Consider the following 56828-nt stretch of genomic DNA (forward strand, 5'->3'; position numbering starts at 1 on the left):
CGACAAGGCCGGGTACGCCGCAGGCAGCGGCATTGTGACCAATGCGAGCGGCGCGGATTGGGTCCGCTTCGATGGCAATCGTGCGCATTGAGGGGTGGGCGAGCATCCATTCGATGCCGATGGAGCCGGAGCCGGCGCCGATATCCCACAGCAGTTCGCCGCGCCTCGGCGCCAGTGACGAAAGCGTAATGGCGCGGATTTCGCGTTTGGTGATCTGGCCGTCATGGTCGAACAGGTGATCGGCAAGCCCAACCGTAAGCGGCAGCACGCGCGCTTGCGGGCTGGGATCAATTTCGATGGCCAGCACGTTGAGCGGATTGATGTTTTCCAGGTCGAAGGCATCGGCGCGGGCGGAGCGCAGCATTTCCTTTGGCCCGCCCAGTGCTTCCAGGATCGTCAGCCGCGAGGCGCCGAAGTCGAGTTCGGTGAGCAGGCGGGCGATCGCCGCCGGTGCATCGCCATCGGATGTCAGCGCCAATATGCGCGCGTTGGGTTGCAGCAGCGGGCGAATCAGATCGAGCGGCCGGCCATGCAGCGAAACGGTCTCGATATCCTGCAGCGCCCAGCCAAGCCGGGCGGCGGCCAGCGAAACGGCCGACGGCGCGGGGATGACATGCATCGCTTGCGGCTTGATCTTGCGGGCGAGTGCGGCCCCGACACCGTGGAAAAAGGGATCGCCGGAGGCGAGCACGCAGACGCGCCTGCCGGCAAGCGCCAGCACGTCGCGCATCTCTGGATCGAAAGGAACCGGCCAGGGACGAGGCTCGCCCTTGGCGAAGGAGGCGACCAGCGCCAGATGCCGCTTGCCGCCGAAGATGATCTCCGCTTGGGCAATCCGCTGCTTGGCCTCGTCGCCGAGACCGGCTAAACCGTCCTCGCCGATGCCGACGATTGTGAGCCATTTGGGCGATGCCTGATTTTTTGACATGTCGCGCCGCCCCTCATCCGCCTGCCGGCACCTTCTCCCCGTATAGTGACGGTGAGAAGGGGACTGGCTGCAACGCTGGTGAGCCCAATGGGCGCGACCCATCATGGTGCAAATGAAGAAAATTCTGATCCTCGGCGGCACCACGGAAGCCCGGCAACTGGCCGGAATACTGGCTGCGCGCGCCGCGGTCACTCTGTCGCTGGCCGGCCGCACTGAAAGCCCGGTCGCGCAAGGCGTGCCCGTGCGGAGCGGAGGATTTGGCGGCGCCAAAGGTTTGGCCACTTATCTCGGTGAGGCGGGCATCGATCTGCTGATCGATGCGACGCATCCTTATGCGGCGCGAATCTCGGCCAATGCGGCACAAGCCGCGCGCATGGTGAGGGTGCCGATCTTCGCCCTGCGCCGTCCGGGCTGGGAGCCGGTCGAAGGCGACCGCTGGACTGACGTCGATACGGTGGGCGATTCCGTGCAAGCGCTTGGACCCGCGCCGCGCCGCGTCTTTCTGGCGCTCGGCCGGCAAGAGGTCGCCGCTTTCGAAGCAGCCCCCCAGCACCACTATCTCATCCGCAGCGTCGATCCGGTCGAGCCGCAGCTGGCAGTGCCCGATGCCAGCTATCTGCTGGCGCGGGGTCCGTTCCGCGAGCCGGACGAGCGGGCGCTGCTCAGGGAACAGCGCATCGACGTCGTCGTGTCCAAGAACAGCGGCGGTGCTGCCACTTACGGCAAGATCGCAGCGGCGCGGGCGCTTGATATCGAGGTGATCATGGTCCGCAGGCCTGATCTGCCGGACGTCCCTTCGGCTGAAACGGTCGAAGCGCTGGCCGCCATTGTCAACCAATTTGGCGTCGATCATCTTGTCGAGCCCGCTGCCGAACGCGGCGTGTAGACCAGCGCCGGTTTGTCGCCGCGCCTGATGATCCGGGTTTCCGGCGAACCGATGATGATGCAGGTTGCCATATCGGCTTTCTGCGCGTCGACATCGGCCAGCAGGAACACCTCGATGCGTTCGTCCGGGCGGCCGGCGGCGCGGCCGAAAATGACAGGCGTGGTGCCGGGCAGGATTGCGGTCAGACACTCGAAGGCGCGGCCAAGCTGCCAGGGGCGCGCCTTGCTGATCGGGTTGTAGAGCGCGATGACGAAGCCGGCGCCGGCGGCCGCCAGCAGACGCAGCTCGATCAAATCCCACGGCTTCAGATTGTCGGACAGCGAGATGGCGCAGAAATCATGGCCGAGCGGGGCACCGATGCGGGCGGCAACGGCGAGCATGGCGGTGATGCCGGGCACGACGGAAACATCGACCGTACGCCACTCGGCCGGGCCGGCCTCGATCGCCTCGCAGACGGCGGCGGCCATGGCGAAGACGCCGGGATCGCCGCCCGAGACGACGGCGACGTCGTGGCCCTCGGCGGCCTTTATCAATGCATCCTTAGAGCGGGCGAGTTCCTCGCGATTGTCTGAGGCGACGCGGGTCTGGTCGGGGCGCAGCTCGAGCCGGTCGAGATAGGGCTTGTAGCCATAGAAGAATTTCGCCTCGGCCACCGCGCGGCTGGCTTCCGGCGTGACCTGATCGGCATTGCCCGGTCCAAGGCCGATGACGGTGAGATGGCCGCTCATGCCTGCGCTCCCAGCGCGCCGGGCCGGCCTGACCAGCCGGCGATCAATACGATGGCGAAATAGGGCGCCTTGTCGTCCTGTTTGTCGGCGAGCTTCATCGACATGCTGCCGGGCATGGTGCCGCGCTCGACATAGACGGCGCGCGTCAGCTTGCCGGTGGCTTCGAGCGCTCGCCTGATCTTGGGCAGGTTGCGGCCGACCTTCATGATGACGGCGGCATCGGTGTCGGCCAGCCGGCGCGTCAGCTCGAACTCGCTCATCGTGCCGGGCAGCACCGTCAGCACGTCATCGCCCTGGACAATTGGCAGGCCGGTTGCCGACCAGCAGCCGGACATGGCGGTTATGCCGGGGATGACCTCGGTCGGGAAGCGATGGGCGAGGCGCACATGCAGGTGCATGTAGGAGCCGTAGAACAGCGGATCGCCTTCGGACAGAACGGCGACCATTTTTCCGGCCTGAAGATGTTCGGCGACTGTCTCGGCGGATTCCTCGTAGAACGCCGTGATCTGCGAGCGGTAGTCGTCGTGATCCTTGTCGATCTCGGTGGTGACGGGATAGAGCAGCGGGAGTTCCAGCATGTCAGGCCGGAAGCGCGCCTCGACGATGGCGCGCGCATTGCTGTTGTTGCCGCGTTTGGCGAAATAGGCCACGACATTGGCTTCGGCCAAGGCGCGCGCGGCCTTCAGCGTCAGCAATTCGGGATCGCCGGGACCGGTGCCGACACCGACGAGACGGCCTTTTGGAATCGCGTTCACAGGCCGGGCCTCGCCAATGAATTGAGCGCGGCGGCGGTCATGGCGCTGCCGCCAAGCCGGCCGCGCACGATGGCATAGGGCACGCCATAGCAATTTTCGGCCAGCGCATCCTTGGATTCGGCAGCACCGACGAAGCCGACCGGCATGCCGATGATGGCCGCCGGCTTCGGCGCGCCGTCGCGCAGCTTTTCCAGGAGATAGAACAGCGCGGTCGGCGCATTGCCGATGGCGACGACGGAGCCTGCCATGCGCTCACCCCACAAATCGATCGCTGCGGCCGATCGGGTGTTGCCGATCGCCTTGGCGATGTCGTGCGTGCGCGGGTCGCGCAAGGTGCAGATCACCTCGTTGCCGGCCGGCAGCCTGGCGCGGGTGACGCCATGCGAGACCATTTCCGCGTCGCAGAAGATCGGCGCGCCGGCCGCCAAAGCGGTGCGGGCGGCGGTCACAAAATCAGGGGAGAAGACAAAATGACTTGATGCTTCGACCTGGCCGCAGGCATGAATCATGCGGATCGCGACATCGGCCTCAGCTTCGGAAAAGCGCGCGAGATCAGCCTCGGCGCGGATGATGGCGAAGGAGCGCTCGTAGATCGCTGTGCCGTCGTGGATATAGTCGTAGGCGGCCATGCTCATTCCTGTCGGTAAGCCTCGGCGATGCCGGCCAGCCCGAGCCTTGTCAGGCAAGCGGTGGCTGTTTCGCCCTGATATCGTGCGCTGCGGATCACCGCCGCAACGCGACTGACACCGCGCGCGGCGTCATAGCCCGGCCTGTAGCCGGCAGGAAGGGCCTTTGCCGTCGCGTTCACGACAAGTCCGGCTCCATTTTCGCCGCCGACGATTGTCAGCGCCGCCGCGCCGGGATGCGCGCAGCCCTTGGCGCAGCCGGAAATGTGCAGGGTGAAGTCGAGGATGTCGGCGTTTTCGGCGGCGATCGCCTCGGCAATATCGCGCGTGGCGATGCGGCCGGAAGCGCAGGCCGGCGCGCCGGGGCAAGCGGCGATGCGCGTGCGCGGGTCGGTGGCGGAGGTGATGAAGCCGAGGGTGGCGGCTGTGTGTTGAAGGGGCTGCTTGGCGGCCGGTGGCTGGCCGAGGAAGAGCAGGGCGCGGCCTGGGGCGAGGCGGATTTCGATTGTGCGGAGAGTGAGGGCGTATTGGGCAAGGGTGATGATTTTGTCCGCCGGCACGCTGCCGTAGGGGAGGCCGATGCCGAGGGCGAAAGTGTCGCCGGCTAAGGGGAAAAGGCCGATAGGTTTGCGCGAGGCGCCCCCCTCTGTCCTGCCGGACATCTCCCCCTCAGGGGGGGAGATTGGCAGCTTCGACGCCGGCTTTTCCTTAACAACACCGGAGATTGGCGAAACCATCAGTGACAGCGTAATCTCCCCCCTCGAGGGGGAGATGTCCGGCAGGACAGAGGGGGGCGCCTCGCGCAAACCTGTCAAACATAGCCAACCGGCGAGAGACGCCAACTGCCTCTCCGATAGATCCCTCGCGTGAGCCTCACGACCTTTCTCGGCCACCATCCTCAGCACCGCTACGGCAATGTCGCGCGCCGCGTCGTCTCTCACCGTGGCGAGCAGCCTCGCATCCTGTTCATCGCCCGCGACCGACACCTGCCACTGGATTCCCGCATCGATGCGCACCGCAACGAGCCGCACATCGGCCGTCAACGTATCCATCGTCAACTGCCCACCGCCGTCGACTATCACCGAAACTTTCGGCCCCAGCCGTTGTGTCAATCCAGCTTCCTCGACCGCCATCCTGATCCGCTCAGCCAGCGGCCGGGGGTCGGCGATCTCTTGGGGATCGATGCCCGCCAGCGGCCCGGTCTCGACCGGCAGGCCGGTGCGCACGGTGATGCCCAGCGCATCGACCTCCGTCGCCAGCAGTGCCGCGCTTGCCTCGGTCAGCCCGCGTATCTGCAGGCTGCCGCGTGCTGTCACTTCCATGATGCCATTGCCATGCCGCAGGGCGGATTCGGCCAGTCCGATCAACAGCTTCGGCGACAACCCTCCTGAAACAGGGTTGAGCCGCACCAACAGGCCGTCACCTGTCTGCATTGGCACCGACAGGGCGGGGCAGGCGCCGCGGCGCGAGAAGGCGTTCATGCCGCCACCCCCAGCGCTTCCGCCTCGGCAATCAGCGCGGCGAGATCGTCGTCGATGGAGTTGCGCAAGGGATGCCAAAGGCCACGCCGACGCGCCGACAGGAAGCGCTCGGCGATGACTTTCGCGGCGGCGGGATTCTCGCGCAGGATAAAGGCGCGAACTTCGGCGTCGCCGACATAGGCGTCGTGCACGGCCTCGATCAGCGTGCCCGATATGGCATGGGTGGTTTCGGCGAAACCGACCAGCCGGTCGACCGTCTCGGCGAATTCGGAGGCGCCGCGGGGGCCGTGCCGCATCTGGCCTGATATGAAGCGGGGATTGACGGCGCGGGCGCGCACGACGCGGGCCACCGCCTCGCCGACCGAACGTGGCTTTGGCTTTTGCGGGTCCGTGGTGTCGAGCACGATGACGTCGGCGTTCCTGCCAAGCGCCGCGAGCGCTGCCGAAAAGCCGCCGATGAAGGCGACGTCGGCGGAACCTTCGAGAATGTCGCGGCCGGGGTCGTCGCCGGTGTGGACCAGAAGATCGGCCTCGGCAATACGCCCCTCGAAGACGCCGGGCGCCGATATGCCTTCGCCACCCGCGCCGCCATAGGCGTGCGAGGTGGCATCGAGATAGGCGCGGCCGATCTCTTCGCGCGCGCCCCAGCCGCCGCCCGACAGGAGATCCTCGACGCCGGCGCCATAGGTGCCGGGCGAGGTGCCGAAGATGCGCGGGCTGATTTTTCCATCGGCGCGGGTTTTGGCGGCGAGCGGGTTTTCCAAACCCTCCTCGTCGCGCGCGGCGACGGCGTTGGCGGCGGCATCGATCAGCGCGATCTGGGTCGGGAACATGTCGCGGAACAGGCCTGATATGCGCCAGGTGACATCGACGCGCGGGCGGCCGAGCGTAGCCGGCGGCAGCACTTCGATGCCGGTGATGCGGCCGGTCGCGGCATCCCATTGCGGCCGGCATCCCATCAGCGCCAGGCCTTGCGCGATCTCCTCTCCGCCGGTGCGCAGCGAAGCCGAGCCCCAGAGGTCTGTCACCAGCGAACGCGGCCAGTCGCCATGCGACTGCATGTAGCCGCGCACCACTTCCTCCGCCGCTGTCCGGCCCAGCTCATAGGCGGTCGGCGTCGGCATGGTGCGCGGGTCGGAGGTGAACAGGTTGCGGCCGGTGGGCAAGACATCGGAACGGCCGCGCGCGGGCGCGCCGGCTGGACCTGCCTTGACGTGGCGGCCATCGAGTGCCGCAAGCAGCGCCATCTTTTCGGCCTCCGCGCTCTGGCGGCGCATGGCGTCGGGCTCGCCCTCGGGCGCGCGGCCATAGATATGCAGCCCATCCTTGATGGCGAAATCCTTGAGGTCGCAGAGCCAGGCGTCGATGCGGCGCAGCGCCTCGTCGGGCGCGACGGTCCTGGCGACGCCAGCTTCCGAGGCGAGGCCGGTTTTCTGTGCGGTGTCGACGATCAGCCTGGCGAGACGGTCGCGACGGCGGCGGTCGAGGCCGTCGGCCTGGGCGTATTCGTCGACCAGACGTTCGAGCTTGTGCTGATCCTCGTCCAATCCGGCGCCGGTCAGCGGCGGCGGCAGATGGCCAAGGGTAACGGCGGCGATGCGCCGCTTGGCCTGTGCGGCCTCGCCGGGGTTGGAGACGATGAAGGGATAGATGACGGGCAATGCACCCGTGACGATCTCGGGAAAACAGGTTTTCGAGAGGGCAACCGTCTTGCCCGGCAGCCATTCCAGCGTGCCATGCGCGCCGACATGGATGAGAGCGTGGACGCCAAGCGTTTTGCGCAGCCAGAGGCCGAAGGCGAGGAGTGCATGGCGCGGGGGGAGCATCGGGTCGTGGTAGTCGGCGCGACGGTCGGCGGAGCGGCCGCGGTCCGGGGCGAGCGCGACGGTGACGTTGCCGAAGGTGGCGGCGCGGAAGGGGAAGTGTTTTTTGCTTGATAGCGAAGGTTCGCGCGAGGCGCCCCCCTCTGTCCTGCCGGACATCTCCCCCACTTGGGGGGAGATTGGCAGTTCCGTTGCCGGCTCTCTTCCTTCAACGGTTGAGATTGGCGAAAGCGGTGATGACGGCGTAATCTCCCCACCTGTGGGGGAGATGTCCGGCAGGACAGAGGGGGGCGCCTCGCGCAAACCTATTTCGTCTTCTGCTTTTCCCCACGCGGCCTCGACGGCAGTCATTGCCTCAACTGGCAGATACTTCGAAAGGTCGATATAATCATCCAACCCGAGCCCATCACTGCCGCGCTCCAGCAAATCCAGCAGCGCACGCGGCGATTGCGGAATCCCCTCAGCCACATAACCCTGCTCGCTCAGGTCATGCAGCATCGCCAGCACGCTCGACGGAACGTCGAGGCCGACGGCATAGCCCGTACGCCCGGGCGCGCTTGGGTAGTCCGGGATCAGGATCGCCAGCTTGCGGTTGGCGCGGGGCGTCTCCTGCAGGCGGATAAAGGCTGCGACACGGTCCGCCACCTGCGCTACCCGATCCAACTCCGGCCGATTGGCGAAGGCGCGGTGGCCAAGCGCGGGGTCGGTCTCGCTTTCGCCCTTGAAGGAGATGGCGCCTGCCAGGATGCGGCCGTCGAGTTCGGGCAGCACGACATGCATGGCAAGGTCGGCGGGCGCCAGGCCGCGCTGGTTGTTCTCCCAGATATCGCTACGCGTGGTGGCGACAATGACCTGGAAGACGGGCACGCCGGCACGGTCGAATAGGGTTTCGACACCGGGTTCGGCGCCGGATGCGAAAGCGGTTGCGGTGATGATGGCTGCGGGTTTCAGCGCGGCGAGCGCGGTTTCCACGAAGGAGAGCGACGCCGGGTCCTTGAGGCTGGAGACGAAGATGGGGACGGGGAGCATGTTGCGCTGCCGTAGCGCTTCGAAAAGCGCGTCTATGGGGGCGACATCGGCGGCCAGCAGCATCGAGCGGTAGAAGAGGATAGGGATGACCTTTCCCTCCCCCTCGAGGGGAGGGTGGCCCGCAGGACCGGGTGGGGTCGGCACGACCGGGCTCGGCGTTTGTTTAAGTTGGCGCGTTTCGGAGAGGACCCCACCCCCGGCCTGCGGCCGGACCCTCCCCTCGAGGGGGAGGGGGACGATGCCGCTACTGGGTTGATAGTAGCCCGCTTTCGGCACGCTGACCGGCTCGCAAACAGCCGCATCCTGTCCCCCCAACCCCGCCAGCCGCTGCATCAGCGCGCTCATATTCGCCGGGCCGCCCTCGCGAAAATAGCCGAGCAGCGCGTCGAGTTCCTCGCGCGGCAGCGTCGAGGCTTCGATGAGCCTGACATCCTCGTCGTGGCTTTCACCGGGCAGCAACGCCAGTTTTATGCCGCGTTGGCGGGCGATCGCGGCAAGCTGGTCACAGCCGTAGCGCCACCAGTCGTAACCGCCGAGGATGCGCACCAGGATGATCTTGGCGTGGCGGGCGACGCTGTCGATCCAGAGGTCGACGGACATGGGATGGCGCAGGTCGCGTAGTGCTGCGAGCCGCATGGACGGCAGCCGGCCGGCATCGGCCTTCCACGCGGCCGCAAGGCCGGCGAGGTCGCTGTCGGTGAAGGACAGGGCCACGATATCCGCCGGCGTCTGCCGCAGATCGACCGGCTCGGCGAGATCATCGAGCGAGGCGGAGGTCGTGGTGAGGATGTGCATCGCGGCCCGTGCCTGAAAATCAGCCGGCGAGTATACGTTCGATCGCCGGCCGGTTCAGCCCCTTGAGGCCGATGACGACGAGGCGTGAGCGGCGGTCGTCCTCGGTGGTCCAGGCGCGGTCATAGTAATGATTGACGCGCGGGCCGACCGCCTGCAGCAGGAGCCGCATCGGCTTGCCGCCGACCTCGACGAAGCCTTTCACACGCAGCACGTTTTCCTGTTCGGCGGCGGCGGCGACGCGTTTTGCCAGTTCGTCCGGATTGGCGATCGAGGGAATGTCGACGATGAACGTGTCGAAATCGTCATGCTCGTGGTCGAATGCACCGTCATGATGGGACTTGCGGTTCTCGATGTCATCCTCGACGGCGAGACCGAGCCCGAGCAGTACGGAGGGATCGACCTTGCCATGAGAGGTCGGCACGATCTTCACGGCGCGAGCGGAGTGTTCGCCAATGATGGCGTTGGCGCGGGCCGAACCGGCGGCGTCCATCAGGTCGCTCTTCGACAGGATGATCAGGTCGGCGCAGGCGATCTGGTCCTCGAACACTTCCTCGACCGGATCGTCATGATCGAGGCTGTCATCCCCGGCGCGCTGCGCCTGCAGGGCGTCCATGTCGTTGGCGACGCGACCTTCGGCCAGCGCCGGGCCGTCGACCACGGCAATGACGCCGTCGACGGTCACGCGGCTCTTCACCGTCGGCCATTGGAAAGCCTGGACCAGCGGCTTGGGCAAAGCCAGCCCCGAGGTTTCGATCAGGATATGGTCGACCTTCGGCGTCAGCGACAGGATCTGGTCGAGCGCCGGCACGAAATCGTCGGCCACCGTGCAGCAGATGCAGCCATTGGCCAGTTCGACGATGTTTTCCTCCGGACAGGTGTCGATGCCGCAGCCCTTGAGGATTTCGCCGTCGATGCCGATGTCGCCGAACTCGTTGACGATGATGGCGATGCGCCTGCCGCCGGCGTTTTCCAGGAGATGACGGACCAGCGTCGTCTTGCCGGCGCCGAGGAAGCCGGTGACGACGGTGCAGGGAACACGGGAGAGGTTGGCGGACGAATCCGGAGCGGTCATGGTTAGTCCTTCAGCATGTCGAGGGGAGGGATGCGGGCAACGAGGCCGCGCTTGAGGCTATCGGGCCGGCCACGCCACGGGATGAGGCCGTCGGTCGAAGTGGCGAAGAGCTTTGCGCCTGTGACAAGGTCGGTGCCGCTGGTCAGGGTTAAATCGCCGAACACATAGCTCCAGCAGCCGTCGCGCAGGATGGCGGCGCTGAGGCGACGCTTGCAATTGCCGAGGCATTCGACCGTGCGGATGCGGATATCTTCGCCCGATGCGGCGCGGCGCGTGTCTTGTGCCAGCAGTTCGCCGGCGCGGGGATGGGCGTCGGAGCCGGTTTCGTCACGACAGGAGGCGCAGACGATCACGGTAACGCCGGCCAAGACGCCACGCTCGCTGGGCAATACGTCCGCTGTCTCAGCCGGGAAACTGCTGTTGCGTTCCAATCTGGCTCCTTGCCCGGAAAACCCGCCAGGCGATCGGATTATCTTGTCGCAGACGGCAGGTCTCCTGGCTCGCGGGTCATCGCCTTGGGTAGCCGCCTTCCCGGGAACTCCCAGTGGCTTTCGGCCTTGGCTCGTCGCTTACAGTTGCGGGGACAGCCGCGGATTTGAGATCGAAATCCCTCACCGCATTCCCTCTTAGCCCCTGCCGTTGCGGGCAAGGGACCGTCTGGACCGGATTTAGGCTCTTGCGGGGAGTTGTGTCAACGCAGGTTACGACACGGCGATGTCGGCGAGAGGCTGGCCCAGATCACCAGCCGGCGTCACTTCCATGCGCTCAAGGCCAAGCCAGCCCTGCATCTGCTTCAGTTCCTCGAAGAGCTGGGCGGCGGTTTCTGGCGGTGCATTGCATTCTGCGTAGGCTGCGTGGACGCGCAGGATACTTGCCGGCCGGTCGGCCTTGAGGTCGACGCGCGCGACGATCCTGTCGCCGAGCAGGAACGGCAGGACGTAATAGCCGTATTGCCGCTTTTCGGCCGGCGTGTAGATCTCGATGCGGTAGTGGAAATCGAACAGCCGCTCCGAGCGCGACCGTTCGAAGACGACCGGATCGAACGGCGCCAGCAAGGCGCGGGCCTCGATCCTGCGCGGCAGACGGGCGTCCTTATGGAGGTATGCCGGCTTGTCCCAGCCTTCGACGCGCACCTGCAGCAGCTCGCCGGTCTCGACCAGTTCCTCCAGCCGGCCCTTCATGTCGGCCGGCGACAGGCGGAAATAGTCGCGCAAATCGCCTGATGTCGCGATGCCGTGGGCGCGGGCGGAGATGCGCAGCAATTCGCGGTGCGCGTCCTCGGCGGCCGGCACCGGCAGGTCGAGGATCGCCTGCGGCAGCACGCGCTCGGGCAGGTCATAGAAGCGCTCGAACCCGCGACGATGCGCCGTGGTGATGCGCCCGGCCCAGAACAGCCATTCGAAGGCGTGCTTGGCGTGGCTCCAACCCCACCAGCCGCCGGAGCCTTTCTGGCCTTCTAGCGCCGAAGCGGCGATCGGGCCGCGCTCGACGACCTGGCGGTAGATTTCTTCTATGTAGGCGGCGTGCTCGCGACCCCATTTGGCCAGCCCCAGATACATTTCATCGCCTTGTTCGGCGCGCTGCATGCGCCAGCACATCAGCGGGTAGGTCTCGACCGGCAGGAACGAGGCCTCATGCGCCCAGTATTCGAAGACCGTGCGCTTGCGGGTGACGGCGGCGTTGTCGAGCAGAGCCAGGGGATAGGGGCCAAGGCGCGAATAGAGCGGCATATAATGAGCACGCACCACCGCGCTGACGGAATCGATTTGCAGCAGGCCGGTACGGGAGAGAACGCGGGCGAAATGGCGGCGGTCGGGCGTGCCGGAGGGGCGGGGATCGAGAAACCCTTGAGCCGCGAGCGCGATGCGCCGGGCCGTGGCAAGCGAGATCTTTTCCTTCATTCAAGCGCCACTCTGAGGTGATTTGACCGAGGGGTCCGATGGGTGATTCCAGCCCATGCTAGCAGGGTTTCGGCGGCAACCATGTCAGGAGAGAAAAGTGGAGTAAAAAGAGAAGGAAATCAAACAGGAGCGTATCGGACCAGTTTCGCCGGATATGCCGTCCAGCTCGGTGTTTTGAACAAGGTTTGACTTGCTTCGCTGGAAGTGCTGCGCTAACCCTCGCCGCGTTGCAGCATAGGCTCCTTAAAACGGTTCAGCGGTTAAACTGTCACGCTTCCGCATTAAGGTCCGGTGCTGTAATCAAAATGGATTGGCGCCAACGGAAAGCCGCTGCATGAACGCACTTCTCAGTTCGTACCTGCCCATCGTCCTGTTCATCGGCGTGGCGCTGGTCGTCGGCCTGGCGCTGCTGGTCGCGCCGTTCCTGGTGGCATACCGCAACCCCGATCCCGAAAAGCTTTCCGCCTACGAGTGCGGTTTCAACTCGTTCGACGATGCCCGCATGAAATTCGACATCCGCTTCTATCTGGTGTCGATCCTGTTCATCATCTTCGACCTGGAAGTGGCCTTCCTGTTCCCGTGGGCCGTGTCCTTCTCGAAGATAGGCATGCTCGGCTTCTGGTCGATGATGGTGTTTTTGGCAGTGCTGACCATCGGCTTTGCCTATGAATGGAAAAAAGGAGCGCTGGAATGGGATTGAACGACAGTTCAGGCACCCTCGTCGCGCCGAAGCCCAAGGGCATCATCGATCCCAACACCGGCAAACCGGTGGGGCAGGATGATCCCTTCTTCCTCGAAATCAACAACGAACTGGCCGACAAGGGTTTTCTGGTCACTTCGACCGAGGCGCTGATCACCTGGGCACGCAGCGGCTCGCTGATGTTCATGACCTTCGGCCTTGCCTGCTGCGCCGTGGAGATGATCCACACCTCGATGCCGCGCTATGATTCGGAGCGGTTCGGCGTTGCGCCGCGCGCCTCTCCGCGCCAGTCCGACATCATGATCGTCGCCGGCACGCTGACCAACAAGATGGCGCCGGCGCTGCGCAAGGTCTATGACCAGATGCCGGAGCCGCGCTACGTCATTTCGATGGGCTCCTGCGCCAATGGCGGCGGCTATTACCACTATTCCTATTCGGTGGTGCGCGGCTGTGACCGCGTCGTGCCGGTGGACATCTATGTGCCCGGCTGTCCGCCGAGCGCCGAAGCGCTGCTCTACGGCATCCTTCTCCTGCAGAAGAAAATCCGCCGCACCGGCACGATCGAACGGTAAATCCATGGCTGCTTCATTGAGCGAACTGTCGACCTATCTCGGCGAGAAGCTGCCTGGCCGCTTCAGCGACGCGGTGTTTGCCTATGGCGAACTCACCGTTCACGTCGAGCCGGAAAACCTGATCGAGGTGGTGAGCTTCCTGCGAGACGATGCGCGCTGCCAGTTCATCTCGATCATCGATGTCTGCGGCGCCGACTATCCGTCGCGGGCCAAGCGCTTCGATGTCGTCTATCACCTGTTGTCGCCGAAGCAGAACGTGCGCATCCGCGTCAAGGTGCAGGCGGACGAGGAGACGATGGTGCCGTCGATCACCGGTGTCTATCCTGGCGCCGACTGGTTCGAGCGCGAGACCTACGATCTCTACGGCGTGCTGTTCTCGGGTCACCCGGATCTGCGCCGCCTGCTGACCGATTACGGTTTCGAAGGCCATCCGCTGCGTAAGGATTTCCCGCTGACCGGCTTCGTCGAAGTGCGCTACGACGACGAAGCCAAGCGCGTGATCTACGAGCCGGTCGAGCTCAAGCAGGAATTCCGCAATTTCGATTTTTTGTCGCCGTGGGAAGGTACTGACTACGTGCTGCCGGGCGACGAGAAGGCAAAGCAGTAAATGGCTGAAACCTCCGTCCGTAACTTCAACATCAACTTTGGACCTCAACACCCTGCAGCACATGGTGTTTTGAGGTTGGTTCTCGAACTGGACGGCGAAGTCGTCGACCGCGTCGATCCGCATATCGGGCTCTTGCACCGCGGCACCGAAAAGCTGATCGAGGCCAAGACCTACCTGCAGGCGGTGCCTTATCTCGACCGGCTCGATTATTGCGCGCCGATGAACCAGGAGCATGCCTTCGCGCTCGCCGCCGAGCGCCTGCTCGGCATCGAGGTGCCGAGGCGCGGCCAGCTGATCCGCGTGCTCTACAGCGAGATCGGCCGCATCATGTCGCACATCCTCAATGTGACGACGCAGGCCATGGACGTCGGCGCGCTGACGCCGCCGCTGTGGGGTTTTGTCGAACGCGAAAAGCTGATGGTGTTCTATGAGCGCGCTTCCGGCTCGCGCATGCATGCCGCTTATTTCCGCCCCGGCGGCGTGCACCAGGACCTGCCGCGCCAACTGGTCGAGGACATCGGCAAGTGGATCGACCCGTTCCTGAAGTCGATCGATGATCTGGACAAGCTGCTCACCGGCAATCGCATCTTCAAGCAGCGCAATGTCGACATCGGCATTGTCTCGCTGGCCGATGCCTGGGCCTGGGGCTTTTCCGGCGTCATGGTGCGTGGTTCGGGCTCACCGTGGGACCTGCGCAAGTCGCAACCCTATGAATGCTATTCGGAAATGGACTTCGACATTCCGATCGGCAAGAACGGCGACTGCTTCGACCGCTATCTCGTGCGCATGGAAGAGATGCGGCAGTCCGCGAAGATCATGCGCCAGTGCGTCGATCTTTTGCTCGGCAAGGAAAGCACGGGGCCGGTGTCGAACCTCGACGGCAAGGTCGTGCCGCCCAAGCGCGCGGCGATGAAGCGCTCGATGGAAGCGCTCATCCACCATTTCAAGCTCTACACCGAGGGTTACCGCGTGCCGGCCGGCGAAGTCTATGCGGCCGTCGAGGCGCCAAAAGGCGAGTTCGGCGTCTATCTGGTCTCCGACGGCACCAATAAGCCGTACCGCTGCAAGCTGCGCGCGCCGGGTTTTGCACATCTCCAGGCCATGGATTTCCTCTGCCGCGGCCACATGCTGGCCGACGTCACCGCCGTTCTCGGTTCCCTCGACATCGTGTTTGGTGAGGTCGATCGGTGATGATGGGAGCCCTCCGGCCATCCAAAGCGTTTCTAGCGGCGGCTTGCCTTGCCGCTTCCGCTGAAGCGTCCCTTGCTGGATCCGGTGATGGTCTGTCGTCGACGGATCTTCTCAAGGAGGGGTTCAAGCTGGTAGCGGAAGGCGATCTGCTCACAGTGCGCGAATTCGGTGGCGATGTGCTTCTGGATTCTGGAATTTTTGTACTCGGTCCGCCGGAGCAATCCAGTTGCAAGAGTGAGAGGACCTTGGTCGCAGAGGTGCCGAGCTTGGCTCGGCGTCGCGATTGCGGACACGTAACATGGTGGAATGACCGTTATGACGAATACGTCCGCTTGAAGCGTGGAAATGAAGAGTTCGTATGCGTGTTACGGCGATCCGAGGATTGCTATCGCGCCTATAGCTCCGCCCAGTAGAAACATAAGAAGCGAATCGCAATGTCAGTCCGCCGTCTCGCAGAAGCCAGCGTCCAGCCAGCCTCCTTCGCCTTCAACCGGGCGAACGCGGCTGCCGCGAAGCAATGGATCAAGAAGTATCCGAAGGGCCGCGAGCAGTCGGCGATCATCCCGCTCCTGATGCTGGCGCAGGAGCAGGAAGGCTGGGTGACGAAGGCGGCGATCGAGACGATTTCGGACATGCTCGACATGCCGCGGATCCGCGGGCTCGAGGTCGCGACCTTCTATACGCAGTACCAGTTGAACCCGGTCGGCACCCGCGCGCATATCCAGGTCTGCGGCACCACGCCCTGCATGCTGCGCGGCTCGGAAGCGCTGATGGATGTCTGCCGCTCGAAAATCCATCATGACCAGTTCCACACCAACGACAAGGGCACCTTGTCGTGGGAGGAGGTCGAGTGCCTGGGCGCCTGCGTCAACGCGCCGATGGTGATGATTTTCAAGGATACGTTCGAGGACCTGACGCCGGAACGGCTGGTCGAGATCATCGATCTCTACGACGCCGGCAAGGGCGCCTCAGTGGCGCCGGGACCGCAGAATGGCCGCACCGGCTCGGAGCCGGCTTCCGGCCTCACCACGCTGAAGAGCGAAAAGGCGATCCTCAAATCGACCCGCGACCGGGAAGCCAGGGAAGCCGCAAAGGCCGCCAAGGCGGCGCCCGGCGCGATCATCGCGGCGCCTGTTCCGGAACCTGCCGCCGCCCCTGTCGCGCCATCGAATGCCAGCAAGCCGAAAACCGACGCGCCTGAGACCAGCCCAGCGCTGAAGACGCCGTCGAAAACCAAGGTGGCGCCGGCGACTGAGAAGGCGGCGAGCGTTGCCGCACCGCGGCATTCGGCGGCCAATGCCAACAAGGCATCCCCCGAGGTCGAGAAGGTCTCCAAGCAGCGCAGTGGTCCGATCGCCAAGGCCGAACCCGCCACCGCCTTCAAGGCGCCGGAGGCCAAGGTGCCGGCGGCAAAGCCGGCAAAACCGTCGCTGGAGGACAAGAACCGTCCGGCCGGCATCGACAGGCCGGCAGCGGTCGACGACCTCAAGCTGATCTCCGGCGTCGGCCCGAAGATCGAGGGCATCCTGCATTCGCTGGGTATCTTCACCTTCGCGCAGGTCGCTTCGTGGAAGAAGGCGGAGCGCGAATGGGTCGACGGCTATCTCAATTTCCGAGGCCGCATCGAGCGCGACGACTGGGTCAAGCAGGCCAAGGCGCTGGCCAAGGGCGGCGTTGCCGAATACATCCGCGTTTTCGGCAAGAAGCCGGTCTGAGGGACGAAAAATGCTTCAGGACAAAGACCGCATCTTCACCAACATATACGGCCTGTTCGACAAGTCGCTGGCCGGCGCGATGGCGCGCGGCGCCTGGGACAACACGCCCGGCATCGTCGCCAAGGGGCGTGACTGGATCGTCAACGAGATGAAGGCGTCAGGCCTGCGCGGCCGCGGCGGCGCCGGCTTTCCGACGGGCCTCAAATGGTCGTTCATGCCCAAGCAAAGCGACGGAAGGCCGAGCTATCTCGTCATCAATGCTGACGAATCCGAGCCCGGCACCTGCAAGGACCGCGACATCCTGCGCAACGATCCGCACACGCTGGTCGAGGGCGCGTTGCTTGCCGGCTTCGCCATGGGCGCGATTGCTGCCTACATCTACGTGCGCGGCGAGTTCATCCGCGAGCGCGAGGCGCTGCAGCGCGCCATCGACGAGGCCTATGAGGCCAAGCTGATCGGCAAGAACAACACCTCCGGCTATGATTTCGACGTCTACATGCACCACGGCGCCGGCGCCTATATCTGCGGCGAGGAGACGGCGCTGCTGGAAAGCCTCGAAGGCAAGAAGGGCCAGCCCAGGCTGAAGCCGCCATTCCCGGCCAATGTCGGCCTCTATGGCTGCCCGACCACCGTCAACAATGTCGAATCGATCGCGGTGGCGCCGACCATCCTGCGCCGCGGCGCGGCCTGGTTCTCGTCCTTCGGCCGGCCCAACAATGTCGGCACCAAGCTGTTCTGCGTCTCAGGCCACGTCAACAATCCGTGCACCGTCGAAGAGGCGATGTCGATCCCGTTCCGCGAGTTGATCGAGACCCATTGCGGCGGCATTCGTGGCGGCTGGGACAATCTCTTGGCTGTCATCCCGGGCGGCGCATCGGTGCCGCTGGTACCGGCCGAGCAGATCATCGACGCGCCGATGGATTTCGACGCGCTGCGCGACCTCAAATCCGGCCTCGGCACGGCGGCCGTCATCGTCATGGACAAGTCGACCGATGTCGTGAAAGCGATCGCGCGGCTGTCCTACTTCTACAAGCACGAGAGCTGCGGCCAGTGCACGCCGTGCCGCGAAGGCACCGGCTGGATGTGGCGGGTGATGGAGCGGCTGGTGCGCGGCGAGGCGCAGAAGCGCGAGATCGACATGCTGCTCGACGTCACCAAGCAGGTCGAGGGCCACACGATCTGTGCGCTGGGCGATGCGGCAGCGTGGCCGATCCAGGGCCTGATGCGGCATTTCCGCGGCGAGGTGGAGCGGCGCATCGACGAGTTTTCGCGCAACGCGCACCGGGCCGAGCCGGTGATGGTGGCGGCGGAATAGAAGAAACTTTTGATGCGGGCGAAAGCCCGGGACGAGAAGAACGGGGCGGGGCGAACGAAGAACGACCAGGAGAACTCTATGGCGGCGTATTCGACACCCTACCCAATGATGCCCAATTTGGACCAGCTCGAGAAGATGAACCAGGACCTGACCAGGATGATGCCGAAGGAGATGGCCAGTGCCGTCAACCTTTTCGTGCACCCTGTCGCGGGTGCTGCGGCAATGTCGGCGCTTGGCATGGGGCTCGCCAATCATGCGTTGGGCGTGTGGCTGGGCGCGGTTTCGGGGGCGGCCGAGGCATCACAGCGCCTCATGCAGCCGCTGATCGAGGATTTCGAGGCGCGTGTCGAGCAATTCGAGGACGCGAACTCATCGTCCACCAAAGCGCGGGCGACGGCGAAGACCCTGATTGCCAAGGCGCAATCCTTCGCGCAGGAGGTCACCGACATCGCCGCCAAGGAAGCCGCCACCACGGCGCCGGTGGTGGACGTCGCTCCGGCAGCGGGCGAGGCCGCCGATGTATTGCTTCCCGAGGATTTCAGGCAGCCCAAGGCGATGGAGAAGCCGGAGAAACCGTCCGACCTCAAGGCGATACCGGGTATCGGCCCGAAGCTGGAAAAGGTGTTGAACGGGCTCGGTATCTGGACGTTCGCCCAGATCGCCGCCTGGTCGCCGCAGGAGATCGCCTGGGTCGACGACTATCTGTCGTTCAACGGCCGCATCGGCCGCGACGACTGGACTGCCCAGGCGGCTGCGCTGTCCACGAAGAAGAAGTGAATGAAATGCCGGGCGCCGCGTCTGTCGCGCCCGGGAAATGAGATTGCGGGAAATCCGCAGGGGTTTGAAGCGAATGGCAAAGCTCAAGGTCGACGGGAAAGAGATCACTGTACCCGACCACTACACGCTGCTGCAGGCGGCGGAAGACGCGGGCGCGGAAGTGCCGCGCTTCTGCTTCCATGAGCGGCTGTCGATCGCCGGCAATTGCCGCATGTGCCTGATCGAGGTCAAGGGCGGGCCGCCCAAGCCGCAGGCCTCCTGCGCCATGGGCGTGCGCGACCTGCGCCCCGGCCCGAACGGCGAACCGCCGGAAATCTTCACCAACACGCCGATGGTCAAGAAGGCCCGGGAAGGCGTGATGGAGTTCCTGCTGATCAACCATCCGCTGGACTGCCCGATCTGCGATCAGGGCGGCGAGTGCGACCTGCAGGATCAGGCGATGGCCTTCGGCGTCGATTCCTCGCGCTATCACGAGAACAAGCGCGCCGTCGAAGACAAGTATATCGGCCCGCTGGTCAAGACGGTGATGAACCGCTGCATCCACTGCACGCGCTGCGTCCGCTTCACCACGGAAGTCGCCGGCATTTCCGAGCTCGGCCTGATCGGCCGTGGCGAGGATGCCGAGATCACCACCTATCTTGAACAGGCGATGACCTCGGAATTGCAGGGCAATGTCATCGATCTCTGCCCCGTCGGCGCGCTGACGTCCAAGCCCTTCGCCTTCCAGGCACGGCCGTGGGAGCTGACCAAGACCGAATCCATCGACGTGATGGACGCCGTCGGCTCGGCGATCCGCGTCGACTCCAGAGGCCGCGAAGTGATGCGCATCCTGCCGCGCGTCAACGAGCAGGTGAACGAGGAGTGGATTTCCGACAAGACCCGCTTCATCTGGGACGGCCTGCGCACGCAGCGTCTCGACCGCCCCTATGTGCGCAAGGACGGCAGGCTGGTTCAGGCAAGCTGGGCCGAAGCGTTCGCCGCGATCAAGGAGCAGGTGTCGAAGACGGCTCCCGAAAGGATCGGCGCTATTGCCGGCGATCTCGCCGCGGTCGAGGAGATCTATGCGCTGAAGCTCTTGATGGCCTCGCTCGGCTCCAGGAACATCGATTGCCGCCAGGACGGCGCCGCGCTCGATCCGGCGCTCGGCCGCGCCAGCTATATCTTCAACCCGACCATTGAAGGCATCGAGCAGGCGGATGCGGTGCTGATCATCGGCGCCAATCCGCGCTTCGAAGCCTCGGTGCTCAACACCCGCATCCGCAAGCGCTGGCGGGTCGGCAATCTGCCGGTCGGCGTCATCGGCGATATTGGCGACACGCGCTATGATTACGAACTGCTGGGCGCCGGACCGGACTCGCTGAAGGATCTGGCCGACGGCAATGGCAAGTTCTTCCAGACCCTGAAGAAGGCGACGCATCCGCTTATCATCGTCGGCCAGGGCGCGCTGGCGCGTGCCGACGGCGCGGCCGTGCTCGGCCAGGCAGCCAAGCTTGCCGCTGCGGTGAACGCCGCAAGGGCCGACTGGAACGGCTTTGCCGTGCTGCACAATGCGGCCGGCCGCGTCGGCGGCCTGGATCTCGGCTTCGTGCCGGGCGAGGGCGGCAAGAACGTTGCCGGCATGCTGGGCGAGACCGATGTGCTGTTCCTGCTCGGCGCCGACGAGATCGACATGGGCAAGACCGGTGGCGCCTTCGTCGTCTATATCGGCACCCATGGCGACGCGGGCGCACACCGCGCCAATGTCATCCTGCCGGCCGCCGCCTACACCGAAAAGTCGGGCACTTACGTCAACACGGAAGGGCGCGTCCAGCAGACCAACCGCGCCGGCTTCGCGCCGGGCGACGCCCGCGAGGACTGGGCGATTCTGCGGGCGCTGTCGGACGTGCTTGGCAAGAAACTGCCCTTCGATTCGCTGCCGCAGCTGCGCGCCAAGCTCTATGGCGAATACCCGCATCTGGCCCGCATCGACCAGGTCGCGGCCGGCAATGCCGAGGACATCGCCGGCGTGGCGAAGCTCGGCGGGCGGCTGAACAAGGGCACATTCACCTCGCCGGTCAAGGATTTCTACCTGACCAACCCGATCGCGCGGGCATCGGCGGTGATGGCGGAATGCTCGGCACTGGCCAAGAGCGGCTTCAAGCAGGCGGCGGAATAAGCATGGACACCTTCTTCTCCTTCTACGTGCTGCCGGCGCTGCTGATCCTTCTGAAATCAGTCGTGCTGATCGTCGTGCTTTTGATCTTCGTCGCCTACATCCTCTACGCCGACCGCAAGATCTGGGCGGCGGTGCAACTGCGCCGCGGTCCGAACGTCGTCGGGCCCTGGGGCACGCTGCAGGCCTTCGCCGACCTGCTGAAATTCGTCTTCAAGGAACCGGTCATCCCGTCCGGTGCCAACAAGGGCGTCTTCCTGCTGGCGCCGCTGGTGTCAGCCGTGCTGGCGATCTCGGCCTGGGCGGTCATTCCGGTCAGCCAGGGCTGGGCGATCGCCAACGTCAATGTCGGCATCCTCTATGTCTTCGCCATCTCCTCGCTCGAGGTCTATGGCGTGATCATGGGCGGCTGGGCGTCCAACTCGAAATATCCGTTCCTCGGCGCGCTGCGTTCGGCGGCTCAGATGGTGTCCTACGAAGTCTCGATCGGCTTCGTCATCGTCACCGTACTGCTCACCGCCGGCTCGCTCAACCTCAGCGATATCGTGCTGTCGCAGCATGATGGGCTTGGTACGCGGCTTGGCCTGCCCAACACCTTCCTCGACTGGAACTGGCTGGCGCTGTTTCCGATGTTCATCATCTTCTTCATCTCGGCGCTGGCCGAGACGAACCGTCCGCCTTTCGATCTGGTCGAAGCCGAATCGGAGCTGGTCGCCGGCCACATGGTCGAATATTCGTCGACGCCGTTCCTGCTGTTCTTCCTGGGCGAGTATGTCGCCATCGTGCTGATGTGCGCGCTGGCCACCATCCTGTTCCTCGGCGGCTGGCTGCCGCCCTTCAACTTCGCGCCCTTCACCTGGGTGCCGGGCGTCATCTGGTTCGTGCTGAAGGTCTGCTTCGTGTTCTTCGGCATTTCGATGGTGAAGGCCTTCGTGCCGCGCTACCGCTACGACCAGCTGATGCGGCTTGGCTGGAAAGTGTTCCTGCCGATCTCGCTGTTCATGGTGATCGCCACCGCAGCCTTCCTCAAGATCACGGGGTTTGCGTGATGTCCGCTCTGTCCCAGGCCGCAAAATCGCTGCTGCTGCAGGATTTCGTCAGCGCGTTCTTCCTGTCGATGCGCCAGTTCTTCGCGCCGAAGGAGACGATCAACTATCCGCACGAGAAGGGGCCGACCAGTCCGCGCTTCCGTGGCGAACATGCGCTGCGCCGCTATCCCAATGGCGAGGAACGCTGCATCGCCTGCAAGCTGTGCGAGGCGATCTGCCCGGCGCAGGCGATCACCATCGAGGCCGGCCCGCGCCGCAATGACGGCACGCGCCGCACGGTGCGTTACGATATCGACATGGTGAAGTGCATCTATTGCGGCTTCTGCCAGGAAGCCTGCCCGGTCGACGCCATCGTCGAGGGGCCGAATTTCGAGTTCGCGACGGAGACGCGCGAGGAACTCTATTACGACAAGGACAGGCTGCTGGCGAATGGCGACCGGTGGGAGCGCGAACTGGCGCGCAACATCTCGCTGGATGCGCCCTACCGCTGATATTTGACGCATGGACGAGGCGAGGGCCTCGTCCAGAGGATGATCCCGAAAGTCGCGGACTTTTCGGACCGGATCATCCTCCGGAATTCAAAGTGGCCCATGTTTCTGTCGATCGGGTCTTTCAACCCGGTCGGAACATGGGCTAGGACACAACGAAACTTGCGGCCGGAGGCGGCGGCAGAAATCGAACAGGACGGTTGTCCTGTTTGGATAGGAACCCGGGGGATCCCCAATGCTGAGTGGACTAGAGGCGGCCTTTTTCTACCTCTTCGCCTTTGTCGCGGTGGCATCGGCGTTCATGGTCATTTCGTCGCGCAACCCCGTGCATTCGGTGCTGTTCCTGATCCTGACCTTCTTCAATGCCGCGGGCCTCTTCATGCTGACCGGCGCCGAGTTCCTGGCGATGATCCTGCTCGTTGTCTATGTCGGCGCGGTGATGGTGCTGTTCCTGTTCGTCGTCATGATGCTCGACGTCGACTTTGCCGAGATGAAGGAAGGCGCCCTGCAATATGCTCCGATCGGCGCGCTGGTCGGGCTGATCCTGGCGGCGGAGCTGATCGTGGTGCTGGGCGGCTACACATTCGCGCCGCGGCTCGCCGCGACGGTTTCGAAGCCCATTCCCGATCTCGCCGCGCGTTCGAACACGGCGGCGCTCGGCGACATCCTCTATACCGACTACCTCTACTACTTCCAGATCGCCGGCCTCGTGCTGCTGGTCGCCATGATCGGCGCCATCGTGCTGACGCTGCGCCACAAGGAAGGGGTCAAGCGGCAGTCGATCGCAGCCCAGGTCGGCCGCACCGCGGCGACCGGCATGGAAATCCGCAAGGTCAAGTCGGGCGAAGGAGTCTGAGATGGTCGTCGGCATCGCACATTATCTGACCGTATCGGCGATCCTGTTCACGCTCGGCGTGTTCGGCATCTTCCTGAACCGCCGCAACATCATCGTCATCCTGATGTCGATCGAGCTGATCCTGCTTGCGGTCAACATCAACTTCGTCGCCTTTTCGGCGGCCCTCGGCGATCTGGTCGGCCAGGTGTTCGCGCTGTTCGTGCTCACGGTCGCGGCGGCTGAAGCCGCCATCGGACTTGCCATTCTCGTCGTCTTCTTCCGCAACCGCGGCTCGATCGCGGTCGAAGACGTGAACATGATGAAGGGTTGACGGAACCACCATGTATCAGGCCATCGTCTTCCTTCCACTGCTCGGCTTCCTGATCGTCGGCCTGTTCGGCACGTCGCTCGGCGCCAAGGCTTCCGAATACATCACCTCCGGCTTCCTGGTGATTTCGGCTGTGCTGTCGTGGATTGCCTTCTTCAGCGTCGGCTTCGGCCATGGCGAGGTGTTCACCGTGCCGGTGCTGCATTGGATCCAGTCCGGCGGCTTGGACGTGTCCTGGGCGCTGCGCATCGACACGCTGACGGTGGTGATGCTGGTGGTGGTCAACACCGTCTCGGCGCTGGTTCACATCTATTCGATCGGCTACATGCACTACGATCCGAACCGGCCGCGCTTCTTCGCCTATCTGTCGCTGTTCACCTTTGCCATGCTGATGCTGGTGACGGCGGACAATCTCGTGCAGATGTTCTTCGGCTGGGAAGGGGTGGGCCTGGCGTCCTACCTGCTGATCGGCTTCTGGTACAAGAAGCCGTCAGCCAACGCCGCGGCGATCAAGGCCTTCGTCGTCAACCGTATTGGCGATTTCGGCTTCGCGCTTGGGATTTTCGGCTTGTTCGTGCTGTTCGGTTCGGTCAATCTCGGCACCATCTTCGCCAATGCGACGACATTCATCCCGGTTGAGGGCGCGCCGCAGGGTGCCGCCGTGCTGACCTTCCTTGGCCATGCGCTGGACAAGCAGGCGGCGATGACCGTCGTCTGCCTGCTCTTGTTCATGGGCGCCATGGGCAAGTCGGCACAGGTGCCGCTGCACACCTGGCTGCCGGACGCCATGGAAGGCCCGACGCCGGTTTCGGCACTCATCCATGCCGCCACCATGGTGACGGCCGGCGTGTTCATGCTGGCACGGCTGTCGCCATTGTTCGAGCTGTCGCATTCGGCGCTGACGGTGGTGACCTTCATCGGCGCCTTCACCGCCTTCTTCGCGGCGACCGTCGGTCTGGTCCAGAACGACATCAAGCGGGTCATCGCTTATTCGACCTGCTCGCAGCTCGGCTACATGTTCGTGGCGCTCGGCGTCGGCGCCTATGGCGCGGCGATCTTCCATCTGTTCACGCATGCCTTCTTCAAGGCGCTGCTGTTCCTCGGTTCAGGCTCGGTCATCCATGCCGTCTCCGACGAGCAGGACATGCGCAAGATGGGCGGCCTGCGCAAACTGATCCCGACCACCTACTGGATGATGGTGATCGGCACGCTGGCGCTGACCGGCGTCGGCATTCCGGTGACCGTCATCGGCACCGCCGGCTTCTTCTCCAAGGACGCCATTATCGAGACCGCCTTTGCCGGGCACAATTCGGTTGCCGCACTTGCCTTCGTGCTTTTGGTCATCGCGGCCTGCTTCACGTCTTTCTACTCCTGGCGGCTGATCTTCATGACCTTCCATGGCGAGCCGCGGGCGAGCCATGAGGTGATGCACCACGTCCATGAATCGCCGCCGGTGATGCTGGTGCCGCTGTTCATCCTGGCCGCGGGCTCGCTGTTTGCCGGCATCATCTTCCACAATTCCTTTATCGGCGAAGGCTATGCCGAGTTCTGGAAGGCGTCGCTGTTCACGCTGGCGGACAACCACATCCTGCACGAGATCCATGAACTGCCGCTGTGGGTCGAGCTATCGCCGTTCTTCGCGATGCTCATCGGCTTCGCGATCGCCTGGAAGTTCTATATCCGCTCGCCGGAATTGCCCCGTAGCGTCGCCGCCAACCATCGCCTGCTCTACGCCTTCCTGCTCAACAAGTGGTATTTCGACGAGCTCTATGATTTCCTGTTCGTGCGGCCGGCAAAGGCCCTCGGCAGGTTCCTGTGGAAGACCGGCGACGGCACCATCATCGACGGTCTCGGGCCTGACGGTGTTTCGGCGCGCGTCGTCGACGTCACCAACCGCGTCGTCAAGCTGCAGACCGGCTATCTCTATCACTACGCCTTCGCCATGCTGATCGGCGTTGCCGCACTCGTCACCTGGATGATGCTCTGATGACCGCTTGGCCAATCCTCTCGCTGGTCACCTTCCTGCCGCTGGTTGGTGTGCTGCTGATCCTGTTCATCAACGATGACAGCGAAAATGCACGCCGCAACATCCGCGCCATCGCGCTGTTGACGACGACGTTCACGTTCATCATCTCGCTGTTCATCTGGACCGGCTTCGACAATTCGCAGGCCGGCTTTCAGTTCGTCGAGAAGGCTGCCTGGCTCGATTCCGGCATCTCCTATCATATGGGCGTCGACGGCATTTCCATGCTGTTCGTCATCCTGACGACGTTCCTGATGCCGCTCTGCATCCTGGCGTCGTGGGAAGCGATCGAGAAGCGCGTCAAGGCTTACATGATCGCCTTCCTGCTGCTCGAGACGCTGATGATCGGCGTGTTCTGCGCGCTCGATATCGTGCTGTTCTACGTCTTCTTCGAGGCCGGCCTGATCCCGATGTTCATCATCATCGGCGTCTGGGGCGGCAAGCGGCGCGTCTATGCCTCGTTCAAGTTCTTCCTCTACACGCTCGCCGGTTCGGTGCTGATGCTGCTCGCCATCATGGCGATGTTCTTCCAATCGGGCACGACCGACATCCCGACGCTGCTGACCCACAGCTTCCCGGCCAACATGCAGACCTGGCTATGGCTCGCTTTCTTCGCTTCTTTCGCGGTGAAGATGCCGATGTGGCCGGTGCACACCTGGCTGCCCGACGCGCACGTCGAAGCACCCACAGCCGGCTCTGTGATCCTGGCCGCCATCCTCCTGAAGATGGGCGGATACGGCTTCCTGCGGTTCTCGCTGCCGATGTTCCCGCTGGCGTCCGAGATGTTCGCGCCGCTGGTCTTCACGCTCTCCGTCGTCGCCATCATCTACACCTCGCTGGTGGCGCTGATGCAGGAGGACATGAAGAAGCTGATCGCCTATTCGTCGGTCGCGCATATGGGCTTCGTCACCATGGGCATCTTCGCCATGAACCAGGAAGGTGTGCAGGGCGCGATCTTCCAGATGCTCAGCCACGGCCTCGTTTCGGGCGCGCTGTTCCTGTGCGTGGGCGTCATCTACGACCGCATGCACACGCGTGAGATCGCGGCCTATGGCGGCCTGGTCAACAACATGCCGAAATACGCTACAGTGTTCATGATCTTCACCATGGCCAATGTCGGCCTGCCGGGCACGTCAGGCTTCGTCGGTGAGTTCCTGACCATGCTCGGCGTGTTCCGGGTCAACACCTGGGTGGCGTTCTTCGCCGCGACAGGCGTCGTCCTGTCTGCGGCCTACGCGCTCTGGCTCTATCGCCGAGTGATCTTCGGCGCGCTGACCAAGGATAGCCTGAAGGGGCTGCTCGACCTGTCGACGCGCGAGAAGGCGATCATGTATCCGCTGGTCGTGCTGGTCATCTTCTTCGGCGTCTATCCCGCCCCCGTCTTCAATGCGACGGCCCAGTCGGTCAAGTCGCTCGTCACCAATGTCACCGCATCCATCGGCGCCGCGCAAACCGCGGCGGCGAATTAACCAAGGGTTTTGCGAACCATGACGCCGGACCTTCTCTCCAGCCTGTCGCTCTCGACGCCCGAGCTGATCCTTGCCATCGGCGCGCTCGCGCTGCTGCTGGTTGGGGCCTATTCGCGTGCCAACACAGCCAACACCGTGACCGGCCTTGCCGTCGCCGTGCTGGTGGTTTCAGGCGCCTGGCTGATCTTTTCCACGGGGCAGGGCAACGCCTACGGCAATGCCTTCATCCAGGATTCCTTCGCCCGCTTCATGAAGGTGCTGGCGCTGGTCGGCTCGGCGGTGACGCTGGTGATGTCGATGCGCTTTGCCAAGGCGGAGCGTTTCGACAAGTTCGAATATCCGGTGCTGATCCTTCTGTGCACGCTCGGCATGCTGCTGATGATCTCGGCCAATGGCATGATCGGGCTCTATCTCGGCCTCGAACTGCAGTCGCTGGCGATCTACGTGCTGGCGGCGATCAACCGCGACAATCTGCGTTCGACCGAGGCTGGCCTCAAATACTTCGTCCTCGGCGCGCTGTCGTCGGGCATGCTGCTCTATGGCATCAGCCTGGTCTACGGCTATACCGGCAATGTCGGCTTCCAGGAGATCGCCACCGCACTTGGCGGCGGCGAGCGCCAGCTAGGCCTCGTTTTCGGCCTGGTTTTCGTGCTGGCCGGCCTTGCCTTCAAGATCTCGGCGGTGCCGTTCCATATGTGGACGCCCGACGTCTATGAAGGCGCGCCGACGCCAGTAACCGCCTTCCTGGCGGCAGCACCCAAGATGGCGGCGATGGCGCTGATCGTGCGCGTCACCATGGGCGCGTTCAAGCCGATCGCCGCCGACTGGCAGCAGATCATCGTCTTCATCTCGATCGCCTCGATGGCGCTCGGCGCCTTCGCTGCGATCGGCCAGACCAACATCAAGCGGCTGATGGCCTATTCCTCGATCGGCCATATGGGCTACGCGCTGGTCGGCCTTGCCGCCAACAGCCAGGCCGGCGTGCGCGGTGTCGCCATCTACATGCTGATCTACCTGGTGATGACGCTCGGCACCTTCGCCTTCATCCTCGCCATGCGGCGCAAGGAGGGCAATGTCGAGCAGATCAGCGACCTGGCCGGGCTTTCCTCGACCAATCCGATCATGGCGACGATCCTGACCATCCTGATGTTCTCGCTGGCCGGCATTCCGCCGCTCGCCGGCTTCTGGGGGAAGTGGTACGTCTTCCTCGCCGCCATCAACGCCAACCTTTACGCGCTGGCGATCATCGGCGTGCTGGCCTCGGTGGTGGGCGCCTATTATTACCTGCGCATCATCAAGATCATGTGGTTCGACGAGCCGGTCGGCGGCTTCGTGCCGATGGCCACGGAATTGCGCGTCGTGCTCGGCGTCTGTGGCGCCTTCGTGCTGTTTTATGTGCTGATCGGCGGACCGATCGGCACCTATGCCGAAGCCGCCGCCAAGACATTTTTCTGACGGGATGGCATTTCGGCTGGCCCCAACCTCGGTGTCGGAAGGGTTCCGGCTGGAGGTCCATGACAGCGTCGGTTCCACCAATACGGTGGCGCTGGACCACGCCCGGGCAGGCGACCCGGGCAAATTGTGGGTGGTTTCCAAGAAGCAGGAAAGCGGACGTGGCCGGCGCGGCCGCGCCTGGGTGTCGCCCGAAGGCAATCTGGCGGCGACATTGCTCGTCATCACCGGCGGTGAACTTCGCCTTGCCGCGACGCTGGGTTTCGTCGCCGGCCTCTCGCTTGCCGATGCGCTGGATGCCGTGGTGCCGAAGGGCCGCATCGCCATCGGCGTCGATGGCGCGAGCCAGGGACAAAACCGTTTCGAACTGAAATGGCCGAACGATGTGCTTGCCTCCGGCGCCAAGCTCGCCGGAATCCTGCTGGAGTCGGCGATACTGGACGGCGACCGTTTCGCGGTCGCGGTCGGTATCGGCGTCAATGTGGTGGCGCATCCCGCGGATTTGCCTTATCCCGCGACATCGCTTCAAGCCATGGGCGCGGCATGCGACGCCGAAACGCTGTTCCTGGCGCTGTCGGATGCCTGGAGCGAGAATGCCCGCCTGTGGGACGAAGGGCGCGGCCTTGCCGCTGTCAGGCGGCGCTGGCTGGCGCGCGCGGCGGGACTTGGCGGCGAGGTTGCTGTCAGAATTGACGGTAATGTGGTGCGTGGGGTGTTCGAGACCATTGACGAGGACTGCCGTTTCGTGATCCGCGACGATGAGGGGTCGGTTGTGACGGTTGCCGCCGGCGACGTGCATTTCGGCGCAGTCGCATCGACAAAGATCTAGGGCCATCGTGAACGGCTCTAACTGTTTGTTTTTGCGCAATTCCTGTGGGGAAGCCGTTACACACTTTTCCCGGAATTGCTCTATGGGCTTGGCCTGAGGGCCAGGAAGGGAAAAATCATGGCGAAAGCGGAAAACGCCGAACTCGTCTTTGTGCCGCTCGGTGGCGTCGGCGAGATCGGCATGAACTTCGCCCTCTACGGCTACGGCCCGCCGAGCGCACGAGAGTGGATCATCATTGATGTCGGCGTCACCTTTCCCGATGCGGCGCATCCGGGTGTCGACCTGATCCTGCCCGATACGCGCTTCATCGAGGAGAACCTCGCCAGTCTGCGCGGCATCGTCATCACCCACGCGCATGAGGACCATTACGGCGCGCTGCTCGACATCTGGCCGAAGCTGAAAGCGCCGGTGTGGATGACGCCGTTCAGCGCCGGGCTGCTGGAGGCCAAGCGGCAGGGCGAGCAGGGCGCGCCGAAGATCCCGCTGTCGATCTACCGCGCCGGCGAAAAGTTCACCGTCGGCCCCTTCGAGATCGAAGCCATTCCGGTCGCGCACTCCATTCCCGAGCCGATGTCGCTGGCGATCACGTCGCCGGCAGGCACCGTCATCCACACCGGCGACTGGAAGATCGACCCGGAACCGACGATCGGCCCCAAGACCGACGAAGCGCGGTTCCGCGCCTATGGCGACAAGGGCGTGCTGGCGCTGATCTGCGATTCGACCAATGCGTTGCGGGAGGGCGAATCGCCTTCGGAAGTGGCCGTCGGGGAGGGGATCAAGGGCGTCATCCAGGCTGCCAAGGGCCGCGTCGCCGTCACCACCTTCTCCTCCAATGTCGGACGCATCGTTTCGATTGCCAGGGCGGCGCGCGATGCCGGGCGCCAGTGCCTGGTGCTTGGCCGCTCGCTGAAGCGCGTCATCGATGTGGCGGACGAACTCGGCTATATGGACGGCCTGCCGGAGTTCATCGCCGAGGAGGATTTCGGCTTCATCCCGCGCGAAAACCTCGTCATCATCTGCACCGGCAGCCAGGGCGAGCCGCTGGCGGCACTGGCGAAACTGTCGCGCGACGAGATGAAATCGGTGTCGCTGACGGCGGGCGACACGGTGGTGTTTTCCTCGCGCACCATTCCCGGAAACGAGAAGGCGATCCTCGAGATCAAGAATCGTCTCATCGATCTCGGCGTCAAGATCATCGAGGACGGCGATGCGCTGGTGCATGTCTCCGGCCACCCCCGCCGCAGCGAGTTGCGCAAGATGTATGAATGGGTGCGCCCGCAGATCGGCGTTCCCGTGCACGGCGAGGCGGCGCACCTTGTGGCGCAGGGCTCGCTGATGTCGACCTCCGGGATCGGCCAGGTGGCACAGGTGCGCGACGGCGACATGCTGAGGCTCGCCCCGGGGCCGGCCACGATCATCGACCAGGTGCCGTTCGGCCGTATCTACAAGGACGGCAACCTGATCGGCACCGACCAGGCGATGGGCATCCGCGACCGGCGCAAGCTGTCCTTTGCCGGCCATGTCGCGGTCAATGTGGTGCTCGACGACAAATATGAGCTGGCCGGCGACCCCGATCTGGTCGCCATCGGCGTTGCCGAGGCCGATGCCCGCGGCGAGGCGCTGGAAGATCTGATGATCGATGCGGCAGTCGGCGCGGTGGACTCCATCCCCCGCCAGCGCCGAAAGGACCTCGACCTGGTGCAGGAGGCGGTACGACGCGCGGTGCGCGGTGCCGCCAACGAAGCCTGGGGCAAGAAGCCGCTGGTGACGGTGTTCGTCACAAGATGAGATAAGGGAGTAGGGGAGTACGGCAGTAGGGCAGTAGGGAAAAGGCGATAGATTTGCACCTCGCCGCCATTTTTTGCCCTACTGCCCTACTGCCTTACTCCCTAGGGACGATGCCAATGCTTGGACGCCTGAACCATGTCGCCCTTGCTGTGCCGGATCTGGCAGCGGCGGTCGCTGCTTACCGCAACACGCTTGGCGCCGAGGTGAGCGAGCCGCAGGCGCTGCCGGAGCATGGCGTCGCGGTCGTGTTCGTCAATGTCGGCAACACCAAGATCGAACTTCTGGAGCCCTTGGGCGAGGGCTCGCCGATCGCGGCGTTTCTCGCGAAGAACCCGTCAGGCGGCATGCATCATCTCTGCTATGAGGTCGGCGACATCCTGGCGGCGCGCGACCAGCTCAAGGCCGCCGGCGCCCGCGTGCTGGGCGACGGCAACCCGAAGATCGGTGCGCACGGCAAGCCGGTGCTGTTCTTGCATCCGAAGGATTTCTTCGGCACGCTGATCGAACTGGAGCAATCATGAGCTGGGTTTCGTTCACCGCCTTGTTTTTCGCGACCTGGTGGGTGGTGCTGTTCGCGGTGTTGCCGTTCAGCGTCAGGACACAGGACGACGATCACGACGTGACTCTCGGCACTGTTCCGAGCGCGCCGCGCGGGCCGCATATGCTGCGCGCCGTGATCCGCACGACCATCGCCACGGCGGTCCTGATGGGCATTTTCTATGGCCTGACGCATGGGCTGGGATACAGCCTCAACGATATCCCGCATATCGTGCCGGATTTCGGCCAGAGCCCCGCGAAATAGATCGCCCGGCAGGGTCCTTTTTCCGACATCGGCGCGCTGCGGTGGAATTTGAAATGCCGCCACATCTCACGGCCGTGCGCCTGCTGACGCAACGTCATGTGGCGTGGCAGCTCGCCGCGCTAAGCTGATGAATGCACAAAAAAAATGCAAGGCACGAGGCCTTGCAGTTAAACGCGTCCCGATCTGTTTCCGGTATCCGGCGGCAGCGAGTTACCGCGCCTAGATCGCATCCTCCCAAGACTTTGACCGCGTAGGAGGGCAGATTTGTCTCCGCCCTCTCGGTTATCGGGGCACATTAGCCTAAGCCAAATGAGAATGTCACGAAGAATTTTGCCTCGAAACAGGCATTCTCGTGCTGCACTGCACAATAGTGCGCCATGCTATGCTTTCGAAACGACCAGCAAGGCGCGGATGAGCCTTTGCGGCATGTCCTGAATTGACGCGCGCAAAGAATTGATGGCCAAATCCCAAAGTGGTTCGGCACGTTCAATTGCCGGCGCGGCCTGATCCGGAAACCGAGGATTCCGGGCCGCAACGCGCTGATGTGCTGCTATGGCCCGTTTCCATTCGGTCATGAAATGGCTATGAAGCCGGGGCAAGCAAGCCTGCGTCGCGCCGATTCTGGCGTGGCCATTCTCATTCACGGACCAGTCCATGCGTTTGTCGCGCTATTTCCTGCCTATCCTCAAAGAAAATCCGCGCGAGGCCGAGATCGTCTCGCACCGGCTGATGCTGCGTGCCGGCATGATCCGCCAGCAGGGGCAGGGCAGTTTTTCGTGGCTGCCGCTCGGTAAACGGGTGCTGGACAAGGTCTGCCAGATCATCCGCGAGGAGCAGAACCGCGCCGGCGCGCTGGAAATCCTGATGCCGACCATCCAGTCGGCCGATCTGTGGCGCGAAAGCGGCCGCTACAATGACTATGGCAAGGAGATGCTGCGCATCAAGGATCGCCAGGACCGCGACATGCTGTACGGTCCGACCAATGAGGAAATGGTCACCGAGATCTTTCGCGCTTATGTGAAATCCTACAAGGATTTGCCGCTCAACCTCTACCACATCCAGTGGAAGTTCCGCGACGAGGTGCGGCCGCGCTTCGGCGTGATGCGTTCGCGCGAGTTCCTGATGAAGGACGCCTATTCCTTCGACCTCGACTTCGAGGGCGCCAGGGCGGCCTACAACCGGATGTTCGTCTCCTACCTCAGGACGTTTACGCGCATGGGCCTGCAGGCGATCCCGATGCGGGCCGATACCGGACCGATCGGCGGCGACCTCAGCCACGAGTTCATCATCCTGGCCGATACCGGCGAAAGCCAGGTCTTCTGCCATCGCGACTATCTTTCGCTCGCCGTGCCTGGCGCGAACACCGACTTCGCCAACGACGCCGAGATCGCCGATATCGTCAAGACATGGACGACGCCTTACGCCGCCACCGACGAAATGCATGACCAGGCGGCCTGGGAAAAGGTCTCCGACAGCGACAGGGTTTCGGCGCGCGGCATCGAGGTGGGCCACATCTTCCACTTCGGCGAGAAATATTCCAAGCCGATGGGCGCCAAGGTGACCGGACCCGACGGCAAGGATCATTTCGCCTCCAGCGGCTCCTACGGCATCGGCCCGTCGCGGTTGGTCGCCGCGATCATCGAAGCCAGCCACGACGAAAACGGCATCATCTGGCCGGACGCCGTGGCGCCGTTCGACATCGCCCTGATCAACATGAAGGCGGGCGATGCCGACTGCGACCGCGTCTGCGACGAGCTCAATGCCGCCTTCACCGCCGCCGGCAAGGATGTGCTTTACGACGACACCGACCAGCGGCCGGGCGGCAAGTTCGCCACCGCCGACCTGATCGGCCTGCCCTGGCAGGTGATCGTCGGACCGCGCGGCGTGGCGGCCGGCGAGGTCGAGATGAAGAATCGCAGGACCGGCGAGCGCATAACGCTGCCGATCGCCGACGCGAAGAAACGCTTCGGCGTCGCCGCATGACCGAAGCCGCGGCGGCAAGATCTGCGGGCGCCGGCCCATTCTCCATGTTCGAACGCATGGTGGCGTGGCGCTACCTGCGCTCGCGGCGCAAGGAGACGGTGATCTCGGTCATCGCCTCGATCTCCTTCCTCGGCATCATGCTGGGCGTGGCGACGCTGATCGTGGTCATGGCCGTGATGAACGGGTTCCGGGCCGAGCTGTTGACGCGCATCCTCGGCGTCAACGGCCATCTGATCGTGCAGCCGCTCGATTCGCCGCTTGAGGATTACGCCCAGGTTGCCGGCCGCATCAACGGCGTGCCCGGGGTCAAATACGCCATCCCGCTGATCGACGGCCAGGTGCTGGCGCAAGGCAATGTCGGCGGCGGCACCGGCGCGCTGGTGCGCGGCATACGCGGTGAAGATCTCGGCAAGATCGCCATCGTTGCCAGCAACATCAAGCAGGGCTCGCTCGCCGATTTCGACACTGGCGAGGGCGTCGCCATCGGCAAGCGCATGGCCGAGAATCTCGGCCTGACGCTCGGTGACACCATCACGCTCATCTCGCCAGACGGCGATGTGACGCCGATCGGTACGACGCCGCGCATGAAGGGCTACAAGATCTCGGCGATCTTCGAAGTCGGCATGTCGGAATATGACACCTCCATCGTCTACATGCCGTTCTCGGAAGCGCAGCTCTATTTCAACATGGATGGCCGTGCGCAGACGATCGAGATCTATGTCGACAATCCCGACAATGTCGACGCCTTGAAACCCAAGGTGGAAGAGGCGGCGCAGCGGCCGATCGACATGGTCGACTGGCGTCAGCGCAACGAGACCTTCTTTTCCGCCCTGCAGGTCGAGCGCAACGTCATGTTCATGATCCTGACGCTGATCGTGCTGGTGGCGGCGCTCAACATCATTTCCGGCCTGATCATGCTGGTGAAGGACAAAGGGCACGACATCGCCATCCTGCGCACCATGGGCGCCTCGCGCGGAGCGATCCTGCGCATCTTCCTGATGACGGGTGCGGCGATCGGCGTCACCGGAACGCTCGCCGGCGTGCTGCTTGGGGTCCTCATCTGCACCAACATCGAATCAATCCGCCAGTTCTTCTCCTGGATGACCGGCAAGGTGCTGTTCAACCCGGAGCTCTACTTCCTCAGCCAGCTGCCGGCCAAGATGGATCCGCGTGAGACCACCTATGTCATCATCATGGCGCTTGCGCTGTCCTTCCTAGCGACGGTGTTTCCGGCATGGCGGGCGGCCCGCCTCGATCCGGTCGAAGCCTTGAGGTACGAGTGATGGCCGAGGCCATTATCGAGCTGAAGAGCGTCGAGCGGCACTATGTGCAGGGGCCGCGCAAGCTCACCATCTTGAACGGCGCCGATTTTTCGCTGCGGCGCGGCGAGATGGTGGCGCTGGTGGCGCCGTCGGGCACCGGCAAGTCGACGCTGCTGCACACGGCCGGCCTGCTGGAACGCCCTGACGCCGGTGACGTGATCTTGTCCGGCCGGGCCTGCGGGCGGCTGTCCGATGACGAGCGGACGTCGATCCGCCGCAACGATGTCGGCTTCGTCTACCAGTTCCATCATTTGCTGCCGGAGTTTTCCGCGCTGGAAAACATCATGATGCCGCAGCTCATCAAGGGCCTGCCGCGCAAGGAGGCGTCCGAGCGCGCCGCACAACTGCTCGATTACATGCAGATCGGCAAGCGCGCCTCGCACCGGCCGGCCGAGCTTTCCGGTGGCGAGCAGCAGCGCGTCGCCATAGCGCGTGCGGTCGCCAATGCGCCGCTGGTGCTTTTGGCCGACGAGCCGACCGGCAATCTCGATCCGGTAACCGCCTCCTATGTGTTCGAGGCCCTGGAGGCGCTGGTGCGGCAGTCGGGTCTCGCGGCGCTGATCGCCACCCACAATCACGAGCTGGCATCGCGCATGGACAGGCGCGTTACGCTGGCCGACGGCAAGGTGGTGCCGCTGTAGGCTGCGCAACGGGGCGCGATGGCGTGTCTGGCCGCCTGTGGTTTGCATACCCGGCTCGTGTTATCGTGGGCTCTGGGAGACGGCGGACGCGCCGTGAGTGCCCGCCCGCTCCCATTTGTGGGAGGAACAAATGGCTTACTACGTGCTGCTGTCGAATTTCACAGATCAAGGTATCAAGAGCATAAAGGATACTCAGAAGCGTGCCGAGGCCTTCAAGGCGATGGCCAGCAAAAGCGGTATCAAGGTCCACAACGTTTTGTGGACGCTTGGTCAATATGATGTCGTGGCGATTGCCGAAGCGGACGACGACATTGCCGCGACGGCACTGGCCCTGTCGATTGCATCGCAGGGCAACATCAGAACTCAGACACTGAGGGCGTTCGATGCGGCAGATATGGCCAAGATAATGGCAAAGATGGCCTGACCGGTGCCGTGCTGCTGCGGGCGATCGAAGCGGCGCCATAGGTTGGAGATAGAAGAAAATTTGCACCGTGGCGCAGCTTGTGGATGTTCATTCGGACCTTCCGATGGATGCTGAAGCCTAGTAACTCCAGTCTCCTCGGTCCGGTCCGAATGGACAACCTCCCGAAAGCTCACATCTAGGGCGAGGCGATACGCGCTCTGCCCGTGTTGGCTACTGCGATCTTTTCCACCTTAATTGCGCTGAAGGCGCACTGGCGGCTCTTGGGATGGCATGACCATCATCCCGATAAACTCGCCGGGCGAAGACCCCAACAACCTCGAAGCCCGGCGAGCCTACAACCTGATCAGAGTACGCGATCAGGACCGGAATCAACCGGCAATAGCTGCGGAGCAAGACGGATGCCAGAGTCTTCGTCCTGAAATGAGACAGGAAGCCTGATCGGCCGGCGCACTTGTCACCACGATCTGCCGTCATGATGCGTCCGTGTCGGTCTGACGCAGGGTCCGCCGGCGCCGGACTGGTCGAACGACCGCCCGGGGACCGGTTAACTCTTCACTAACCGTGTCAAATTCCCCTTCTGTCGCCATTTGTCCGCCCATTGACATTGAAACAAAATTAGAACAAATTGCGAACATATCAACAACAGGAGAGAGTTATGACCGATCTGGTTCAGGATGTCATCTCACTGGTTTGCATGAGCACCTTTCTCATTTCCATGGCAATCTGGATCGGCGCCATGTGATCTGGCGGTCGAGGACCGGCGTGAACGCAAACGTCCCTCGTCGCGCCGCTCCTCACCCTTACCCTCTCCCCGTGAGGAACGGGGAGAGGGGCGTCAACGTTACTGCCGTGGCTCTCATTGAGCACTGACGCGGATGGCCTGCCATCGGGACGCGCGTTTTCCTTATTAAGCCTTTCTTGCCGCCGCGACGTTAGGGTGCGCCTCTGAGGCAGGGAGCAACGTCCAGGTGTCGCCCATCGTCACGGCCATTCTGGTGGCCAGCAATCTCGGACTGATCTTTCTCTTGATGACCGTGCCGCTTGGTTTGCGCACGGTCAGGGTCAGCCGCGTGGTGGCGATGGACCGGCAGCGCCTCTGGCAGGCGCTGTGGCCGCTCGGCAGCGATGCCGGCTGGTCCGGCGAGATCCTGTCGGCGCAGCCGCTGGACGGGGACGGCGTGGCTCGCATCGTGCTGTCCTGGGAAGGCCGCGACGGCAAGCCGATCGAACGCAGGTCGCGATTTCAAGACATTGTCGAGGGCAGCCGCTTCTCGATGCGCGTCGTCGAGGATACCGCGCTCGATGCCTCGTTCTGGAAAGACTATCGCGAAACCACCGAACTCGTCTCCGAAGGCGACGGCACGCGGGTGACGCTCGGTCGGACGGATCGCTATCGCGGCGTTGCCTTCCTGGTGTTCCGTTACTTCGCCATGCGCCGCGAACTCTCGAAACTGCAGCGCTGGGCAGTAACCGGAGAGTACCGCAAGGGCGGCTGGTTCGAGCACCCGCTGAGCCAGGTGGGCTTTGCCGTGCTCTCGGCATTGATCCTGTGGCCGTTCTTCGGCCTTCACCTCGGCGGGCTGGCGCTGGCCGCGGTCCTGACATCGGTCGTAGCCTTGCACGAGTTCGGTCACATGGCGGCATTCCGGCTGATGGGCCACCGCAAGGCGCGAATGATCTTCATTCCACTGCTCGGCGGCATCGCCATTGGCGGCCGGCCATACAACAGCCGTTTCGAAGTGGCCTTCGTGGCGCTGATGGGGGCGGGGTTCTCCGCCTTCCTGGTGCCGATCGTCATTGCCGCCAGTGCGGTTGCGGGCGGCGAGGGGCACAAGGCGGCCGCTGCGCTACTGGCGACGCTCGCGGGCTGTGCGGCCCTGTTCAACATCGCCAATCTGGTGCCGGTATGGAAGTTCGATGGCGGCCAGGTGCTGCGCCAGATCTGCCCGGGGCCGATCGCGCTGGCGCTGGCCTCGTTCTTCCTGCTCTCCGCCTTCTTGGCGCTTGGCCGGCAGGCCGGTTTTTCCTCAGGCTTTCTGCTTGCGGCGGGAGCGGTGTTTTCGATCCTCAGCCTGCTCACCGTTGGCAGCGGTGTGAAGCCGCGCCACGAACTGGAACCGATCCGCACGGTCGACCGCTTCGCCATCGCCGGCGCGCTGGTGGCGGTGTTCGTCATCCATGGCTGCGGCGTTCTGTGGGCCTCGGCGCAGCTGATCTAAGGTGTCTTCAATCCGAAGTTAGCCGGCCTTGCGGGCGGCCTCGGCAGGCAAGGCGGTTGCCGGACCGAACACGTCCTCGAAGGCGGATTTCAGCGCGAGATCAAGGTCGGCCATTCCCAGGAGAAGGCCAAGGTCGACGAGGCTGGTGACGCCATGGTCCTGGACGCCGCACGGCACGATGCCGCCGAAATGGGAAAGGTCCGGTTCGACATTGATGGCGATGCCGTGAAAGCTGACCCAGCGCCGCAGCCGGATGCCGATCGCCGCGATCTTGTCTTCCGCTGGCGATCCGTCTGGCAAGGCAGGGCGATCGGGCCGCACCACCCAGACGCCGACACGGTCCTCGCGACGTTCACCGCGCACATTGAAGGCGGCGAGCGCGCCGATGATCCACTGTTCGAGCGCGGCGACGAAAGCGCGCACATCCTCGCGACGCCGCTTCAGGTCGAGCATGACATAGGCGACCCGCTGGCCGGGCCCATGATAGGTGTATTCGCCGCCGCGACCGGCAGCGAAGACCGGGAAGCGATCAGGATCGATCAGGTCCTCGATGCGGGCGCTGGTGCCGGCGGTGTAGAGCGGCGGATGTTCGACCAGCCAGACCATTTCGCCGGCGGCACCACTGCGGATCGCCTCGGCGCGCGCCTCCATGAAGGCCAGCGCATCGGGATAGGCGGTGAGACCAGGTTCGATGCGCCACTCGACCGGCGCCGAACCGGGCAGGGGCAGGAACGACGTGGCGATCTGGCTGCGTTCTGGCATGGTTTTTCGTTTTCTGCTCATGCCTGTCGCGAGCCAAAACGGCTTTGCGCTTCCGGGCGACATGCATCCGCCTCCCATATGGTGACATCTGGCGCAAACGTCCAGTTCCGGCCCTGTTTTCCAATCCTGTGGACCGTTATGCCAATCGCTTGAGATTATTGCTCGCCGCGCACTTGTTTCGCCGGAAACGATTTGCTACACGCCGCGAGCCGGTCGGTTCCGGCTCCTACCACGTGCGGTCGTGGCGGAATTGGTAGACGCGCAGCGTTGAGGTCGCTGTGGGGCAACCCGTGGAAGTTCGAGTCTTCTCGACCGCACCAGAATTTTCTGAAGCAAGCCTTCGGATGCCTTGAAATCGCCGCCGGTAATCTGGCGATCATCACCCCCCGAGCACGGTGGCCTTCCTATAACGGCTGGACCTTTGGTCCATTCGGCAGATCGATAGTAACAGCGAGCCCATTTGGCTGGTTGTCATGCAACTCGATCTTGCCGCCGTGACCCTGGATGATGTCCGCCACGATCGAGAGGCCCAGACCGAAACCGTGCTTCGACGCCACGCCGCGCGACATGTCTTCCTTGAAGAATGGTTCGAAGACGCGGGAGCGCGCTGTCATCGAAATGCCCGGCCCATCGTCGCTGACCGCGATGCGCGCCGTAGCGTCGGTCTGCATCAATGCAACAGTGACGCTGCCGGCAAATTTGACCCCGTTGTCGCATAGGTTCGTGATTGCACGCGCCAGCGCATTGGGTTTGCACCAGCCCAGAAGCCTGTCCGGTCCGGAATATGAAACCGAAAACCCGACGTCGGAGAATTCGGCACAAACGGTTTGCAGCACGCTGGCAATGTCGGCCCGCTGCAGCTTCTCCGTCGAGACATCGTTGCGCAGATAGGTCAGGGTCTCGTCTATCAGATCTTCGATATGCTGGATGTCGGACAATATCGCTGTTCGGACGGACCCATCATCCATGCGCTCGGCGCGAAGCCGCAGCCGCGTCAAAGGTGTGCGCAGATCATGGCTGACGCTGCGCAACATGCGCGTGCGGTTTTCGATCATTGTCCGGATACGCGCTCTCATCCTGTTCAGCGCTCGTGCCAGGCCGACCATTTCGATGGAGCCGCGTTCCGCGAAAAGCTCGTTGCCATTCTCGATCTCAGCCTCCCCCACTGCCGCCGAGATGCGCTTCAACGGGTCGGTCACGGCCCATACCGCAAACAACCAGATCAGAACGGGCAAGGCCACAAAAGCCATGAACCTGTAGAATGAGGCACGGACGAACCCTGATGTCAGCCAGGAATCAGGCATGCCGAAATGAGCTAGGACGCTCTGCTGATCCAGATCGACGACAAACGCGTATTGGCCGCCGAGCCTTGTCCAGTGTCCATCAGTCGCCCCCTTCTCGATCCCGAAGAGCCATTCGATGCTTCGCCATTGCAGATAGGAATAGGGAAGACTGCGGGTCTGTTCCCCGGGCAGGATCTTGAAATCAAAGCCGGCTCGCGTCGCTGTTGCCAGAATAGAGCTACGCGCTTCGGTTGGTGTTTCGCGCAACAAGGCAGCGACAATGGCAGCTCGCCTGGCGCTATCTTCCATAACGGGAAGATCAACCCTCTCTATCAAGCCTTCGACGACCGATCCGGCGGACAAGATCGCAATCACCGCGATGAAAATGATTGCCGCGAACTGCCCACGCACTGACTGGGGCAGGAAACGGCGGACCAAATCCCTCACGCTTCCTCCACTGTGGCGGTGAAGATGTAGCCACCCAGCCGAACAGTCCTGAGAAGCACCGGGTCGCGCGCATCCTTTTCGATCTTCTGGCGGATCCGGCTGACATGGACATCGATGCTTCGCTCGATCGGGCCGGCAAGTCCGGCATGGGTTACGCTGAGAAGTTCCTCGCGCGACAGAACCCGGCCTGCATTGCGGCAGAATGCAAGCAGCAGGTCGAATTCATGTGTCGTGGTCGCAACGCGCGCATTGCTGGGATCATGCAATTGCCGGCGAACGGGGTCGAGCCGCCAGCCGTTGAAGCGAAGTACCTTCGACCGGTCTCGCTCGTCAGGAGCGTAAGCCGTGCGGCGCAGCAACGCCCGTATCCTTGCCGTCAGTTCGCGCGCGCTGAACGGTTTCGTCACATAGTCGTCGGCGCCGATCTCCAGTCCGAAGATGCGATCGATTTCCTCGCCAAGCGCGGTCAGCATCAGGATCGGAACGTTGGTGTGCGAGCGCAGCCGGCGGCAGATGCTGAGGCCGTTTTCACCAGGCAGCATGATATCGAGCACGATCAGATCGAATTTCTGGTTGAGGAGCGCGGCGTTCATGCGCACGCCATTGCCCGCGATTTCCACGATCATGCCGTTTTCGGTGAGCGTCTCGCCCAGCATGCGCGCAATCTCGATATCGTCTTCGACAATGAGGATACGCGAACCTAGCCTTGCCGATTTGAACTCGGCCTCCGAATCGCCATGAGGCCTTTGCCGTGCCATGTCGGATCTTGTCATAGCCTGCATGGGTGCCTGCGCGGGTGTCAGAACCGGTATCCGACGAGAAGCATCCCTGTAGGCTGGATCTTGTCGACAACGATCGGGCTGTCGGCAGCGTCCCCCACAAGAATGCCGACCCCCGCCTGGCCACGCACCATCCAGTTCTGATTGAGCATATATGTGGCGGAAATAGAAAAATCGGCGCGCTTCAACCCGGCGCCGGCGTCATAGCGCGCCAACCCCGAGCGAGCCGATTGTTCCGGCGTGACGCCGAAATAGGCTTGCATGTATTTTTCGTCGGCGAAGACCACCGATGCGCCGGCGCCGACGATCAACGATTGGGACAAAGGCTGGGTCACCTCGATCCCGATCGTGCCCTCCAGGCCATCGCTGCCGCCGATCGTCTTGTCCAGTTGCGCGAAGATTTCAGCCTGGCCGAATTTCATCGCCGCCTTGGCGCCGACGACCGCGCCCATGTCGACGTCCCCCAGGCCGCGCAGGTGATCGGAATCGTCTTCCTTGCGGCCCATGTCATAGCCAAGCCGCGCACTGAATTCGAACGGCCCTTGTCCATAAACGGAGATGTTGGCGCCTGTCGGATCGATCGTCACGGTGTCGAGGAATGTCGCCGATACGAAAGGCACCGGCATGACCTTGAACTAGTCGCTGCCCTCGTATTTGGGGACGATGATGGCGCCACCACCAAGGACGACATGCCAGTCGGCCAGTTTCTGTTCGAAGCGCCCGAAACGGGAAGGCTCGGGCGGTGCGATGAAATCGTCGGAATTGATCGCAATGGCGTCGGCCGCCAACGCGATCCCCGAATGCGTCGAAAACAGGATTGCCATCGCGGCAAGAGAGGCCCGGCCGCAGAACATCCCAGAAACCATTTTGAACATGCATGCTCCAGAGCAGCGGGGCAGTAAGAGCCCCTGATGCTCCGACTATTTCAGGTGAAAGTGGCTGCATGCATGAAGTGATGTTAAGTTTTGTTGCGCAATCTTGGTCTGATCTTGTCGCCTGTACGAACGTGCCCTGAAACGGCGAAGTGTCAAATTCGGAAGTGTTTGACGGTCGCGCTGCGCAAATTTCCGAATTCGATTTCCAAAGGGCACTGGCGGCGGGTCATGCCGACCACGCCGCCGCTTCGCTCTTTCAGCTGGCCTGAAAGCCGGCTTGGTCGCGAAAATCAGGCCGCCTTCTTCATCCGCGCCAGCGTATCGGCCACCACCTCGCCGAAGGACGACGGCGTCGGCACGATGATGACGCCTGCCTCTTTCAGGATTTCGACCTTCTCCTGCGCCGATTCGCCGAAGGCCGAGATGATGGCGCCGGCATGGCCCATGCGGCGGCCTTTCGGGGCGGAAAGCCCGGCGATGTAGGCGATTAGGGGCTTGCGCATGTTGTCGCGTGCCCAGATCGCGGCTTCCGCTTCCTGCGGTCCGCCGATCTCGCCGATCATCACCACGGCGTCGGTCTCGTCGTCCTGCTCGAACAGCCTCAGAATGTCCTTGAAGGACGAGCCGTTGATCGGGTCGCCGCCGATGCCAACGCTGGTCGACACACCGGTGCCGAGCGCTTTCATCTGCGAGGCAGCCTCGTAGCCGAGCGTGCCGGAGCGCCCGACAATGCCGATGCGGCCGGGCAGGTAGATGTTGCCTGGCATGATGCCCATCAGTGCTTGTCCGGGCGTGATGACGCCGGCGCAATTCGGGCCGATCAGCCGCATGCGGTCCTCGAAGCGGTAGCGGCGCATGTAGCGCTTGACCTGCATCATGTCCTGCGAGGGGATGCCGTCAGTGATGCAGACGCAGAGTTTTATCCCCGCATCCGCGGCCTCCATGATCGAATCGGCTGCGAAGGGCGGCGGCACGAAGACGATGCTGGCCTCGGCGCGGGTCTCGCGCACCGCGCCCTTGACGGTGTTGAAGACGGGCAGGCCGAGATGCGTCTGGCCGCCCTTGCCGGGGGTGACGCCGCCGACAAGCTTGGTGCCGTAGCGTTTCATGTCCTCGGCATGGAAGCTGCCGATCTTGCCGGTAAAACCCTGGACGATGACCCGCGTGCTGCGATTGAGCAGAATTGCCATTTTTCGACCTCCCTCAGGCTGCTTTTTTCTTGGCGGCCGAACGCCAGGCGGCGACGGCTTTTTCGGCGGCTTCGGCGAGCGTGTCGGCGACGATCACCGCCTCGCCGGAATCGGCCAGGATGCGGCGCCCTTCCTCGGCCCTGGTGCCGGAGAGCCGCACCACCAGCGGCACGGTGACGCCGACCTCGCGGATCGCCTTGATGACGCCCTCGGCGACCCAGTCGCAGCGGTTGATGCCGGCGAAGATGTTGACGAGGATGGTCTCGACATTCTTGTCGCCGAGCACGGCGCGGAAGGATTTTGCCACCCGCTCGGGCGAGGCGCCGCCGCCAATGTCGAGGAAGTTGGCCGGCTCGCCGCCGGCGATCTTGATCATGTCCATCGTCGCCATGGCGAGGCCTGCGCCATTGATGATGCAGCCGATATTGCCTTCGAGGCCGACATAGGAGAGGCCGCGGTCGCTGGCGAAGGTCTCGCGCGGGTCTTCCTGGCTCTTGTCGCGCAGCTCGGAGATTTCCGGACGCCGGAACAGCGCGTTCTCGTCGAACGACATCTTCGCGTCGAGCGCGATCAGGTTGCCGTCGCGGGTCACCACCAGCGGGTTGATCTCCAGCATCGAGGCGTCGTAATCGCGGAACACCTGGTAGCAGCTGAAGATGGTCTCGGTCGCCTTGCCGATCAGGTCGTGGTCGAGGCCGAGCCCGAAGGCGATCTCGCGCGCCTGGAAGCGCTGCATGCCGACGCCGGGATCGACTGATGTGCGCAGGATGGAATCGGGCGCCTTCTCGACAATGTCCTCGATCTCCATACCGCCGGCGGCCGACGCCACGATCATGACGCGCTCTTCCTTGCGGTCAAGCACGAAGCCGACATAGAGCTCCTGCGCGATATCGACGGCTTCCTCGAGGTAGAGCCTGGAGATCAGCTTGCCGCGCGGGCCGGTCTGCTGGGTCACCAGCTTGCGCCCGAGCATGGCTTCGGCGGCACTCGAGATCTCCTCGTCATTGGCGCACAGCTTGATGCCGCCGGCCTTGCCGCGGGCGCCGGAGTGAACCTGCGCCTTCAGCACCCATTTGCCGCCGCCGATCTCGCGGGCGCGGTAGGTCGCCTGTTCGGGGCTGTAGGCCAGCCCGCCGCGAGGCACATGCACGCCATGCCGGGCGAGCAGTTCCTTGGCCTGATATTCGTGGATGTCCATCATTGTCCTCCCGTAACCGTCAATGCGTGGCGGCGCGTGTTTGGCTGGCGTGTTCAATGGCCTCGTTGACCACCAAGACATTCCTCGCCATGCGTTCTGACGCGGCGTCGATCATCTTGCCGTCGAGGGCGGCGGCGCCTTTTCCCAGAGCCTCGGCTTCCCTCAGCACTTCAAGGATGCGCCTGGCCCGCGCGACCTCCTTTTCCGGCGGCGAGAAGACGTCGTTGGCGAGTGCGATCTGCGAGGGGTGGATCGCCCATTTGCCTTCGATGCCGAGGGCGGCGGCGCGCCTGGCGCCGGCGATATAGCCTTCCGGATCGGAGAAATCGCCGAACGGCCCGTCGATGGCACGCAGGCCGTAGGCGCGGCAGGCGACGGTCATCCGCGACAATGCGAAATGCCACTGGTCGCCGGGGTAGTCGGGGTTGAGGCCGCCGATGTTGACGGTGCGAGCCTTGCAGCTCGCGGCATAATCGGCGACGCCGAAATGCATGGCTTCGAGCCGGCCTGGCGTGGCGGCGATGGCCTCGACATTGGCCATGCCGAGCGCGGTTTCGATCAGCGCTTCGAGCCCGACACGGGTCTTGAAACCCTTGGCCATCTCGATCTGGTTGACCATCGCTTCGACCATATAGAGGTCGGCCGGCACGCCGACCTTCGGCACCAGTATGGTGTCCAGCCGGTCGCCGGCCTGTTCCATCACGTCGACCACGTCGCGGTACATGTAATGGGTGTCGAGGCCGTTGATGCGCACCGAGACGGTCTTGCCCTTGGCGCGCCAATCGATGTCGTTGAGCGCTTGGATGATGTTCTTGCGGGCACGTTCCTTGTCCGGCGGGGCGACCGCGTCCTCGATGTCGAGGAAGACGAAGTCGGCGGCGCTGTTGGCCGCCTTGTCGATCATCTCCGGGCTGGAGCCGGGAACCGCCAGTTCGCTGCGCTGCAGGCGCAATTTCTTGAGGTGGTTGATGGTGTGGCTCATCGTCGGCTCCTCAGGCGGCTTCGGCGACCGGCACCGCGGCCGAGGCGCGAAAATGCTGGATGGCGGCGCCGACGCCGGAACCCGGCGCCAGCCGCACGCCGCAATCGAGCAGCGCCATTTCGGCCGCCGACAGCGAGGCGAGCACCATCACCTCGTTCAGCCAGCCGAGATGACCGATGCGGAAGACCTTGCCGAACACCTTGTTGAGGCCGCCGCCGAGCGAGGTGCGGTAGGTCTGGTAGGCGCGCTTGACGACATCGGCGCTGTCGATGCCTTCCGGCACCAGGATGGCGCTCACCGTATCGGAATGCCATTTCGGCGCCTTGGCGCAGAGCTTCAGGCCCCAGGCGTCGACCGCCTTGCGCACGCCTTCGGCGAGGCGATGGTGACGCACGAAGATGGTGTCCAACCCTTCCTCGGCGATCAGGTCGAGCGAGGCGCGCAAGCCACGCAGCAGCTGCGTCGCCGGCGTGTAGGGGAAATAGCCGGCATCGTTGGCGCGGATCATGTCCTCGAAGGAGAAGAAGCAGCGCCGGTGGGTCGCGGTTCTCGAAGCCACGAGCGCCTTCTTGCTGACCGACAGGAAGCCGAGGCCGGCGGGCAGCATGAAGCCCTTTTGAGAGCCGCTGACGGCGCAGTCGACACCCCATTCTTCCTGTCGGAAGTCGATCGAGCCGATCGACGACACACCGTCGACAAAGAGCAGGGCAGGGTGGCTTGCGTCATCGAGCGCGGCACGGCAGCCGGCGACATCGCTGGTGACGCCCGTCGCCGTCTCGTTCTGCGTGCAGAAGACGGCCTTGATGCGGTGCGTCTTGTCGGCCTTCAGCCTCTCCGCGTAAAGCTCGAGCGGCACGCCGGTTCCCCATTCGCAGTCGATGACATCGACCTCGAAGCCGAGGCGCTCGGCCATGTCGACCCAGAGATGCGAGAATTGGCCGAAGCGCGACATCAGCACGCGGTCGCCGGAGCTGAGCACATTGGTCATCGCCGCTTCCCAGGCACCGGTCCCGGAGGACGGGTAGATGAAGACGCGGCCGGTCTCGTTCTTGAAGACTTTTTTGATGTCCTCGAACAGCGGCAGGGTGAGTTCGGGGAAGGATGCGGCGCGCATATCCTCCATCGGCACGTTCATCGCCTGCCGGACCTGTTCGGGGATATTGGTCGGCCCGGGAATGAAAAGATGGGTGAAACCGGCCATGATGCGAACTCCTCCTGATCCAGCAAAGCGGTGATGGGGAGTTTCGTTTCTGCGGCTAATGCCAGCAACACCTTGGCGGGTAACATCTCGCCGCGTGCGGGTGGGGCGAGCCTACCCGGCTGGCTACCCGTTTGGCCTACCCGAAAGGCTGCTTCTGGGTACGCCGCTCGCGCGAATAGAGCGCGACGGCCATCGCGCGGTTGCGGACGTCGAGCTTGTCGTAGAGATTCTTGAGGTGATATTTCACCGTGTTCTCGGAGATGCCGGTCCGCGTCGCGATCTGCAAATTGGTCCAGCCGTCGGAGAGCACCGCCAGCAGCTCGCGCTCGCGCACCGTGAGCTGCGCCAAGGGCGTGTCGTTGACCTTGTTGATGTCGATGTAGGGGATGCAGATCCTTCCATGCGCGACCGCCAGGATCGTCTCAAAGATAATGGCCGGGTCGTCGAACTGGAAGCAGTAGCCCTGGGCTCCAAGCCGCACGCACTGCTTCAGGATGCCGATATCGTGGTCGTTCGAAAAGACGGTGATGCGGGTATCGAGCTTGCGGGCATGGACCTCGGCCAGGACATCCGCGCCATCCATGTCGGCGAGCTTCCAGCCGATGACGGCGACGTCGAACTCGCGCGCCATTGCCAGCTCCAGGAAATGCTTGCCGCTTTGCACCGATGCCAAAAGTTCGAAGCGTCCATCGCATTCCAGCATTTCGCGCAGCGCCGATACGACGAGCGGATTGCGTTCGGCCACGACGACGCGAACGCGCCGCTCCTCGATTGCCTTGTTCGGTGTCTGCGACCTGGTCTTCAAGGGCTTCCGGCTGTTCTGGTCAGGGCCTGGGCGTGGACCTGCATCATGACAATTCTGCCGCAACGGCGCGTGGGTGCTCTTTCCCCTGCGACATGCGCTGTCGCGCCACCGGAAGCCGGAGCGCATCGCCTTTTGGAGCATCGACCAGTTTTCGGGATCGCCGGACAACGCATGCATTGGCGAAAGCCGAGGGTGTATTTCGCTGAAATCCCAGCCGGTTAGAGCAGCAGGCTGCGAGGTCCAATCGTCCCGTGTCTCTATCTTTCTTCTGTTTTGCGCGCCGGAGCCAAAACCGGTTTCCACTTTTTGGGATCATGGTCTAGACCTGACTGGCACCTTTCCCGGATTCTGATGCAGGAGGCGCTGGTGGAAGGCCAGGACAAGCAGACGACTTCCGCCAAGGCGGCTGACGAGGCCCATGCCGACATCTACGGCGAGGATGGTGCGGTGCTTTCGTCCTTCCTTGCCCAGATCGGTGCCGCGATCGCCGACCGCGATACACTGACGCTCAAGCATGAGGTCGGCCCTCTGCACCAGTCGGAACTCGGCGACCTTATCGAGGCGCTGCATCCCGAACAGCGGTGGGCGCTGGTCGAGCTCCTGGGCGCCGATTTCGACTTTTCCGCGCTGACCGAGGTCGACGAGGCGATCCGCATGGAGATCGTCGATCACCTGCCCAATGCGCAGATCGCGCAAGCGGTGCAGGAACTCGATTCCGACGACGCGGTCTACATTCTCGAAGACCTCGAGAAGGAAGACCAGGATGAGATCCTGTCGCGGCTGCCATTCACCGAACGGATCAGGCTGCGCCGCTCGCTGGATTACCCGGAAGAGACCGCCGGACGGCGCATGCAGACCGAGTTCGTCGCGGTGCCGCCGTTCTGGACCATCGGCCAGACCATCGACTACATGCGCGAGGACAAGAACCTTCCCGACCGCTTCAGCCAGATCTTCGTCATCGATCCGGGCTTCAAGCTGCTCGGCGCCATCGACCTCGACCAGATCCTGCGCACCAAGCGCGCGGTCAAGGTCGAGGAGGTGATGCATGAGACGCGGCACGCCATCCCGGCCACCATGGACCAGGAGGAGGCGGCGCGGGAATTCGAACAATACGATCTTTTGTCGGCCGCCGTCGTCGACGAGAACGAGCGGCTTGTCGGCGTGCTGACCATCGACGACGTCGTCGACGTCATCCAGCAGGAAGCGGAGGAGGATCTGCTGCGCATGGGCGGCGTCGGCGACGAAGAGCTTTCCGACACGGTATTCGCAACCTCGCGCTCGCGCGTTCCATGGCTGCTGGTCAATCTTGTCACGGCATTCCTCGCGGCTTCGGTGATCGGCCTGTTCGATCACACGATCGAGCGGATCGTGGCGCTCGCCGTGCTGATGCCGATCGTGGCCGGCATGGGCGGCAATGCCGGCTCGCAGACCATGACCGTCACCGTGCGGGCGCTGGCGACCAGGGATCTCGACATCTACAATGCCGCCCGCATCATCCGCCGCGAGGTGGGAGTGGGCTTCATCAACGGCCTTGTCTTTGCCGTGCTGATCGGCATCGTCGCCGCCGTGTGGTTCCGCGATGCCAATCTCGGCGGGATCATCGCTGCGGCCATGGTCATCAACATGTTCGCGGCGGCACTTGCCGGCATCCTGATCCCGCTCATGCTCGACCGGCTCAAGATCGACCCGGCCGTGGCGTCGGCGGTCTTCGTCACCACCGTCACCGATTGCGTCGGCTTTTTCGCCTTCCTCGGCCTTGCCACATGGTGGTTCGGCGTCAGGTAGGCGGTCCCAATTGACTTTTACGTAAACGCCGTGCGAGATTCGCGTGGGGTGCCGCATCGATTCCGGCGCGGCCAGGGTCTGGTTCGGGACAGGAGGAGACGCCGCATGGCGTTCGCCAGGGTTTCCGGCGTGCGGGAGTGACGATGCGGGAATATTATTCGATCACCGAACTGACCCGCGAATTCGACGTGTCGACGCGGACGCTGCGTTTCTATGAGGACGAAGGGCTGGTGCAGCCGGTGCGGCGCGGCCGCACGCGGCTGTTTCGCCCTTCCGACCGTCACCTCATCCGGCAGATCATGCGCGGCAAGCGACTTGGATTTTCGATCAACGAGATCCGCGAAATCATCCAGATGTACAAGGAGCCGCCGGGCGAGGTCGGGCAGCTCAAGCTGATGATCAAGCGCATCGAGGAAAAGCGCGAGGATCTCAGGCAAAAGCGCCGCGACCTCGAAGAGACACTGGCCGAACTCGACCAGGCCGAGGAGTCCTGCGTCGAGCGGCTGGTGGAGCTTGGCGTTAATACGTAGCAGACTGGATTCTAGCGGGCGTTAACGTTCGGAATTAGCGGAAACGTCCATTCCGTCGTCATCCTAGGGCGGAGCAAGGAGCGAAGCGACGCGGCGCAGACCCTAGGATCCATGCCATGACTTCAATGCGCCGCAACGGTGCAGAATTCTGCTCCGCTGCACTCCTCGACCGCGGTCACGGCATGGATCCTAGGGTCTTCGCGACGGAGCTTCGCTCCTGCTTCGCCCTAGGACGACGAAGTTCACAAGACTTCGGCTAATCGCCGAAGTGTGCAACCTGTCACCTCTGCGCCGCGGAACCAGGCGCGCTGAGCTCAAATCCAGCGCCGCACTCTCTTCGCGTAGTCGCGGTACTTCTTGCCGAACTTCGCAGCCAGGATCTTTTCTTCCTTCTCGATCGCCAGCTTCTGTGTCGCGAAGGCGGCGATGAAGGCGAAGAGCAGGAACCAGGCTATCCCCGAGACAAAGGCGACGCCGATCAACATTAGTGTGTTGGCCAGATACATCGGGTTGCGGGTGATGCCGAACGGGCCTGACGTGACGAGGTGGTCGGGCACGGCATTGGGATTGAGCGTTGTCCTGGCCCGCATCATGGTGCGGATCGCGGTGAACCAGAGTGCCACGACGCCGAACAGCGCCACCCAGCCGGCGGCGAACAGGATGTCGCCCAGAAGGTCGCCTATCCAGGGTAGCGGATACAGCAGACCAAGCGCGATGCTGATGGCGATGGCGGCGATATAGATCAGTGGCGGCCACGGGATAACCCCAGGCTTCGGTTGGCTGTCAGTCATTGCGTCCCTCCCTCCGTCATCTTGTCCTCGGTCTTGGCGGTGCACATGCCGGCAAGATCGGACAGATGCGCCCTCCAATCCGCAGTCTGGTCGTTGTTGTAGAGCCGATCAAGAGAAGCTTCGCCCTGGAGCGTATCGAGCATGCAGCCGCAATAGCTCGTGCAGAAGGTTGCGTTGCGCGTCTGCTCGCACGAGCGCTGGCAGGTTTTCAGGAAATTCACCTGCGGGGTTTCGACCTGGGCCGGCATAACTTGCGAAAACAGCCAGACGCAGCCGATCAGCAGCGGCTGGTGGATCAGATAGAAGGCGAGGCTGTGCCGGCCGATGAAGACCAGCGGATTAGCCCATCGGCCGGGCGCGAGGCTCGCCAGGCGCGCCCGTATGCCGGAGGCGGTAGCGAATTTCGCCACCCCGATGCCGAGAAGCACCGCGCCGAACCATGGAAACAGCGGCACGTAGTCGTTGGAGCGCGGATTGACCGCCGACAGGCCGATCCACCACAGCCAGGGATGGTCCAACGCCTCGAAGCGCAGATAGACGGGCGCCGCGATGATAAGCGCGGCAACGACAAGCGTCAGCAATGCCGGCAAGCGCAGGAAGGCGAGGCCGAGCAGGCTGGCAAGCGCGATCTCATGCAGGATGCCGAAGAAGATGAAGCCATCCGGCGTCGCGATGCGGGTGACGACCGAAATCGCGATCGCCGCCCCGGCGACCATAGCGAACCGCCTCCAGAAGCCGTTCCAGCGGATTTTTTGCCCATGGGCGAGGTACAGGCTGACGCCGACCAGGAACAGGAAGGTCGAGGCGATGCAGCGCGCGTAGATCTTCCACCAGCCGAAGGCGGTGAGGCCGGGATCGGTATAGCCGAAGAACTCCAGATCCCAGGTGAAATGGTAGCTCGCCATGGCCAGCAGCGCGATGCCGCGCACGATGTCGATGGTGACGATGCGCTTTGGTGGCTCCGGGATGGGTGCGGTCGGCGTATGGATGCTCATGGTCTCGCGATCTGATTCAGCCCCGCTTGAGGACTATCACGGTTGCACCGGACAGAAGAAGGCCGCGAGCCCCCTATCGGCGATGTGGCGGAGCCTGCATCGCGCGCCGCTTTAGGCCAGTGCCGGAAAGCCTTTGACCGGCTTCGCTTTTTGCCGGGTACACGTCGGTTTCCTCTTATCGGGCCAGAAATCACCACGGCAGATTTGCCGTTACGATTCTGGTTTGGGGAAGCAATGTCCACCCATGTGCGCCATCCGATCTGGCTCCCGGCCCTCAAGGCCGCGGATGCGCGCACCTTCGCCTCGCTCTACGCGGTCGAATCCTTTGCCCGCGCCACGGTGTCGAGCGTCATCCCTATCCAGGCCTACGAGATCCTCCACAACGAGCAGATCGTCTCGATCCTCTACACGATTGTGGCGCTGCTCGGCCTGTCGGTGACCTTGTTTATGCCGATGCTGATCCGCCGCTTTGCCCGGCGCTGGGTCTACACCGCGGGGGCCTGCCTGCTCGCCATCGGCTCGCTGTTCTTCGTCACCCACACGCTTGCCGGGCAATTGGCGGGCATGCTGTGCCGTGTCATGGGCGCCAGCGCGCTGTCGATCACGCTCAACCTCTACATCATGGACCACATCCGCAAGACCGACTTCATGCAGGCCGAATCGCTGCGCATGGCGTGGTCGATGTTCGCCTGGACCGGCGGGCCGACACTCGGCATCTTTCTTTACACGCGCTTCGGCATCTATGCCGCGCATGGCGCGGTGGCGGTGTTTGCCGTGGCCTTGCTGGCGCTGTTCTGGACCTATCGGCTTGGCGACAACGCGCTGATCCGGCCCGGCAAGACGCGGCCGGCCAATCCGCTCGCCAATATCGGCCGCTTCATCGCACAGCCGAGGCTGAGACTGGCCTGGCTGATCGCCTTCGGCCGCTCCTGCTTCTGGACCACATTCTTCGTCTATGGGCCGCTGTTCATGGTGATCACCGGCGAAGGCAAGCTGGCCGGCGGCCTGCTGGTTTCGGCCGGCAACGCGCTTTTGTTCATGGCCATCTTCTGGGGCAAGGCGGGAAAACGGTTTGGCGGGAGGCGAACCATGACATTTGCCTATTTCGCCATGTCGGCCACGCTTCTCGCCGCAGGCACGGTCGGCGAAACCGTGCCGCTGATCACCGGCGCCTTCCTGCTGTGCGGCGCCTTCTTCACCATTGCGCTCGACGCATTGGGCTCGACCGCCTTCATGCGCTCGGTACGCTCCTACGAACGGGCGCAGATGGCGGCGGTCTATCGCACCTATCTCGATTTTTCCGAGCTGACGCCGCCGCTGGTCTATTCGGTGGTGCTGATCTTCTTCGGACTGGGCTCGGTGTTCGTCACGCTCGGCCTACTGGCCGCGGTTTGCGGCTTCGTGACCTGGCGATACCTGCCCAAGTCGTTGTGAGGATTACGGCGAAAGCGCTGCGTGGCGCTCGCGCACCCAGTTGTGGAAGCGGTGCACGTCATATTCCTCGGGCATCAGTACGCCGGCTTGGTGGCGCATCGAGCGCAGGCCTTTCTGGTTGATCTCGCAGATCGCTGCGTCCTCCTCCAGCACCTGGCGACCAAAGCCGACGATGTTGTCGATGTCGGTCTCGGCCAGCGCCTCGGGCGCGAACAGCCATTCCGCGACAAGCTCCGTTTGTTCGGGACCGAGCGGAACCAGCCGCACCGACCTGACATAGTCGACATGACCGACGATAAACATCGAGGGCAGGCTGATGGCGTAGGTCTGGCCGGCGGCGCGTTCGGCTGGCGTCAACCCCGAGAAGACCGGCCCGTGCGTTTGCCCATCGCGCGACCATGTTTCGGCCCCTGCGCGCAGGCCTCCGGAAAACTCCGGCGCGTCGTTGTCGGCGTGGCGGGTCCATTCGGGATCGTCATGGCGGCTCATCAGGCCGCGGCCATAGATCGGCACCAGCCGCGACAGGTCCTTGTGAACGCCCGGGCAGTGCAGGCACTCGTTGAAGTTTTCCCAGAAAATCTTCCAGTTGCAGTTCATCACCTTGCGCAGCACATGGCCTGATACCAGCGATTCCAGCGGCCAGTTGCCGAGATTGCCGGAGGCCGGATCGAAGGATGCCTGTGCGGAGCCGGCCGCATCCTCCTGCAGATTGATGAAAACGAAGCCGCGCCACACCGAGAGTGCGACGCGATAAAGCGGGTGGTCGGCCTTGTCGAAACCGTCAGGCAGCGATTTCGACGGCACGCGCATGAGGTCGCCGCGCAGCGAATAGGACCAGGCATGATAAGGGCAGGTGATCTGCCGTGCCTTCAGCCGGCCTTCGCTTTCCTGGCAAAGCTGCGAGCCGCGATGCCGGCAGGTGTTGTGGAAGGCGCGCAACTCGCCGGTTTCGTCGCGAAGCACGAGGATGTCCTGCGTGCCGATGCGGAATCGGCGGAAAGCCAGCGGCTGGGCGAGGTCGACCTCGCGGCAGACGAGCAGCCAGTTCCGGTACCAGATGGCGTCGAGATCGCGTTGATAGGCCGCCGCGTCCCAATAGGCCGAGGAGGGCAGCGTGGGTTCGGCCCGGGTGAGGCCGTTGTAGGGCGCGCGCTCGCCGGCACCGGGTTGCATGACTGGGGGCTGCATGGCTGGCCTCCTGTGAGGCCGCCAGCCGACATCAGGCCAGCATGATTGTCAATTGTCGTGCCGAGCACGGCTGATGTTGTCGGCATGGCGCAATCGCGCTGGTTGCCGGCGGAATTTGGTTTGCCGCGTGTCGTGATTTTCCGTATAGTCGCGCTGTCGTCGGTTCCGTTTTGGAGCCAAGAGGGAATGCGGTGCGGGCTCGTTTCTTGCCCAATGCCGTGGCTGCCCCCGCAACTGTGTGCGGTAGTCCTCTCCATATGCCACTGAAGATTCTTCTTCGGGAAGGTGGAGAAGGGCGCTGATCCGCGAGCCAGGAGACCTGCCGGCGACAGGAAACTGACTTCGATGCCCTCGGGTGGAGGGTGAAAGGACAAGACATGAACACCGCTTCCGTCTCCCTCGGCGCCTCCGTTTCCTCGCAGTCGCGCCTCATGCAGCTTGCGCTCGCGGCGCTGCTCGGCATTTTCGTCGTCGGCTTTGTCGGCTTCTCGCATATCGATGCGGTCCACAATGCCGCCCACGATTACCGTCATTCGATGGCGTTTCCCTGCCACTGACGAGGATCTGACATCATGAACCTGTTTCGCAACGTCGTGTTCATCGCGGCGATCGCAGGGCTCGTGGCCGGCGTCGTTCTCGCCTGCATGCAAGCCTATGCCACCGATCCACTAATTCTCCAGGCAGAAGTTTATGAAAAGGCCAGCGGCGGCCATCATCATGACCACGCCGTGACGCCGGTCGATACCAGCGCAATGAGCACCGCCTCACCGGTGCCGGTCGAAGTGGCCACTCATGCGGAGGACGAAGGTTGGGCACCGGCCGACGGTCTCGAGCGCTTCGCCTTCAACGTCCTTGCCAATATCGTCAGCGGCATCGGCTTTGCGCTGATTCTGGTTGCGGTCTCGGAGTTCGCCGGTGGCATCGGCAACTGGCGCCAGGGCATCTTCTGGGGCCTCGCCGGCTTCGCCGTGTTCACCCTGGCGCCTGGCCTCGGCCTGCCGCCAAAACTGCCGGCAATGCCTGACTCAGATCTCTTCCAGCGCCAGATCTGGTGGATTTCGACAGTGGCGGCGACTGCCATCGGCCTTGGGCTGCTTGCCTTCCGCAAGTCACTGCCGCTGGCGATCCTCGGTGTGGCATTGATCGTCGCGCCGCATGTCGTCGGTGCGCCGCAGCCGGCCAGTTTCGAGACGCGAATCCCCGAGGGCTTGCATCACCAGTTCGTCGTGGCCTCGACGCTCACCCGTCTGGTGTTCTGGTTGGTGCTCGGCGCGGCCGTCGCCGTGGTGCGCGGACGCTTCACCGGCGCGGCGAGAAGCCTGCGCGACAGCTTTGCCTGATCACGGCGAGCTGACTTTCATCATTGGTGGCGCGCGCTCCGGCAAGAGCGCGCACGCCGAAGCCCTGGCGACGGCATTGCCCTCGCCATGGACCTATATCGCCACGGCTGAAGCCTATGACGAAGAGATGCGTGAGCGCATCGCGCTGCACCGGACGCGGCGCGGCGAGGGCTGGTCGACCATCGATGCGCCGCTCGACCTCGCCGACGCGCTCGAGGCTTTGCCCGACAATCAGCCGGTGCTTGTCGATTGCCTGACGCTGTGGCTGACCAATCACATGCTGGCCGACCACGATCTTGAGCAGGAATGCCGGCGACTGGCTGATGTGCTGTCGCGGCCAAGTGGCCCCTGGTTCGTCGTGTCCAACGAGGTCGGGCAAGGCATCGTGCCGGACAACGCCCTGGCGCGCCGCTTCCGCGATGCCGCCGGCCGGCTCAACCAGCAGGTCGCGGCGATTGCCGACACGGTGCTTTTGATGGTGGCCGGGCTGCCGCTCAAGGTGAAATGAGATGACCGAGATCGACGGCAAGAACGAAGA

Annotated in this window: 53 protein-coding genes, 1 tRNA gene, 1 pseudogene and 2 riboswitches (2 of these 57 running past the window's edge); of the genes and pseudogenes, 33 read left to right on the forward strand and 22 right to left on the reverse strand. The window is 63.6% G+C overall.

Annotation, left to right across the window (positions count from 1 at the left end):
* Positions 1-928, reverse strand: the 5' portion of a protein-coding gene (gene cbiE / locus JT360_RS17380; RefSeq protein ID WP_214472891.1) for a precorrin-6y C5,15-methyltransferase (decarboxylating) subunit CbiE. Its footprint begins 299 nt before the window's first position; 928 of the gene's 1227 nt are visible here — the first part of the coding sequence; the start codon lies at positions 926-928; its stop codon lies beyond the left edge, outside the window.
* A gap of 112 nt (positions 929-1040) precedes the next feature.
* Between cbiE and JT360_RS17385 the strand changes: the two genes are divergently transcribed.
* Positions 1041-1814 (forward strand): cobalt-precorrin-6A reductase, encoded by a 774-nt coding sequence (locus JT360_RS17385; RefSeq protein WP_214472892.1) that lies wholly within the window; start codon positions 1041-1043, stop codon positions 1812-1814.
* Here JT360_RS17385 and JT360_RS17390 read toward each other — a convergent pair.
* From JT360_RS17390 to JT360_RS17425, 8 genes are all read right to left on the reverse strand, one after another.
* On the reverse strand, positions 1778-2542 hold the full coding sequence (locus tag JT360_RS17390) for a precorrin-3B C(17)-methyltransferase (protein ID WP_214472893.1): 765 nt from the start codon (positions 2540-2542) through the stop codon (positions 1778-1780). The genes JT360_RS17385 and JT360_RS17390 overlap by 37 nt on opposite strands.
* Positions 2539-3297, reverse strand: coding sequence for a precorrin-2 C(20)-methyltransferase (locus JT360_RS17395; protein ID WP_214472894.1), 759 nt, complete (start codon positions 3295-3297; stop codon positions 2539-2541). The genes JT360_RS17390 and JT360_RS17395 overlap by 4 nt, the downstream gene beginning before the upstream one ends.
* Positions 3294-3926: a precorrin-8X methylmutase gene (locus JT360_RS17400; protein WP_214472895.1), complete on the reverse strand. Its 633-nt coding sequence runs from the start codon at positions 3924-3926 to the stop codon at positions 3294-3296. The genes JT360_RS17395 and JT360_RS17400 overlap by 4 nt, the downstream gene beginning before the upstream one ends.
* Positions 3927-3928: 2 nt before the next feature.
* On the reverse strand, positions 3929-5404 hold the full coding sequence (gene cobG, locus JT360_RS17405; RefSeq protein ID WP_214472963.1) for a precorrin-3B synthase: 1476 nt from the start codon (positions 5402-5404) through the stop codon (positions 3929-3931).
* Positions 5401-9051, reverse strand: coding sequence for a cobaltochelatase subunit CobN (locus JT360_RS17410; RefSeq protein WP_214472896.1), 3651 nt, complete (start codon positions 9049-9051; stop codon positions 5401-5403). Before JT360_RS17410 ends, cobG begins: the two co-directional genes overlap by 4 nt.
* Positions 9052-9070: 19 nt before the next feature.
* Positions 9071-10123 carry a cobalamin biosynthesis protein CobW gene (gene cobW, locus JT360_RS17415; RefSeq protein ID WP_214472897.1) on the reverse strand — a complete coding sequence of 351 codons (1053 nt, stop codon included), beginning with the start codon at positions 10121-10123 and terminating at the stop codon, positions 9071-9073.
* A gap of 2 nt (positions 10124-10125) precedes the next feature.
* Positions 10126-10554: a DUF1636 family protein gene (locus JT360_RS17420; protein ID WP_214472898.1), complete on the reverse strand. Its 429-nt coding sequence runs from the start codon at positions 10552-10554 to the stop codon at positions 10126-10128.
* A 37-nt stretch (positions 10555-10591) separates the two neighbouring features.
* Positions 10592-10796, reverse strand: a riboswitch (cobalamin riboswitch).
* Positions 10797-10824: 28 nt separating this feature from the next.
* A complete protein-coding gene (locus JT360_RS17425) occupies positions 10825-12024 on the reverse strand; it encodes a winged helix-turn-helix domain-containing protein (RefSeq protein WP_214472899.1) in 1200 nt (399 codons plus the stop codon).
* A 334-nt stretch (positions 12025-12358) separates the two neighbouring features.
* Between JT360_RS17425 and JT360_RS17430 the strand changes: the two genes are divergently transcribed.
* From JT360_RS17430 to JT360_RS17520, 19 genes are all read left to right on the forward strand, one after another.
* Positions 12359-12724 (forward strand): NADH-quinone oxidoreductase subunit A, encoded by a 366-nt coding sequence (locus JT360_RS17430; RefSeq protein WP_006335683.1) that lies wholly within the window; start codon positions 12359-12361, stop codon positions 12722-12724.
* Complete coding sequence (locus tag JT360_RS17435) at positions 12715-13296, forward strand: NuoB/complex I 20 kDa subunit family protein (RefSeq protein ID WP_013894808.1); 582 nt, start codon at positions 12715-12717, stop codon at positions 13294-13296. Before JT360_RS17430 ends, JT360_RS17435 begins: the two co-directional genes overlap by 10 nt.
* A gap of 4 nt (positions 13297-13300) precedes the next feature.
* A complete protein-coding gene (locus tag JT360_RS17440; protein WP_214472900.1) occupies positions 13301-13903 on the forward strand; it encodes an NADH-quinone oxidoreductase subunit C in 603 nt (200 codons plus the stop codon).
* A complete protein-coding gene (locus JT360_RS17445; RefSeq protein ID WP_214472901.1) occupies positions 13904-15094 on the forward strand; it encodes an NADH-quinone oxidoreductase subunit D in 1191 nt (396 codons plus the stop codon). It begins immediately after the preceding gene.
* A 434-nt stretch (positions 15095-15528) separates the two neighbouring features.
* A complete protein-coding gene (locus tag JT360_RS17450; protein WP_214472902.1) occupies positions 15529-16809 on the forward strand; it encodes an NADH-quinone oxidoreductase subunit E in 1281 nt (426 codons plus the stop codon).
* Between the two features lie 10 nt (positions 16810-16819).
* Entirely contained in the window at positions 16820-18124 is a 1305-nt protein-coding gene (nuoF, locus tag JT360_RS17455; RefSeq protein ID WP_214472903.1) for an NADH-quinone oxidoreductase subunit NuoF, read from the forward strand.
* 78 nt (positions 18125-18202) lie between these two features.
* Entirely contained in the window at positions 18203-18901 is a 699-nt protein-coding gene (locus tag JT360_RS17460) for a helix-hairpin-helix domain-containing protein (RefSeq protein ID WP_214472904.1), read from the forward strand.
* A 73-nt stretch (positions 18902-18974) separates the two neighbouring features.
* Complete coding sequence (gene nuoG / locus JT360_RS17465; protein WP_214472905.1) at positions 18975-21056, forward strand: NADH-quinone oxidoreductase subunit NuoG; 2082 nt, start codon at positions 18975-18977, stop codon at positions 21054-21056.
* Between the two features lie 2 nt (positions 21057-21058).
* Positions 21059-22102: an NADH-quinone oxidoreductase subunit NuoH gene (nuoH, locus tag JT360_RS17470; protein ID WP_214472906.1), complete on the forward strand. Its 1044-nt coding sequence runs from the start codon at positions 21059-21061 to the stop codon at positions 22100-22102.
* Positions 22102-22593 (forward strand): NADH-quinone oxidoreductase subunit NuoI, encoded by a 492-nt coding sequence (nuoI, locus tag JT360_RS17475; protein WP_214472907.1) that lies wholly within the window; start codon positions 22102-22104, stop codon positions 22591-22593. The genes nuoH and nuoI overlap by 1 nt, the downstream gene beginning before the upstream one ends.
* Before the next feature lie 232 nt (positions 22594-22825).
* The gene (locus JT360_RS17480; RefSeq protein ID WP_214472908.1) at positions 22826-23446 is read left to right on the forward strand and encodes an NADH-quinone oxidoreductase subunit J; all 621 of its coding nucleotides are present in this window, start codon (positions 22826-22828) and stop codon (positions 23444-23446) included.
* A gap of 1 nt (position 23447) precedes the next feature.
* A complete protein-coding gene (nuoK, locus tag JT360_RS17485; protein WP_023798863.1) occupies positions 23448-23756 on the forward strand; it encodes an NADH-quinone oxidoreductase subunit NuoK in 309 nt (102 codons plus the stop codon).
* Between the two features lie 10 nt (positions 23757-23766).
* A complete protein-coding gene (gene nuoL / locus JT360_RS17490) occupies positions 23767-25740 on the forward strand; it encodes an NADH-quinone oxidoreductase subunit L (protein WP_214472909.1) in 1974 nt (657 codons plus the stop codon).
* A complete protein-coding gene (locus tag JT360_RS17495; RefSeq protein ID WP_214472910.1) occupies positions 25740-27245 on the forward strand; it encodes an NADH-quinone oxidoreductase subunit M in 1506 nt (501 codons plus the stop codon). The genes nuoL and JT360_RS17495 overlap by 1 nt, the downstream gene beginning before the upstream one ends.
* A gap of 18 nt (positions 27246-27263) precedes the next feature.
* The gene (gene nuoN / locus JT360_RS17500) at positions 27264-28700 is read left to right on the forward strand and encodes an NADH-quinone oxidoreductase subunit NuoN (RefSeq protein ID WP_214472911.1); all 1437 of its coding nucleotides are present in this window, start codon (positions 27264-27266) and stop codon (positions 28698-28700) included.
* 4 nt (positions 28701-28704) lie between these two features.
* A complete protein-coding gene (locus JT360_RS17505; protein ID WP_214472912.1) occupies positions 28705-29526 on the forward strand; it encodes a biotin--[acetyl-CoA-carboxylase] ligase in 822 nt (273 codons plus the stop codon).
* Positions 29527-29643: 117 nt separating this feature from the next.
* Complete coding sequence (locus tag JT360_RS17510) at positions 29644-31314, forward strand: ribonuclease J (RefSeq protein WP_214472913.1); 1671 nt, start codon at positions 29644-29646, stop codon at positions 31312-31314.
* A 116-nt stretch (positions 31315-31430) separates the two neighbouring features.
* Positions 31431-31835: a methylmalonyl-CoA epimerase gene (gene mce, locus JT360_RS17515; protein ID WP_214472914.1), complete on the forward strand. Its 405-nt coding sequence runs from the start codon at positions 31431-31433 to the stop codon at positions 31833-31835.
* Positions 31832-32116 (forward strand): DUF1467 family protein, encoded by a 285-nt coding sequence (locus JT360_RS17520; protein ID WP_214472915.1) that lies wholly within the window; start codon positions 31832-31834, stop codon positions 32114-32116. The genes mce and JT360_RS17520 overlap by 4 nt, the downstream gene beginning before the upstream one ends.
* 380 nt (positions 32117-32496) lie before the next feature.
* Here the strand turns inward: JT360_RS17520 and JT360_RS17525 are convergent, their stop codons facing one another.
* Positions 32497-32772, reverse strand: coding sequence for a hypothetical protein (locus JT360_RS17525; RefSeq protein ID WP_214472916.1), 276 nt, complete (start codon positions 32770-32772; stop codon positions 32497-32499).
* Between JT360_RS17525 and proS the strand changes: the two genes are divergently transcribed.
* The 5 genes from proS (at position 32771) to JT360_RS17550 (ending at position 38705) form a co-directional block, all read left to right on the forward strand.
* Positions 32771-34099 (forward strand): proline--tRNA ligase, encoded by a 1329-nt coding sequence (proS, locus tag JT360_RS17530; RefSeq protein WP_214472917.1) that lies wholly within the window; start codon positions 32771-32773, stop codon positions 34097-34099. The genes JT360_RS17525 and proS overlap by 2 nt on opposite strands.
* Positions 34096-35382 carry a lipoprotein-releasing ABC transporter permease subunit gene (locus tag JT360_RS17535; RefSeq protein ID WP_214472918.1) on the forward strand — a complete coding sequence of 429 codons (1287 nt, stop codon included), beginning with the start codon at positions 34096-34098 and terminating at the stop codon, positions 35380-35382. The genes proS and JT360_RS17535 overlap by 4 nt, the downstream gene beginning before the upstream one ends.
* Positions 35379-36062 (forward strand): ABC transporter ATP-binding protein, encoded by a 684-nt coding sequence (locus JT360_RS17540; protein WP_214472919.1) that lies wholly within the window; start codon positions 35379-35381, stop codon positions 36060-36062. Before JT360_RS17535 ends, JT360_RS17540 begins: the two co-directional genes overlap by 4 nt.
* A 130-nt stretch (positions 36063-36192) precedes the next feature.
* Positions 36193-36486: a GYD domain-containing protein gene (locus tag JT360_RS17545; protein WP_214472920.1), complete on the forward strand. Its 294-nt coding sequence runs from the start codon at positions 36193-36195 to the stop codon at positions 36484-36486.
* A gap of 968 nt (positions 36487-37454) precedes the next feature.
* Complete coding sequence (locus JT360_RS17550) at positions 37455-38705, forward strand: site-2 protease family protein (RefSeq protein ID WP_214472921.1); 1251 nt, start codon at positions 37455-37457, stop codon at positions 38703-38705.
* An 18-nt stretch (positions 38706-38723) separates the two neighbouring features.
* On the opposite strand, the gene lipB is transcribed toward JT360_RS17550, so the two are convergent.
* Positions 38724-39467, reverse strand: coding sequence for a lipoyl(octanoyl) transferase LipB (gene lipB / locus JT360_RS17555; protein ID WP_214472922.1), 744 nt, complete (start codon positions 39465-39467; stop codon positions 38724-38726).
* A gap of 235 nt (positions 39468-39702) precedes the next feature.
* Between lipB and JT360_RS17560 the strand changes: the two genes are divergently transcribed.
* Positions 39703-39787 (forward strand) — tRNA-Leu (locus tag JT360_RS17560).
* An 84-nt stretch (positions 39788-39871) separates the two neighbouring features.
* Here JT360_RS17560 and JT360_RS17565 read toward each other — a convergent pair.
* The 8 genes and pseudogenes from JT360_RS17565 to JT360_RS17600 form a co-directional block, all read right to left on the reverse strand.
* Entirely contained in the window at positions 39872-41197 is a 1326-nt protein-coding gene (locus tag JT360_RS17565; RefSeq protein WP_214472923.1) for an ATP-binding protein, read from the reverse strand.
* The gene (locus JT360_RS17570) at positions 41194-41955 is read right to left on the reverse strand and encodes a response regulator (protein ID WP_214472924.1); all 762 of its coding nucleotides are present in this window, start codon (positions 41953-41955) and stop codon (positions 41194-41196) included. The genes JT360_RS17565 and JT360_RS17570 overlap by 4 nt, the downstream gene beginning before the upstream one ends.
* A 41-nt stretch (positions 41956-41996) precedes the next feature.
* A pseudogene (locus tag JT360_RS17575) lies at positions 41997-42851 on the reverse strand (MipA/OmpV family protein).
* Positions 42852-43141: 290 nt separating this feature from the next.
* Entirely contained in the window at positions 43142-44041 is a 900-nt protein-coding gene (gene sucD / locus JT360_RS17580; protein ID WP_214472925.1) for a succinate--CoA ligase subunit alpha, read from the reverse strand.
* 13 nt (positions 44042-44054) lie between these two features.
* Complete coding sequence (locus JT360_RS17585; RefSeq protein ID WP_214472926.1) at positions 44055-45239, reverse strand: malate--CoA ligase subunit beta; 1185 nt, start codon at positions 45237-45239, stop codon at positions 44055-44057.
* 19 nt (positions 45240-45258) lie between these two features.
* On the reverse strand, positions 45259-46221 hold the full coding sequence (locus tag JT360_RS17590; RefSeq protein ID WP_214472927.1) for an HpcH/HpaI aldolase/citrate lyase family protein: 963 nt from the start codon (positions 46219-46221) through the stop codon (positions 45259-45261).
* A 10-nt stretch (positions 46222-46231) separates the two neighbouring features.
* The gene (locus JT360_RS17595; RefSeq protein WP_214472928.1) at positions 46232-47422 is read right to left on the reverse strand and encodes an aminotransferase class V-fold PLP-dependent enzyme; all 1191 of its coding nucleotides are present in this window, start codon (positions 47420-47422) and stop codon (positions 46232-46234) included.
* 136 nt (positions 47423-47558) lie between these two features.
* Positions 47559-48227 (reverse strand): LuxR C-terminal-related transcriptional regulator, encoded by a 669-nt coding sequence (locus tag JT360_RS17600; protein ID WP_214472929.1) that lies wholly within the window; start codon positions 48225-48227, stop codon positions 47559-47561.
* 351 nt (positions 48228-48578) lie between these two features.
* Here JT360_RS17600 and mgtE point away from each other — a divergent pair, with 351 nt between their 5' ends.
* Both mgtE and JT360_RS17610 read left to right on the forward strand, forming a co-directional pair.
* Positions 48579-50012 carry a magnesium transporter gene (gene mgtE, locus JT360_RS17605; protein ID WP_250888870.1) on the forward strand — a complete coding sequence of 478 codons (1434 nt, stop codon included), beginning with the start codon at positions 48579-48581 and terminating at the stop codon, positions 50010-50012.
* A 143-nt stretch (positions 50013-50155) separates the two neighbouring features.
* Entirely contained in the window at positions 50156-50542 is a 387-nt protein-coding gene (locus JT360_RS17610; RefSeq protein ID WP_006203215.1) for a MerR family transcriptional regulator, read from the forward strand.
* A gap of 314 nt (positions 50543-50856) precedes the next feature.
* Here the strand turns inward: JT360_RS17610 and JT360_RS17615 are convergent, their stop codons facing one another.
* A complete protein-coding gene (locus tag JT360_RS17615) occupies positions 50857-51333 on the reverse strand; it encodes a methyltransferase family protein (protein WP_214472931.1) in 477 nt (158 codons plus the stop codon).
* Positions 51330-52328: a heparan-alpha-glucosaminide N-acetyltransferase gene (locus JT360_RS17620; protein WP_214472932.1), complete on the reverse strand. Its 999-nt coding sequence runs from the start codon at positions 52326-52328 to the stop codon at positions 51330-51332. The genes JT360_RS17615 and JT360_RS17620 overlap by 4 nt, the downstream gene beginning before the upstream one ends.
* Positions 52329-52562: 234 nt before the next feature.
* Here JT360_RS17620 and JT360_RS17625 point away from each other — a divergent pair, with 234 nt between their 5' ends.
* Complete coding sequence (locus JT360_RS17625; protein WP_214472933.1) at positions 52563-53762, forward strand: MFS transporter; 1200 nt, start codon at positions 52563-52565, stop codon at positions 53760-53762.
* A 3-nt stretch (positions 53763-53765) separates the two neighbouring features.
* On the opposite strand, the gene JT360_RS17630 is transcribed toward JT360_RS17625, so the two are convergent.
* Positions 53766-54935 carry an aromatic ring-hydroxylating oxygenase subunit alpha gene (locus tag JT360_RS17630; protein ID WP_214472964.1) on the reverse strand — a complete coding sequence of 390 codons (1170 nt, stop codon included), beginning with the start codon at positions 54933-54935 and terminating at the stop codon, positions 53766-53768.
* Between the two features lie 158 nt (positions 54936-55093).
* A riboswitch (cobalamin riboswitch) is annotated at positions 55094-55291 on the forward strand.
* Between the two features lie 36 nt (positions 55292-55327).
* Here JT360_RS17630 and JT360_RS17635 point away from each other — a divergent pair.
* The 4 genes in view from JT360_RS17635 to cobO are tightly spaced (at most 15 nt apart) and all read left to right on the forward strand, a layout consistent with a single transcriptional unit that may run on beyond the window.
* Positions 55328-55507, forward strand: a complete 180-nt coding sequence (locus JT360_RS17635) for a CbtB domain-containing protein (RefSeq protein WP_140610503.1) — start codon at positions 55328-55330, stop codon at positions 55505-55507.
* 15 nt (positions 55508-55522) lie between these two features.
* Entirely contained in the window at positions 55523-56290 is a 768-nt protein-coding gene (locus tag JT360_RS17640; protein ID WP_214472934.1) for a CbtA family protein, read from the forward strand.
* Positions 56283-56798 (forward strand): bifunctional adenosylcobinamide kinase/adenosylcobinamide-phosphate guanylyltransferase, encoded by a 516-nt coding sequence (cobU, locus tag JT360_RS17645; protein WP_214472936.1) that lies wholly within the window; start codon positions 56283-56285, stop codon positions 56796-56798. The genes JT360_RS17640 and cobU overlap by 8 nt, the downstream gene beginning before the upstream one ends.
* Position 56799: 1 nt before the next feature.
* Positions 56800-56828: the start of a cob(I)yrinic acid a,c-diamide adenosyltransferase gene (gene cobO / locus JT360_RS17650; RefSeq protein WP_214472938.1), read on the forward strand. It continues 586 nt past the right edge of the window; only the first 29 of its 615 coding nucleotides appear in the window; it begins with the start codon at positions 56800-56802; the stop codon falls past the right edge of the window.

The organism is Mesorhizobium sp. dw_380 (assembly GCF_018588885.1).
Taxonomy (GTDB): domain Bacteria; phylum Pseudomonadota; class Alphaproteobacteria; order Rhizobiales; family Rhizobiaceae; genus Mesorhizobium.

Coding starts and splice junctions, on each gene's coding strand:
- JT360_RS17585 (WP_214472926.1), bottom strand. CDS start 45,239: ATGGACATCCACGAATATCAGGCCAAGGAACTGCTCGCCCGGCATGGC.
- JT360_RS17510 (WP_214472913.1), top strand. CDS start 29,644: ATGGCGAAAGCGGAAAACGCCGAACTCGTCTTTGTGCCGCTCGGTGGC.
- JT360_RS17430 (WP_006335683.1), top strand. CDS start 12,359: ATGAACGCACTTCTCAGTTCGTACCTGCCCATCGTCCTGTTCATCGGC.
- mgtE (WP_250888870.1), top strand. CDS start 48,579: ATGCAGGAGGCGCTGGTGGAAGGCCAGGACAAGCAGACGACTTCCGCC.
- JT360_RS17390 (WP_214472893.1), bottom strand. CDS start 2,542: ATGAGCGGCCATCTCACCGTCATCGGCCTTGGACCGGGCAATGCCGAT.
- JT360_RS17495 (WP_214472910.1), top strand. CDS start 25,740: ATGACCGCTTGGCCAATCCTCTCGCTGGTCACCTTCCTGCCGCTGGTT.
- nuoI (WP_214472907.1), top strand. CDS start 22,102: ATGTCCGCTCTGTCCCAGGCCGCAAAATCGCTGCTGCTGCAGGATTTC.
- JT360_RS17400 (WP_214472895.1), bottom strand. CDS start 3,926: ATGGCCGCCTACGACTATATCCACGACGGCACAGCGATCTACGAGCGC.
- JT360_RS17590 (WP_214472927.1), bottom strand. CDS start 46,221: ATGAGCCACACCATCAACCACCTCAAGAAATTGCGCCTGCAGCGCAGC.
- JT360_RS17615 (WP_214472931.1), bottom strand. CDS start 51,333: ATGACTGACAGCCAACCGAAGCCTGGGGTTATCCCGTGGCCGCCACTG.
- nuoL (WP_214472909.1), top strand. CDS start 23,767: ATGTATCAGGCCATCGTCTTCCTTCCACTGCTCGGCTTCCTGATCGTC.
- JT360_RS17480 (WP_214472908.1), top strand. CDS start 22,826: ATGCTGAGTGGACTAGAGGCGGCCTTTTTCTACCTCTTCGCCTTTGTC.
- cobG (WP_214472963.1), bottom strand. CDS start 5,404: ATGAACGCCTTCTCGCGCCGCGGCGCCTGCCCCGCCCTGTCGGTGCCA.
- JT360_RS17410 (WP_214472896.1), bottom strand. CDS start 9,051: ATGCACATCCTCACCACGACCTCCGCCTCGCTCGATGATCTCGCCGAG.
- lipB (WP_214472922.1), bottom strand. CDS start 39,467: ATGCCAGAACGCAGCCAGATCGCCACGTCGTTCCTGCCCCTGCCCGGT.
- JT360_RS17505 (WP_214472912.1), top strand. CDS start 28,705: ATGGCATTTCGGCTGGCCCCAACCTCGGTGTCGGAAGGGTTCCGGCTG.
- cobW (WP_214472897.1), bottom strand. CDS start 10,123: ATGACCGCTCCGGATTCGTCCGCCAACCTCTCCCGTGTTCCCTGCACC.
- sucD (WP_214472925.1), bottom strand. CDS start 44,041: ATGGCAATTCTGCTCAATCGCAGCACGCGGGTCATCGTCCAGGGTTTT.
- nuoG (WP_214472905.1), top strand. CDS start 18,975: ATGGCAAAGCTCAAGGTCGACGGGAAAGAGATCACTGTACCCGACCAC.
- JT360_RS17440 (WP_214472900.1), top strand. CDS start 13,301: ATGGCTGCTTCATTGAGCGAACTGTCGACCTATCTCGGCGAGAAGCTG.
- proS (WP_214472917.1), top strand. CDS start 32,771: ATGCGTTTGTCGCGCTATTTCCTGCCTATCCTCAAAGAAAATCCGCGC.
- JT360_RS17385 (WP_214472892.1), top strand. CDS start 1,041: ATGAAGAAAATTCTGATCCTCGGCGGCACCACGGAAGCCCGGCAACTG.
- JT360_RS17610 (WP_006203215.1), top strand. CDS start 50,156: ATGCGGGAATATTATTCGATCACCGAACTGACCCGCGAATTCGACGTG.
- JT360_RS17640 (WP_214472934.1), top strand. CDS start 55,523: ATGAACCTGTTTCGCAACGTCGTGTTCATCGCGGCGATCGCAGGGCTC.
- JT360_RS17635 (WP_140610503.1), top strand. CDS start 55,328: ATGAACACCGCTTCCGTCTCCCTCGGCGCCTCCGTTTCCTCGCAGTCG.
- mce (WP_214472914.1), top strand. CDS start 31,431: ATGCTTGGACGCCTGAACCATGTCGCCCTTGCTGTGCCGGATCTGGCA.
- JT360_RS17535 (WP_214472918.1), top strand. CDS start 34,096: ATGACCGAAGCCGCGGCGGCAAGATCTGCGGGCGCCGGCCCATTCTCC.
- JT360_RS17425 (WP_214472899.1), bottom strand. CDS start 12,024: ATGAAGGAAAAGATCTCGCTTGCCACGGCCCGGCGCATCGCGCTCGCG.
- JT360_RS17450 (WP_214472902.1), top strand. CDS start 15,529: ATGTCAGTCCGCCGTCTCGCAGAAGCCAGCGTCCAGCCAGCCTCCTTC.
- JT360_RS17625 (WP_214472933.1), top strand. CDS start 52,563: ATGTCCACCCATGTGCGCCATCCGATCTGGCTCCCGGCCCTCAAGGCC.
- nuoN (WP_214472911.1), top strand. CDS start 27,264: ATGACGCCGGACCTTCTCTCCAGCCTGTCGCTCTCGACGCCCGAGCTG.
- JT360_RS17525 (WP_214472916.1), bottom strand. CDS start 32,772: ATGGACTGGTCCGTGAATGAGAATGGCCACGCCAGAATCGGCGCGACG.
- JT360_RS17520 (WP_214472915.1), top strand. CDS start 31,832: ATGAGCTGGGTTTCGTTCACCGCCTTGTTTTTCGCGACCTGGTGGGTG.
- JT360_RS17595 (WP_214472928.1), bottom strand. CDS start 47,422: ATGGCCGGTTTCACCCATCTTTTCATTCCCGGGCCGACCAATATCCCC.
- JT360_RS17460 (WP_214472904.1), top strand. CDS start 18,203: ATGGCGGCGTATTCGACACCCTACCCAATGATGCCCAATTTGGACCAG.
- JT360_RS17445 (WP_214472901.1), top strand. CDS start 13,904: ATGGCTGAAACCTCCGTCCGTAACTTCAACATCAACTTTGGACCTCAA.
- JT360_RS17630 (WP_214472964.1), bottom strand. CDS start 54,935: ATGCAACCCGGTGCCGGCGAGCGCGCGCCCTACAACGGCCTCACCCGG.
- nuoK (WP_023798863.1), top strand. CDS start 23,448: ATGGTCGTCGGCATCGCACATTATCTGACCGTATCGGCGATCCTGTTC.
- JT360_RS17570 (WP_214472924.1), bottom strand. CDS start 41,955: ATGGCACGGCAAAGGCCTCATGGCGATTCGGAGGCCGAGTTCAAATCG.
- nuoF (WP_214472903.1), top strand. CDS start 16,820: ATGCTTCAGGACAAAGACCGCATCTTCACCAACATATACGGCCTGTTC.
- JT360_RS17435 (WP_013894808.1), top strand. CDS start 12,715: ATGGGATTGAACGACAGTTCAGGCACCCTCGTCGCGCCGAAGCCCAAG.
- nuoH (WP_214472906.1), top strand. CDS start 21,059: ATGGACACCTTCTTCTCCTTCTACGTGCTGCCGGCGCTGCTGATCCTT.
- JT360_RS17620 (WP_214472932.1), bottom strand. CDS start 52,328: ATGAGCATCCATACGCCGACCGCACCCATCCCGGAGCCACCAAAGCGC.
- JT360_RS17545 (WP_214472920.1), top strand. CDS start 36,193: ATGGCTTACTACGTGCTGCTGTCGAATTTCACAGATCAAGGTATCAAG.